General features: G+C 68.3%; 55 protein-coding genes, 1 tRNA gene, 1 pseudogene and 1 riboswitch (2 of these 58 cut by a window edge). Of the genes and pseudogenes, 28 read left to right on the plus strand and 29 right to left on the minus strand.

Annotation, left to right across the window (positions count from 1 at the left end; genetic code table 11):
• Positions 1-1024, plus strand: partial view of a glycoside hydrolase family 27 protein gene (locus ABC319_RS17825; protein ID WP_413071505.1) — the 3' portion only. Its footprint begins 356 nt before the window's first position; the window shows 1024 of its 1380 coding nt (coding positions 357-1380); its start codon lies beyond the left edge, outside the window; its stop codon occupies positions 1022-1024.
• On the plus strand, positions 1005-1412 hold the full coding sequence (locus tag ABC319_RS17830; RefSeq protein WP_413071506.1) for a hypothetical protein: 408 nt from the start codon (positions 1005-1007) through the stop codon (positions 1410-1412). Before ABC319_RS17825 ends, ABC319_RS17830 begins: the two co-directional genes overlap by 20 nt.
• 186 nt (positions 1413-1598) lie before the next feature.
• Here ABC319_RS17830 and ABC319_RS17835 read toward each other — a convergent pair whose 3' ends face one another.
• Complete coding sequence (locus tag ABC319_RS17835) at positions 1599-3662, minus strand: TonB-dependent siderophore receptor (RefSeq protein WP_413071750.1); 2064 nt, start codon at positions 3660-3662, stop codon at positions 1599-1601.
• A gap of 175 nt (positions 3663-3837) precedes the next feature.
• Between ABC319_RS17835 and ABC319_RS17840 the strand changes: the two genes are divergently transcribed.
• Both ABC319_RS17840 and ABC319_RS17845 read left to right on the plus strand, forming a co-directional pair.
• Positions 3838-4161 carry a hypothetical protein gene (locus tag ABC319_RS17840; protein WP_413071507.1) on the plus strand — a complete coding sequence of 108 codons (324 nt, stop codon included), beginning with the start codon at positions 3838-3840 and terminating at the stop codon, positions 4159-4161.
• 29 nt (positions 4162-4190) lie between these two features.
• The gene (locus ABC319_RS17845; protein ID WP_413071751.1) at positions 4191-5747 is read left to right on the plus strand and encodes a PepSY-associated TM helix domain-containing protein; all 1557 of its coding nucleotides are present in this window, start codon (positions 4191-4193) and stop codon (positions 5745-5747) included.
• Between the two features lie 391 nt (positions 5748-6138).
• Here ABC319_RS17845 and ABC319_RS17850 read toward each other — a convergent pair whose 3' ends face one another.
• From ABC319_RS17850 to cobU, 3 genes are all read right to left on the minus strand, one after another.
• A complete protein-coding gene (locus tag ABC319_RS17850; RefSeq protein WP_413071508.1) occupies positions 6139-7500 on the minus strand; it encodes a DUF3999 family protein in 1362 nt (453 codons plus the stop codon).
• A complete protein-coding gene (locus ABC319_RS17855) occupies positions 7497-10316 on the minus strand; it encodes a DUF2339 domain-containing protein (protein ID WP_413071509.1) in 2820 nt (939 codons plus the stop codon). The genes ABC319_RS17850 and ABC319_RS17855 overlap by 4 nt, the downstream gene beginning before the upstream one ends.
• 157 nt (positions 10317-10473) lie before the next feature.
• Positions 10474-10989, minus strand: coding sequence for a bifunctional adenosylcobinamide kinase/adenosylcobinamide-phosphate guanylyltransferase (gene cobU, locus ABC319_RS17860; RefSeq protein WP_413071510.1), 516 nt, complete (start codon positions 10987-10989; stop codon positions 10474-10476).
• A gap of 25 nt (positions 10990-11014) precedes the next feature.
• A riboswitch (cobalamin riboswitch) is annotated at positions 11015-11222 on the plus strand.
• A 132-nt stretch (positions 11223-11354) separates the two neighbouring features.
• Here cobU and ABC319_RS17865 point away from each other — a divergent pair.
• The 11 genes from ABC319_RS17865 to ABC319_RS17915 are packed head-to-tail and all read left to right on the plus strand — an operon-like array spanning position 11355 to position 22070.
• Positions 11355-13271, plus strand: coding sequence for a TonB-dependent receptor plug domain-containing protein (locus ABC319_RS17865; protein ID WP_413071511.1), 1917 nt, complete (start codon positions 11355-11357; stop codon positions 13269-13271).
• 1 nt (position 13272) lies between these two features.
• Positions 13273-14235, plus strand: coding sequence for an aminotransferase class I/II-fold pyridoxal phosphate-dependent enzyme (locus ABC319_RS17870; RefSeq protein WP_413071512.1), 963 nt, complete (start codon positions 13273-13275; stop codon positions 14233-14235).
• Positions 14232-14849: a cob(I)yrinic acid a,c-diamide adenosyltransferase gene (gene cobO / locus ABC319_RS17875; RefSeq protein WP_413071513.1), complete on the plus strand. Its 618-nt coding sequence runs from the start codon at positions 14232-14234 to the stop codon at positions 14847-14849. The genes ABC319_RS17870 and cobO overlap by 4 nt, the downstream gene beginning before the upstream one ends.
• The gene (locus ABC319_RS17880; protein ID WP_413071514.1) at positions 14849-15652 is read left to right on the plus strand and encodes an ABC transporter substrate-binding protein; all 804 of its coding nucleotides are present in this window, start codon (positions 14849-14851) and stop codon (positions 15650-15652) included. The genes cobO and ABC319_RS17880 overlap by 1 nt, the downstream gene beginning before the upstream one ends.
• On the plus strand, positions 15649-16611 hold the full coding sequence (locus tag ABC319_RS17885; protein ID WP_413071515.1) for a FecCD family ABC transporter permease: 963 nt from the start codon (positions 15649-15651) through the stop codon (positions 16609-16611). The genes ABC319_RS17880 and ABC319_RS17885 overlap by 4 nt, the downstream gene beginning before the upstream one ends.
• A complete protein-coding gene (locus tag ABC319_RS17890; protein ID WP_413071516.1) occupies positions 16608-17378 on the plus strand; it encodes an ABC transporter ATP-binding protein in 771 nt (256 codons plus the stop codon). The genes ABC319_RS17885 and ABC319_RS17890 overlap by 4 nt, the downstream gene beginning before the upstream one ends.
• Positions 17375-18286, plus strand: a complete 912-nt coding sequence (gene cbiB / locus ABC319_RS17895) for an adenosylcobinamide-phosphate synthase CbiB (protein ID WP_413071517.1) — start codon at positions 17375-17377, stop codon at positions 18284-18286. Before ABC319_RS17890 ends, cbiB begins: the two co-directional genes overlap by 4 nt.
• Positions 18274-19734 carry a cobyric acid synthase gene (locus ABC319_RS17900; protein WP_413071518.1) on the plus strand — a complete coding sequence of 487 codons (1461 nt, stop codon included), beginning with the start codon at positions 18274-18276 and terminating at the stop codon, positions 19732-19734. Before cbiB ends, ABC319_RS17900 begins: the two co-directional genes overlap by 13 nt.
• Entirely contained in the window at positions 19731-20747 is a 1017-nt protein-coding gene (gene cobT, locus ABC319_RS17905) for a nicotinate-nucleotide--dimethylbenzimidazole phosphoribosyltransferase (protein ID WP_413071519.1), read from the plus strand. Before ABC319_RS17900 ends, cobT begins: the two co-directional genes overlap by 4 nt.
• Before the next feature lies 1 nt (position 20748).
• A complete protein-coding gene (cobS, locus tag ABC319_RS17910) occupies positions 20749-21516 on the plus strand; it encodes an adenosylcobinamide-GDP ribazoletransferase (protein ID WP_413071520.1) in 768 nt (255 codons plus the stop codon).
• Positions 21513-22070: a histidine phosphatase family protein gene (locus ABC319_RS17915; RefSeq protein WP_413071521.1), complete on the plus strand. Its 558-nt coding sequence runs from the start codon at positions 21513-21515 to the stop codon at positions 22068-22070. The genes cobS and ABC319_RS17915 overlap by 4 nt, the downstream gene beginning before the upstream one ends.
• 244 nt (positions 22071-22314) lie before the next feature.
• On the opposite strand, the gene ABC319_RS17920 is transcribed toward ABC319_RS17915, so the two are convergent.
• Positions 22315-22908, minus strand: coding sequence for an ankyrin repeat domain-containing protein (locus tag ABC319_RS17920; protein WP_413071752.1), 594 nt, complete (start codon positions 22906-22908; stop codon positions 22315-22317).
• Entirely contained in the window at positions 22869-23264 is a 396-nt protein-coding gene (locus tag ABC319_RS17925; RefSeq protein WP_413071753.1) for an ankyrin repeat domain-containing protein, read from the minus strand. Before ABC319_RS17925 ends, ABC319_RS17920 begins: the two co-directional genes overlap by 40 nt.
• A gap of 129 nt (positions 23265-23393) precedes the next feature.
• On the opposite strand from ABC319_RS17925, the gene ABC319_RS17930 reads away from it, so the two are divergent.
• On the plus strand, positions 23394-24641 hold the full coding sequence (locus ABC319_RS17930; RefSeq protein WP_413071522.1) for a tyrosine-type recombinase/integrase: 1248 nt from the start codon (positions 23394-23396) through the stop codon (positions 24639-24641).
• Here ABC319_RS17930 and ABC319_RS17935 read toward each other — a convergent pair.
• A complete protein-coding gene (locus ABC319_RS17935) occupies positions 24616-24810 on the minus strand; it encodes a helix-turn-helix domain-containing protein (protein ID WP_413071523.1) in 195 nt (64 codons plus the stop codon). The genes ABC319_RS17930 and ABC319_RS17935 overlap by 26 nt on opposite strands.
• On the minus strand, positions 24807-25022 hold the full coding sequence (locus tag ABC319_RS17940; RefSeq protein WP_413071524.1) for a helix-turn-helix transcriptional regulator: 216 nt from the start codon (positions 25020-25022) through the stop codon (positions 24807-24809). Before ABC319_RS17940 ends, ABC319_RS17935 begins: the two co-directional genes overlap by 4 nt.
• 443 nt (positions 25023-25465) lie before the next feature.
• Between ABC319_RS17940 and ABC319_RS17945 the strand changes: the two genes are divergently transcribed.
• A complete protein-coding gene (locus tag ABC319_RS17945; RefSeq protein ID WP_413071525.1) occupies positions 25466-25771 on the plus strand; it encodes an excalibur calcium-binding domain-containing protein in 306 nt (101 codons plus the stop codon).
• Between the two features lie 26 nt (positions 25772-25797).
• On the opposite strand, the gene ABC319_RS17950 is transcribed toward ABC319_RS17945, so the two are convergent.
• Positions 25798-26607, minus strand: a complete 810-nt coding sequence (locus tag ABC319_RS17950; RefSeq protein ID WP_413071754.1) for a ParA family protein — start codon at positions 26605-26607, stop codon at positions 25798-25800.
• A 181-nt stretch (positions 26608-26788) separates the two neighbouring features.
• On the opposite strand from ABC319_RS17950, the gene ABC319_RS17955 reads away from it, so the two are divergent.
• The 3 genes and pseudogenes from ABC319_RS17955 (at position 26789) to ABC319_RS17965 (ending at position 30372) form a co-directional block, all read left to right on the plus strand.
• Positions 26789-27918 (plus strand): IS3 family transposase gene (locus ABC319_RS17955; RefSeq protein ID WP_413068384.1). Its coding sequence is split into 2 segments (ribosomal slippage): positions 26789-27041 and positions 27041-27918, totalling 1131 coding nucleotides; the frame shifts between segments, so codons are not numbered across the junction.
• Positions 27919-27932: 14 nt separating this feature from the next.
• Positions 27933-29705, plus strand: a pseudogene (locus tag ABC319_RS17960) (AAA family ATPase); the annotation flags it as partial.
• A 16-nt stretch (positions 29706-29721) separates the two neighbouring features.
• Entirely contained in the window at positions 29722-30372 is a 651-nt protein-coding gene (locus ABC319_RS17965) for a hypothetical protein (protein ID WP_413071527.1), read from the plus strand.
• 360 nt (positions 30373-30732) lie between these two features.
• Here the strand turns inward: ABC319_RS17965 and ABC319_RS17970 are convergent, their stop codons facing one another.
• From ABC319_RS17970 to ABC319_RS17990, 5 genes are all read right to left on the minus strand, one after another.
• Positions 30733-31047 (minus strand): hypothetical protein, encoded by a 315-nt coding sequence (locus tag ABC319_RS17970; RefSeq protein WP_413071528.1) that lies wholly within the window; start codon positions 31045-31047, stop codon positions 30733-30735.
• 753 nt (positions 31048-31800) lie between these two features.
• A tRNA-Glu gene (locus tag ABC319_RS17975) sits at positions 31801-31875 on the minus strand.
• Positions 31876-31975: 100 nt separating this feature from the next.
• On the minus strand, positions 31976-33349 hold the full coding sequence (locus ABC319_RS17980) for a class II 3-deoxy-7-phosphoheptulonate synthase (protein WP_413071529.1): 1374 nt from the start codon (positions 33347-33349) through the stop codon (positions 31976-31978).
• 108 nt (positions 33350-33457) lie between these two features.
• The gene (locus ABC319_RS17985; protein WP_413071755.1) at positions 33458-34396 is read right to left on the minus strand and encodes a D-2-hydroxyacid dehydrogenase; all 939 of its coding nucleotides are present in this window, start codon (positions 34394-34396) and stop codon (positions 33458-33460) included.
• 14 nt (positions 34397-34410) lie between these two features.
• Entirely contained in the window at positions 34411-35727 is a 1317-nt protein-coding gene (locus ABC319_RS17990; RefSeq protein WP_413071530.1) for a UDP-glucose dehydrogenase family protein, read from the minus strand.
• A 151-nt stretch (positions 35728-35878) separates the two neighbouring features.
• Between ABC319_RS17990 and ABC319_RS17995 the strand changes: the two genes are divergently transcribed.
• Positions 35879-36865, plus strand: coding sequence for a peptidase M48 family protein (locus ABC319_RS17995; RefSeq protein WP_413071531.1), 987 nt, complete (start codon positions 35879-35881; stop codon positions 36863-36865).
• Here the strand turns inward: ABC319_RS17995 and cysS are convergent.
• The 5 genes from cysS to ABC319_RS18020 form a co-directional block, all read right to left on the minus strand.
• Positions 36858-38294: a cysteine--tRNA ligase gene (gene cysS, locus ABC319_RS18000; RefSeq protein WP_413071532.1), complete on the minus strand. Its 1437-nt coding sequence runs from the start codon at positions 38292-38294 to the stop codon at positions 36858-36860. The genes ABC319_RS17995 and cysS overlap by 8 nt on opposite strands.
• A 124-nt stretch (positions 38295-38418) precedes the next feature.
• Positions 38419-39345: an intradiol ring-cleavage dioxygenase gene (locus ABC319_RS18005; RefSeq protein ID WP_413071533.1), complete on the minus strand. Its 927-nt coding sequence runs from the start codon at positions 39343-39345 to the stop codon at positions 38419-38421.
• A 121-nt stretch (positions 39346-39466) separates the two neighbouring features.
• Positions 39467-39601, minus strand: a complete 135-nt coding sequence (locus ABC319_RS18010) for a hypothetical protein (protein WP_413071534.1) — start codon at positions 39599-39601, stop codon at positions 39467-39469.
• A 103-nt stretch (positions 39602-39704) separates the two neighbouring features.
• On the minus strand, positions 39705-40991 hold the full coding sequence (locus tag ABC319_RS18015; RefSeq protein WP_413071535.1) for a sensor histidine kinase: 1287 nt from the start codon (positions 40989-40991) through the stop codon (positions 39705-39707).
• Positions 40975-41721, minus strand: a complete 747-nt coding sequence (locus tag ABC319_RS18020; RefSeq protein ID WP_413071536.1) for a response regulator — start codon at positions 41719-41721, stop codon at positions 40975-40977. The genes ABC319_RS18015 and ABC319_RS18020 overlap by 17 nt, the downstream gene beginning before the upstream one ends.
• Positions 41722-41965: 244 nt before the next feature.
• On the opposite strand from ABC319_RS18020, the gene rpsU reads away from it, so the two are divergent.
• A complete protein-coding gene (gene rpsU / locus ABC319_RS18025) occupies positions 41966-42172 on the plus strand; it encodes a 30S ribosomal protein S21 (protein ID WP_007404630.1) in 207 nt (68 codons plus the stop codon).
• A 128-nt stretch (positions 42173-42300) separates the two neighbouring features.
• Positions 42301-42894 (plus strand): FKBP-type peptidyl-prolyl cis-trans isomerase, encoded by a 594-nt coding sequence (locus ABC319_RS18030; RefSeq protein WP_413071537.1) that lies wholly within the window; start codon positions 42301-42303, stop codon positions 42892-42894.
• A gap of 78 nt (positions 42895-42972) precedes the next feature.
• Here ABC319_RS18030 and ABC319_RS18035 read toward each other — a convergent pair whose 3' ends face one another.
• Positions 42973-43734, minus strand: coding sequence for a metallophosphoesterase family protein (locus ABC319_RS18035; RefSeq protein ID WP_413071538.1), 762 nt, complete (start codon positions 43732-43734; stop codon positions 42973-42975).
• A 30-nt stretch (positions 43735-43764) separates the two neighbouring features.
• Positions 43765-44910, minus strand: coding sequence for a non-hydrolyzing UDP-N-acetylglucosamine 2-epimerase (wecB, locus tag ABC319_RS18040; protein ID WP_413071539.1), 1146 nt, complete (start codon positions 44908-44910; stop codon positions 43765-43767).
• 118 nt (positions 44911-45028) lie between these two features.
• Between wecB and galU the strand changes: the two genes are divergently transcribed.
• Positions 45029-45886 carry a UTP--glucose-1-phosphate uridylyltransferase GalU gene (gene galU, locus ABC319_RS18045; protein WP_413071540.1) on the plus strand — a complete coding sequence of 286 codons (858 nt, stop codon included), beginning with the start codon at positions 45029-45031 and terminating at the stop codon, positions 45884-45886.
• Complete coding sequence (locus ABC319_RS18050; RefSeq protein ID WP_413071541.1) at positions 45883-46884, plus strand: NAD-dependent epimerase/dehydratase family protein; 1002 nt, start codon at positions 45883-45885, stop codon at positions 46882-46884. The genes galU and ABC319_RS18050 overlap by 4 nt, the downstream gene beginning before the upstream one ends.
• Here the strand turns inward: ABC319_RS18050 and ABC319_RS18055 are convergent.
• From ABC319_RS18055 to ABC319_RS18090, 8 genes are all read right to left on the minus strand, one after another.
• Positions 46869-47636: a HesA/MoeB/ThiF family protein gene (locus ABC319_RS18055; protein ID WP_413071542.1), complete on the minus strand. Its 768-nt coding sequence runs from the start codon at positions 47634-47636 to the stop codon at positions 46869-46871. The genes ABC319_RS18050 and ABC319_RS18055 overlap by 16 nt on opposite strands.
• Positions 47637-47725: 89 nt before the next feature.
• Complete coding sequence (locus tag ABC319_RS18060) at positions 47726-47950, minus strand: hypothetical protein (RefSeq protein ID WP_413071543.1); 225 nt, start codon at positions 47948-47950, stop codon at positions 47726-47728.
• Between the two features lie 232 nt (positions 47951-48182).
• Positions 48183-48548, minus strand: coding sequence for a hypothetical protein (locus ABC319_RS18065; RefSeq protein WP_413071544.1), 366 nt, complete (start codon positions 48546-48548; stop codon positions 48183-48185).
• Positions 48545-48988 (minus strand): dUTP diphosphatase, encoded by a 444-nt coding sequence (gene dut / locus ABC319_RS18070; protein ID WP_413071545.1) that lies wholly within the window; start codon positions 48986-48988, stop codon positions 48545-48547. Before dut ends, ABC319_RS18065 begins: the two co-directional genes overlap by 4 nt.
• On the minus strand, positions 48985-50172 hold the full coding sequence (coaBC, locus tag ABC319_RS18075; protein WP_413071546.1) for a bifunctional phosphopantothenoylcysteine decarboxylase/phosphopantothenate--cysteine ligase CoaBC: 1188 nt from the start codon (positions 50170-50172) through the stop codon (positions 48985-48987). Before coaBC ends, dut begins: the two co-directional genes overlap by 4 nt.
• The gene (locus ABC319_RS18080) at positions 50169-51239 is read right to left on the minus strand and encodes a hypothetical protein (protein ID WP_413071547.1); all 1071 of its coding nucleotides are present in this window, start codon (positions 51237-51239) and stop codon (positions 50169-50171) included. The genes coaBC and ABC319_RS18080 overlap by 4 nt, the downstream gene beginning before the upstream one ends.
• A 10-nt stretch (positions 51240-51249) precedes the next feature.
• Positions 51250-52782, minus strand: a complete 1533-nt coding sequence (ubiB, locus tag ABC319_RS18085; RefSeq protein ID WP_413071548.1) for a 2-polyprenylphenol 6-hydroxylase — start codon at positions 52780-52782, stop codon at positions 51250-51252.
• Between the two features lie 4 nt (positions 52783-52786).
• Positions 52787-53518 carry a class I SAM-dependent methyltransferase gene (locus ABC319_RS18090; protein ID WP_413071549.1) on the minus strand — a complete coding sequence of 244 codons (732 nt, stop codon included), beginning with the start codon at positions 53516-53518 and terminating at the stop codon, positions 52787-52789.
• A gap of 55 nt (positions 53519-53573) precedes the next feature.
• On the opposite strand from ABC319_RS18090, the gene mutM reads away from it, so the two are divergent.
• The 3 genes from mutM to dnaA all read left to right on the plus strand — a co-directional run.
• Entirely contained in the window at positions 53574-54389 is an 816-nt protein-coding gene (gene mutM / locus ABC319_RS18095; RefSeq protein ID WP_413071550.1) for a bifunctional DNA-formamidopyrimidine glycosylase/DNA-(apurinic or apyrimidinic site) lyase, read from the plus strand.
• Between the two features lie 105 nt (positions 54390-54494).
• A complete protein-coding gene (gene rpsT / locus ABC319_RS18100; RefSeq protein WP_413071551.1) occupies positions 54495-54758 on the plus strand; it encodes a 30S ribosomal protein S20 in 264 nt (87 codons plus the stop codon).
• Between the two features lie 435 nt (positions 54759-55193).
• Positions 55194-55974, plus strand: the 5' portion of a protein-coding gene (dnaA, locus tag ABC319_RS18105) for a chromosomal replication initiator protein DnaA (RefSeq protein ID WP_413071552.1). The gene runs 644 nt beyond the window's last position; 781 of the gene's 1425 nt are visible here — the first part of the coding sequence; it begins with the start codon at positions 55194-55196; its stop codon lies beyond the right edge, outside the window.

Raw genomic sequence — 55974 nt, forward strand, 5'->3', positions numbered from 1 at the left:
TATCGACGACGCCACCATCCGCGCCATGGCGGATGCGATGGTGTCCAGCGGGCTGCGCGACGCCGGGTATCGCTACATCAACATCGACGACGGTTGGCAGGGCACGCGCGACCGCGAAGGCGTGCTCCAGCCCAACGCCAAGTTCCCCGACATGAAGGCGCTCGCCGAATACGTCCATGGCAAGGGACTGAAGCTCGGCATCTATACCTCGCCCGGGCCACGCACCTGCGCGGGGTATGAGGGCAGTTATGGCCATGTCGAGCAGGACGCGCGCAGCTTCGCCGCTTGGGGTGTCGACTATGTGAAGTACGACCTGTGTTCGGGCGAGTGGTTCTACGCCGATGCCGATAGCGTGCAGCGCACCTACTACCAGATGGGCGCCGCGCTGAAGGCGACCGGTCGCCCGATCATCTACTCGCTGTGCGAATATGGCCGCTTCAGCGTATCACGCTGGGGACGGCAGGTCGGAGGACATTTGTGGCGCACGACCGGCGACATCACCGACGATTATGCCACCATGTCGGACATCGGCTTCACCCGTAACCCGAAGTTCGCGCCCGCCGGGCCTGGCGCGTGGAACGATCCCGACATGCTGGAGATCGGCAATGGCGGGATGAGCGACGACGAGTATCGCACCCACATGACTCTCTGGGCGATGCAGGCTGCGCCGCTGATCATGGGACACGACCTGCGCCGGACCACGCCGGCGGCGCTGCGATTGCTGACCAATCGCGACGTGCTGGCGATCGACCAAGACCCTGCCGGCGTGCAGGGAGGGCTGGTGCGAAAGGCTGGCGATGTCGAGGTTTGGCGCAAGGACCTCAACGATGGATCGGTGGCGGTAGCACTCTTTAATCGCGGCAAGCGTGCGGCGACAGCCAGCGCGCTGCCCGCCGACGCCGGGGGGCGGAGCATCGCGATGGTGCGCGACATCTGGTCGGACAGGATCGTACCGGCTGCCACGCGCTTTCGGATACCCCCGCACGGCGTCGTCCTGCTGCGGATTGAAGAGCCGGCTGTATGAAATTGAATTGAAGATTCGGGGTGAGATAATTGTCTGGCATTTGTCCGGCACGCTTTCAGGCTACGGCGTCAGCCCGGCAGGTACGCCGCCGTTTCGCTGCCGCCGTGCGCCATCGCAGGCTCAATCGCAGGACGGCCCTGGAAAGGCCGCCAAGCAGGCCGACGTCGCGATCGAAAAGGTGATCGCCGATCCCGCGGTCAAGTTCCTACGCAGCACGATTGAGGAACGCCCGGCTGTCACCCCGCCGGCGCTTGAGGCGGCAATCCTCGGGCCCTTCGAGATCGGAGCGAAGCCTTTTCCTACATCCCTGTTATCCCGCCGCAGCCGGCGGGCGCCACCGACGCGAACTAAATCAGCAAGATCGGCATTCCGCCCTACGGCATTCTAGGCCTGCGGAACGATCCAGCCACACGGCGGCGGCAACGCATGGACTGATCGAGCGCATCTCCGCCGACTATTGGCTCGTGGCAGACTGGCTAGAGACGACGCTGACACCACAGAAATCTAGCGGAAAAGTACTCTTCTCCGCCGAGCAATCGGACGCAATGTGAGGCGACGACTATTTCCTTTTCGATCAGAAGCGGTAGCCGAGCGTCGCAAACACGTTGCGAGGCGCCGAGACGAAACAGTCTCCACGTGCAAGGCACGAGGCGAACGCCTTCTTGTTGAAAAGGTTGGTGGCATTGACGGCGAGATGCCAGCGATCAAGCGTGATTTCGGCGAGCGCGTCTACCGTAGTGCGCGCCGGCGTTGTCACAGTGTAGAGGGTGCCCGCCGCAATGCCGGGATTTAGTCCATAGGGATCGACTGGACCGGTCGATCGACTCTTGCCGTTGTACACCACGCCCGCGCCCAGCCGAAGCTGCGCGCCGTCGCGGTCGCCGAAGGTCTTGGTGGTCCAGGTCGAGGCGATATGCCTGGGCATGAAATCCAGACTGGTGTTCACTTCCGACTCCAGCTGGTTGTAGCCGTAATTCAGCAGCAACTCGAAGTTGTCCGGCAGCGTGTGGCTTGCTTCGAACTCAACCCCCTTGGTGATCAACTCGCCCGACTGGGTCGTGACGTTGTTGGCGAGATAGAGGACGCGGTTAAGCTCCTTGATGTGGAAGCCGGTCACGGTGACGAGCGTGGCCGGGGTCGGCTGCCACTTCACGCCCGCCTCGTACTGAGTGCCCGTCTGCGGCGTGAACGGGTCGCCCGGCGCGCCACCCGGGCCGGTTCGGCGCCCGGCGATCGGCAGGAAGCTCTCGGTGTAGCTGAAAAACGGCGCAAAGCCGCCGCCAATTTCGCCAATGATGCCAGCGCGGAAGGTCGTGGCGTTGTCGTCTTGTCCGGCCGAGTTGGTAACGTGGTCGCGCCGTGCGCCGACGATCACCGAAACACGGTCGAACAGCCGGATCTGGTCCTGCACGTAGACGCCGAGCTGCTTCTGGAAGTCGTAGGCGAACGGACCGGACGGATCGAAGGTACGCAGTGCGTCATAGTCGATGTCGTAGAGGTCGATCGTCTCAATTCCGCCACTGGAGGTATTGGCGTAGCGCTTGCCGACCTTGTTCCAGCTATAGTCGAGCCCGACCAGCAGGGTGTGCTCGACCGCCGCACCGGTGTCGAACCGCAGCTGCACGTTGTTATCGGTCGAGAAGACGTTCATGCGCGCGTCGCTGGCATCCGCGGTGAGCCCGATCGTGCGCCCGTTGCGGCCGTAAACCGCAAACGGATCGGTTGGGTTGGTATAGCTGTCGGCGTAATGGGTGAAGTATTCAAGGTCGCTGTCGATGTAGCGCGCCTTGAGGCTGACGCGCACCGCATCCGAGAACCGGTGAACGATGCTGCCGCCGCCCTGCAACGAGCGCCCGGCGTAGCGGTCCCAACCCGGCTTGCCGACGAAGGTATAGGGATCGAGCCGCGCACCCGGGTTGCCGGGGTTGGGCCGGAAGGTGCCAACGAGCGGCAGGAACTGCGAGGTCGAGCCGGTGTCGTCCTCCTGGTAGAGCCCGGTAAGCACGATGTCGGTGTCGGCACCCGGGCGCCAGCGGATCGACGGCGCGACCATGACGCGGTCGTCGGGCACGAAGTCGACATAGGTATCGGCGTCCCGCACGCGCCCCACCGCGCGCACTGCGAGCGAATCACTCAGCGCGAAGTTCAAGTCGCCGAGCACCTCCTTCCGATTGAAGTTGCCGTAGACGAGATTGAGCTCGCCGCCGGTGACCATTTCGGGAGTCTTGGAGACGAGATTGACGAGGCCGCCGATCGATCCTTGGCCGAACAGCACCGACGCCGGGCCGCGCACGATCTCGACGCGCGAGAAATTATACGGGTCCGAGGCGATGCTGGCGTAATACGAGAAGATGTCGCGCATCCCGTCGCGGAATTGCAGCGCCTGGATGCCGCGCACGTTGAAGCCATCTACCCGAGTATCGCGCCCATAGGGATTGGCGAGCACGCCGGCGGCGTATTTGACGGTATCGCTGATGCTGATCGCGCCTTGTGAAAGATACTGGTCGGCAGCGATGATCGTCAGCGGCTGCGGTACCTCGATCAATGGCGTCTCGGTCTTCGTGCCGGCGTTCGCGGCAGTAACGACGATGTCTTCGCCCTCGCCCGTTACGCCATTGTCGATCGTCGGATCGGCCATCTGCGCCCATGCCGAAGGTGCGAGCAGCGTGCCCGCCATGCCCACCATCACCGCCAGCTTCCTCATCGTCCACCCCTTACCGTCTGACCAAATCGACGGCGCGCATAGCAAATTGCGAACGACTATCAATAGCGTTGTTCTTGCGAGTCACGTGCAACGGCGGTAAGTCGCCGATATGGAGCAGATGATTGCCACGAACCATCGAACATCGTCGCGCCGATGGCTGCGCATCCTGCTGGCCGGACCGGGCGCGGTCGTCGTCACGCTAACGTTGCTGGCGGGCATGCCCCTGTGGCTGCCGGGCGGCGCAGCGGGCATAGACAACATCGCCTTTCCCCTGGTGCTGGCGCCGTTGATATGGGCGCTCTTGTTCTTTCACGCCTGTCTTGATCGCAATCTCGCGCGCGTAGCGTTGATCGCGGCCGCGCTGTTCGCGGTCCACGCGGGGTTGGTCGCCGGCCGCTTCGCGGATGCCCGTCCTGGAAGCCACGCGGAATGATCCGGCTCCGCAAAGCCGAGACCAAGGCGATGGTGGCGGTGCACGGCTGGTCGGGCATCCTGCTGGGGCTGCTGCTCTATGCGGTGGTGCTGACCGGCACCGCTGCGGTGTTCGCGCACGAGATTGGCGCGTGGTCGGCCGGGCATGTCGCCGCGCGCTCGTCGTTCGCGCAGCCGCTCGACGCGGTCGTCCGCGATCTCGCCGCGCGCACGCCGAAGCAATATCGCGAGGCCGTCAACCTCTTCGAGGTCGGCGACGGCGGGCTTGGCGTCTTCTTCCATCGGCACGAGACCGACGCGAACGGAGTGCCGACTGAGAGCGGCATCTACTACCGGCTCGACAACGCCGGACGCATGACGGGCACGGCGCGGGGCAATGTCGAGGACGTGTTCGGTCCGGCCAATGACGATGCGCTTTCGCACTTTCTCGTCGACACGCACGTGCGGCTTCATGTGCCCAACCCTTGGGGGTTGCTGCTGACCGGCGTCGTCGGACTCGCCATGCTGGTCGCGGCCATATCGGGGCTCCTGATCCATCGTCACCTGTTTACGGACATCTTCACGCTGCGCCGCCGAGGGAACCCCGTGCTGGTGCAACGCGATGCGCACAGCGTCGCGGGGACGTGGAGCCTGCCCTTCGCCTTCGTTCTGGCCTTCACCGGGAGCTTCTTCTCCTTCTATGGGACGATCGGCGTGCCGGTGGTGGCGATGGCGGCGTTCGGCGGCGACGTCGCTGCGCTGACGCAGGCGGTCTACGGCAATCCTGGCAAGCCGGATGCGCGGCCCGCGGCGATCAGCAACCTGGACCGGATCGTCGCCGACGCGACCCGCCGCGGCGGCAGTGCGCCGACCTTCGTCGCGATCGAGAACTTCGGCCGCGCCGACGCCGGCGTCACCACTTATCATGATCCGCGAGCGAGCGACGTCGAACCCGTGACATTGCTCTACGAGGGTGCGAGTGCGCGTTTCCTGCGCGCCAAGGCCACCATCGGGACACGGCCGTCTGCAGGCGGCACACTGGTGGGCATCATGGGCCCATTGCACTTCGGCAGTTTCGCCGGGCTACTCTCCAAGGCCGTCTGGTTCGGGCTCGGCTTCGCCATGTGCTACGTCACCTACACCGGCATGCGATTGTGGGTGATCCGGCGACGCACCGAGGCGGGCGGCCTGCGCTCGCTGGAGCGAGCGATTACGGTGGTGGGGATTGGGCTACCGTTTGCGCTGGTGGCTGCGGCCGCGGCATTCCTCATCGCGCTGCCGTTGGGGGTGGCGATTTATTGGACCACTGCCGGCTTCCTGATCGCGTCCGCTGTCGCGATCGTGGCGAGCATCATCGTGCCGACCAACGATGTTCTGGCAAATGTGCTGACGGCAGCGACGGGCGCGACCATGATCGCCCTACCGCCGCTCCGACTCGTCGCCGCCGGCGGACCTCACTGGGGAGAAGCCTGGGTTGCGCACCAGCCGATGATCGTCGCGATCGACGTCGGCTTGTTCGTGGCCGGCGCATGGCTGATCATCAGGTGCGCGTCGCGCAGCATGCCATCATCCCGCCATCCTGCGGCTATTCGGACGGCACGCGCGTGACGTCGCTGCACCTCGCTCTCTGCGTCCTTGCTCTGTCGGTGGCGCCACTGACGCTGCTGTGCTTGGCTGATCCAAAGCGTCGCCGCGTGGCGCGTCGCGACGGGCTGGCAGCGACGACGCTTCGTCGCCGGCTCTTGGTTGCTGCCGCATGTTTGCCGGGGGTGAGCAGTCTTCTCCTCGGCGACACTGCCGCATTCATGATCTGGCTGGGCGGAGTCGCGTTAGTCGGGTGGGGGCTGGCGACCGCTTTCGGTGCATTGCGGCACAGCTGACACGCGGGGAACCGCATCAATGGCGGGTGAGATCGACGTTGTATGGCGCCAGCTCGAGAGAACCGGCGCGCCAGTCGGCATCATCAAGCCGAGTGCGGGCAAATCGCATTCAGATACTTTCAGCTCTGGCGGTCGCTGGAAGGCGCGGCGTCAGCCGCATTGCGCCGCCACAGGGTCCAGGCGAACAGCCCCAGCAGCCCGGTCGCGAACAGCAGCACGGCCCAGAGCGTGATCTTGCGACGACCGATCGATGCATCGGTAATTTCGGGAAGGCTCACACGGGGATCGCCCGCGGCCGCGACCGCGGTGGCGGCGGGTTTCCCTTCCGCCTGTGCGGTCAGGCTGTCGGTCGCGAGATAGGCATCGCTCGTGCCCGCCCTGCCCGCGGCGAGTACATAGGGCCCGGTGCCCGCGGCGAGGAACAGCAGGTCGCGCGCGGCGAAGCCAAGCCGGATGGCCGGCGGGGAGGTGAAGCCAGGGGTCCGCGGATCGGGTTCGATCATCAACGTGCGGAAGGCGCGGCCGCCGAGCGCGATGTCCGCGGGGGCCGCGCGTGCAGCGGTTCCCGTACCGAGCAGGGTCCACGGCTGCTCGGCGTCGTCTCGGCCGAGGATGCGGACGGGCACGAGGACGTCGTCACCCTGCGGCACGAGCCGGATCGTTGCGATCGGGGTCGCGAACGGGACGGCGAACAGAAGCGCACCATGATCGCGCGGCGGTGGCAGCGTCGCTTCGGCATACGTCATCGCGGCCGGCCCGCTGCGACGACTGACGACCGACGCGCCGCGCACAACGACGGGCGAGAGCGCGCGCGAGGCCGTGCTCCACGTCACCTTGAGATAATCGTCGGCGATCGGCGCCATGCCGAGTGCGACGGTCGCACTCGTCTCGTCCGCGTTCGCCGAGGACGCACGATACACGGTCTTCTCCCCGAGCCTGCGCCACGTCGACAGGTCGTGACTGGCCTCGACGCGAACGGTGACGGGCTGCGATTCGGGTACGTCGATGTCGAGCGCGATCGCGCGTGCCGAACCGGAGATCGCGCGCGCATCGAAAAGGGCGCCTAGTACGATCGAGCCGCCGGCGATGTGCGCGACATCTCCCTCGACCTGCGCAATCCGTGCGCGACCCTGCGTATCGAGCCGCAGCGACACCCTCTTGACGTTGAGCTCGTCGGCGGACCCGAGGATCGGCATCGCCTTGAGCGTGTCGCGGCGCAGCGCTCCCGGGCCGGCGGGCGCGCGCGCGATCGGCATCGCACGCCCGCGGGCGTCGAAGAGGCGCAGGTCGGACAGGTCCGGCGTCTGTGCGGCGACCAGGATCGCGGCCGGGATCGACAGCCGTTGCACGATCGATCCACTGCCCGGCGTCACCCCGATATGGACGCGATAGGCGTCGGGATCGCCATCCGACCCTGCCGGGGCGGCGGCGACCAGCAGCGCAAGCAACCCGGCACGACACCACGATATCGGCCGGGTCATGGCTGCGATCCTTCCTCGCGGCGCGGCGCCGCTTCATGCGGGGGTAGCGGCGCGAGATACCCGACCACCAGCATCAATATTCCCACGCCGATGAAGGCGACGATCCGTGCGCCGCCGCCGGCGTTGGTGAGATCGATCAGCAGCAGCTTCGCCACCGTCAGCCCGAGCAGCCCCGCGCCGACCAGCCACAGCGCGCGGCGCGCGCGGCGATGCGCGAAGATCATCAGCGCGAGCGCGAGCAGCGTCCACAGGATCGCGATGCCGGTCTGTACCACCGAGCTGTCGAGCAACGCATCGGGATCCCATGCCACGCCAAGCAAGTGATGCGCGATGCGCAGCCAGACCGTGTTGACCACCACGAAAGCGAGCGTGGCGAGGCTCGCCGTCGCGCCCCGCCCGTCGAGTGCCGAGGCGCCCGGCAGCGCGGACGCGGCCGCGACGACCGTCCGCCGCCACAGCTCCAGCGTCGCGAGCGCGAGGCCGAGCGAGAGATCGGCCGGATTGAGAAGCGGCACATAGGGCAGGGGATCCGCGGATCCGGACGAGAACAGCGCGACGAGCAGCGTGCCGAACGCCAGCATCGCCGCGAGCGGGGCGGCCGCGACCCAGGCATAGTCGACGGCATGGGTATCGAGCGGCCAGCGCCGCCGTCCCGCCACCGAGTCGAGAGCCTGCCCGGCCCACACGGTCAATCCGGCCAGCGCCGCCAGAAGCGCGAGCAGGAGCGCCGCTTCGGCCCAGGAAGCGCGCCAGAGGTCGCCGCGATCGATGCCCAGCAGCAGGCAGTCGGCGAGGATCGCGGTCGCCAGCCAGATGCCGCCGGCATGCGCGAAGCCGAGGATCGCGCGTCGAGCCGGTGCGTGGTCATCCTCGCGTGGGATTCGGTCGTTGCGGTACAGCGCGTGGAGATGCAGCGCGATCGCCGCGATCCAGATCGGCGCGTCAGGCAAATGAAGCACGCGCGAGCCCGCGAGATGCTCTCCAACGAAGCCGAGCGCCATTGCCGCCAGCGTCGCACAGGACGGCCAGGTCGCGACGTGCCAGCGCTGTCGCAGGCCGATCGTCTGCGCTCCCCACGCACTTGCCACATAGGCGAGCATCAGCAGCGTCGCGCGCGTTCCGGCGTCGAACACCGGCATCGCGGACACCGCAGATGGCCCGATCGGCGCGGCGAGCCGGGCGATCTCGACGGCCCAGGCTATCCACCAGAAGGCGAAGCCGAAGACGAAGGCCGGATTGCCCAGCCTGCCCTCGATCCCGGCATAGACCTGCGCGAACCGCGATCCGCTGTGCGGCAGCGGCGTCCGCAGCCACCATGCGGTCGCGAGCGCGGCGAGCGCGATCAGCATTGCCCCGACGAACGCCGCATTTGCGAGCGGGATCGCAGCGATGTTCGCTTCGGCGCTGCCGATGTAGACCACCGCCGCGATGACCTGCATCGCAAGCCCGAACATCCGCGGCATCCAGCGCGCCTGCCGCATTCCGACCCAGAACGCGCCTGCGCCTTCGAGCGCCCATGCCGCCGAGGTCCAGCGCGCGCCGAGCGCCAGCGGCACCGCAAGCGTGACGAAGCCGATCCCGATCGCGAGCAACGTCTCGGTCATCACGCGCAAGTCGTCGCGGCGGCGGCGCATCACGACGCCCGCTACGGCGAGGTACAGCGCGGCGAACCCGAGCGCCGCGACGGCGCCGCCGAACGGCCGATCGTGCACCAGCCCGACCTCCAGTCCGAATCCCGCCAGCGCAGGCCCGAATAGCAGGGTGGTGTCGACGACCCCGCCGAGCCGCCCGGGCGTGGATCGTGCGAACAGCAGCGCGCATGCGACGTAGATGAGCACCGAGACGATCAGGAACGCCTGCGCGACGACGAAGTCCGCGGGGTGGTAGCTCGCCGCCTCCCACGCGGTCATCACGCCGAAGGTCGCGAAGAACCCGACAAGGTTCACCACGCGCCACGACCGCCTGACCGCGAGGAACAGGATCGCGGCGTTGAGGATGGTGTAATAGGCGAACAATCCTGCCACGTTGCCGCTGCCATCGGACAACAACAGCGGCACCGCGAAACCGCCGGCGAAGGCGGTCACCGCCAATGCCTGCGAGCGTTGCAGCAAGGCGAGGGCGCAGCCGAGCGCGCAGACGACGATCATCAGCGCGAACGCTGCGTCGACCGGAATGGTGGCGTAGAGCTTCGCGGCGGCGAACAGCGTCAGGTAGATGACCGCGACGCCGCCGCCCTGCAGCGCGAGCCCGAAGTCCGGTCGCGCGGTCCGCGTGCGGAAGCCGACCGCGAGCAGCGCGACGCCGATCGCCGCAACGAGCGCAAGGCGGAACTCGATCGGGAACAGCCCCGCCGACGCGGCGTAGCTTGCGAGGAACGACAGGCCGACGAACAGGATCACGAGCCCGACGCGGACGATCGTGTTGCCGCCGAACAGCCAGCCTCTCGCCGCCACGATCGCGTTCGCGATCGCTGCCTCCACCACGCCGGGCTCGTGGATGACCGGCTCCGGGGGTGACGGCGGGATGGCAGGAGCCTCCGCCTCGGGAGCGGCGGTGGCGACGATGCGCGCGGGCGGGGGTACTGAAAATGGCGCGCGCTCCGGTTGCGCGGCGGGCGCGAACGGCGCAGGCGCCCGGAGCGCATCGAGTTGCGCCCGCAGCGCCGCAGTCGCCCGTTCGATCTCGGCGCGGACCGCCTTGCGCACGCCCCAGCCGAAGACGGCGCCGGCGATCCCGCCGAGAACGAAGCCATATTCCTCGAACTCGCTGAATATCCAGCCGATCGCGGCCATGAAGATCGCAGACCACAATATCATCGGCTGATCGCCCCCCGCATCTGCGCGCATTCATGCCGCAGCTGTTCGGGCAAATCGAGCGCCGATGGTGGGGGGATTATATCGCGGCCGATGCTCCGGGTCAGGGGTGGTCGCGGATGTCCACTTGTGGCAAACACCCAGGATCAGTGGGACTGCGCTACCGCTCGACGGGAAAGCGCTGCAGCGGCAGCACCATCCCCGCAACGACGAAGTAATTGGCGCTCATCGCGTCCGCGACCTGCTGGTTGAGGCGCCCTGCCGCATCACGGAACTGCCGACCCAGCGGGTGAACGGGGACAATGCCCAGCCCGACCTCGTTGGTGACCACGTACAGCGGTGCCACGCGGCGCCGCATTGCTGCGAGTAGTGCCGCGGACCGCGCTGTAACGTCATGCTCGCCCAGCATCACGTTGCTCAGCCACAGCGTCAGGCAATCGATGAGTACGACGCCGTCGCCGCACTCGTCGATCGCCTCGGGCAGCGCCACGGGACATTCCACCGTCCGCCAACGCGCGTCGCGGTCGTCGCGGTGCCGGGCGATGCGGTCGGTCATCTCGTCGTCGTGCGCCTCCGCAGTCGCCAGATAGTACAGTGCGCCGTCATGATCCTCGGCAGCGGCCTGCGCGAGGCGGCTCTTGCCGGAGCGGGCGCCCCCTACGAACATCGTCTTCATCTTGCTTTCGCCTCGCCTCGGCCCTAGGGGCGCGTTCGCGACAGGTTCCCAGAGATGGGATGAAAAGGGAACCCGGAAGCGAGCTCTAGGTTGCTCGCCATCCGGGGCTGCCCCCGCAACTGTGACCGGCGAGCCTTGCTCCTCCGCGTGCCACTGGATCCTCCGCGATCCGGGAAGGCCGGGCCAGGCGACGACCCGGAAGCCAGGAGACCTGCCCGTCGTGGTTGTCCTTCGTGCGGACGGGGTGTTCCTGCGCGATCGAGGTTTTCCTCGCGTGACGACGGTGTTGGGGTCGTGCGCGGCGGAACAGCGATTCCGAGCGAGCGTCGGCGCGTCCCCGTTGTTGAAACGAGGGGGATACCATCGTGAAGAATTATGCCTGTATGATCCTGCTGCCGTGCATCGCCGCGGCCGCACCCGCCGTCGCGCAGAGCGCCCAGTCCACCAGCGGCCTGACCGAAGCCGCCGATGCCGGCACCGACATCCTCGTCACCGCCAACCGCGAGGCGCGGCCCGCGTCTACCGTCGGCCAGGCGGTGACCGTGCTCGACACCGTGACGATCACGCAGCGCCAGGCGGTGACGGTGTCCGACCTGCTGCGCCAGACGCCCGGCGTCACCGTGGTGCGCAACGGCGGTGTCGGCACATCGACCTCGGTCAACATCCGCGGTGCGGAAAGCGACCAGACCGTCGCGCTGATCGACGGCATCAAGCTGAACGACCCGTCGTCGCCGGGTGGCGGCTTCAACTTCGGCAGCCTGCTGATCGGCAACATCGCGCGCATCGAGGTGCTGCGCGGCGCGCAGTCAATGCTGTGGGGCAGCCAGGCGATCGGCGGCGTCGTCAACCTCATCACCCGCCAGCCGACCGAGCAGCTGAGCGTCAACGCCCGCGCCGAGGGCGGCTGGCACGAGACGGGGCAGGCGTTCGCCAACGTGTCGGGCAAGAGCGGCCCGGTCTCGGCGAGCTTCGGCGGCGGTTATTACACGACGGACGGCATCTCGGCCTATGCGCCGGGCAAGGAGCGCGACGGCTTCCGCAACTATTCCGCCAACGGCAGCGTCGGCATCGCGCTGGCGCAGAACGTGGCGGTCGACCTGCGCGGCTTCTATGCCAACGGCCGTACCGATATCGACGGTTTCGGACGCGACAGCCGCGAATATGGCGACAGCGAACAGTGGATCGGATACGCCGGGCTCAACGCCGCGCTGTTCGATGGCCGCTTCCGCAACCGCTTCGGCTATGCGCATACCGACAGCGACCGCCGCAACACCGACCCCGACGGCACCCCGACCGAGACGTTCCGCGGCATCGGCCGCAACGACCGGCTGGAATATCAGGGGACGGTGGACGTCACCCGGGCGGTCTTCGCGACCTTCGGCGCGGAGCGGGAGGTTTCGCGCTTCTCGACGTCGAGCTACGGCGGCCCGGTGACGCGCGGCAGCGCCCGCATCTTCAGCGTCTATGGCCAGGTCGCGGTCACCCCGATCGCCGGGCTGACCGGCACCGCGGGCGTGCGCCACGACGATCACAACATCTTCGGCGGCGCGACGACCTTCTCGGGCAGCGGCGTCTATTCGCCCAACGGCGGCGCGACCGCGTTCCGCGCGAGCTATTCGGAAGGGTTCAAGGCGCCGACCCACTACCAGCTGCAGAGCGAATACGGCAACACCGCGCTCGACCCCGAACGCTCGCACGGCTGGGATGCCGGCGTGACGCAAAAGGCGCTGGGCGGCGCGGTTGAGGCGAGCGCGACCTATTTCAAGCGCAATTCGTTCGACCTCATCACTTTCGTGTCCTGCACCCGGCCGCTGACCGGCATCTGCACCGGCAAGCCCAACGGCACCTACGACAATATCGCCCGCGCGCGGGCGCAGGGTGTCGAACTGTCGCTGCTGTTGCGCCCGGTCGAGGCGCTGACGTTCAGCGCCGCCTACACCTATCTGGATGCCAAGAACCGGTCGACCGGCACCGCCAATTTCGGTCGCGACCTCGCCCGCCGGCCCGACAACAGCGTGACGGTGAACGCCGATTACCGCTGGCCGTTCGGCCTCACCACCGGTGCGACGATCACCGCGATCGGCGACAGCTTCGACAATGCGTCCAATGCGCGCCGGCTCGATGGCTACGTCGTCACCGATGTGCGCGCCTCGTTCCCGATCGGTGACCATTTCGAGGTGTATGGCCGCGTCGAGAACGTCTTCGACGAACGCTACCAGACGATCTATCAATATGGTCAGCCCGGCCGCGGCGCGTTCGGCGGCATCCGCCTGACCTATTGACGTGATCGACGCCCGCGTCCTCGCCACCTTCTGCGCCCATGGCGGGCGGGTGGCGGCGGCGCGCGCGGCGTTCGGCGGCGAGGACTGGATCGACCTGTCGACCGGCATCGCGCCGTGGGGCTGGCCGGTCGACGACCTGCCGCTCGGGCTGGACCACCTGCCGGAGCCGGACGCGATCGCCGCGCTGGAAGCCGCCGCCGCCGGTGCGTTCGGCGTGGACGATCCCGCCGGCGTCGTCGCGGTGCCGGGAACCGACCTTGCCATGCGGCTGCTCGCCACGATGCTGCCGGCGGATCGTGCCGTGGTCCTGCAACCGGGCTATGCCGGTCACCGTGCCGCATGGCCGGACGCGCAACCGGTCGCCGCGCTGCCGGCACCCGACGCCGACCTGTTCGTCCTTGCCAGCCCGGCCAATCCCGATGGCCGCGTCACCGACCGCGCTACGCTGCGCAGGCTGGCCGGGCGCATGACCGTCGTGGTCGACGAAGCCTATGCCGATCCCGACCCCGGCCTGTGTCCGCACGCATCGGATCGACTGATCGTGCTGCGATCGTTCGGGAAATTCTACGGCCTGCCCGGCCTGCGCCTCGGCTTCGTCGTCGCCGGTCCGGATGTTGCCCGGCGCCTGCGGACATTGATCGGCGACTGGCCGGTGTCCGGTCCTGCCGTGGCGATCGGCATGCTGGCCTATGCGGATGCCAACTGGCGTCGCGCGCAACAGGCGCGGATCGCCGAGATGGGCGGGATGCTCGACGACGTCCTGACCGCGGCGGGCATCGGCATCGTCGGTGCGGCGCCATTGTTCCGGCTGGTGGCGTGTCGTAGCGACCTGTTCGAGACGCTCGCGCGTCACGCCATCCTGACCCGCCCGTTCGCCGACCGGCCCGACCGCCTCCGCATCGGCCTGCCGCGCGGCAGCGCCGCCATCATCCGCCTCGCCACCGCCCTGGAGGTCCACCGATGACCGAAGCCGACGATACGGGCGACTACGCCCGCCACAACGCTCGCATGGCGCGCGTCGCCGCCGCGCGCGAGAAGATGCAGGCGCGTCGCACACTCGAACGCGGACTGCTGATCGTCCACACCGGCAACGGCAAGGGCAAGTCGTCCTCTGCGTTCGGCATGGCGATCCGCAGCATCGGCTGGGGGCTGAAGGTCGCGATCCTGCAATACGTCAAGGGCAAGTGGGAGACGGGCGAGCGCAATTTCTTCGAGGCGCATCCAGACCTCGCGACGTTCGAGGTGATGGGCGAGGGCTTCACCTGGGACACGCAGGACCGCGCGCTCGATATCGCCGCAGCGCGCGCGGCCTGGGAGCGATCGAAGCAGATGATCCTCGATCCGACGATCGACTTCGTCATCCTCGACGAACTCAACATCGTGCTGCGCGACGACACGTTGCCGATCGCCGAGATCGTCGCGTTCCTGAAGGAGCGCCCGCTCACCAAGCACATCTGCATTACCGGCCGCACCGCCAAGCCCGAATTGCTGGAGATCGCCGACCTCATCACCGATTTCACCGAGGTACGGCATCCCTACAAGGCCGGGTTCAAGGCGCAGCGCGGGGTGGAATATTGATGCGACGGCTGATCGCCCTCGCAGCCCTGCCGCTGCTGTCGGCGGCGCCGGTCCGCGCACCCCGCATCGTGTCGATCAACCCGTGCATCGATGCGGTGCTGATGCACGTCGCCGATCCGGCCCAGATCGTCGGCATCAGCCATTATTCGCAGGACCCGCGGGCGACGTCGATCCCGCTGGCGCAGGCGATGCAATTCACCGCGACCTCCGGCACCGCCGAGGAAGTGGTGGCGCTCGCCCCCGACGTGGTGATGAGCGGACCGCACGTCGCCCCGGCGACGATCGCCGCGCTGAAGCGGATGCGGATCAGGCTGGTGCAATATCCGGTGCCGGATTCGGTCACCGAGAGCGAGGAGCAGGTGCGCGACATCGCCCGCATCGCAGGGCATGCACCGCGGGGACAAGCCCTGGCGCAACGGATCGCCGCCGCGGCACGGCCGATGACGAAGACGCCCGTTCCCGCCCTCATCTGGCAATCGGGCGGGCTGGTACCGGGGGCGGGAACGCTGCCCGACGAACTGCTGTCGCGCGCCGGTTTCCGCAACATGAGCGCGGTCTACGGCCTGAAGAAATGGGACGTGCTGCCGCTGGAACATCTCATCGCCCGGCCGCCGCGCGTGCTGCTGTCGGTCGGTGCGGCGGAGGTGGGCAAGGACCGGCTGACCGCGCACCCCGCGGTCCGCCGTCTGGCGCAACGGATCGCGATCGCGCCCTATCCGTCGCGGCTGATGAACTGCGGCGGGCCGACGATCGTCGCGGCGATGGCGCGCCTGCGCCGGATACGGAAGGGGATGGGGGCATGACGCGGCTCAACATCGGTTTGCTGGTCGCCCTGCTGGTCGCCGCCGCACTGTCGGTGGCGGCGGGCAAGGTGTGGGTACCGTGGGATGCATGGACCGCCGCCGACCCCCGATCGATCATCATCGTCGAACTGCGCCTGCCGCGCACGATATTGGCGCTGCTGGTCGGTGCGGCGCTGGGGCTGTCGGGGGCGGTGATGCAGGGCTATCTGCGCAATCCGCTCGCCGATCCCGGCCTGTTCGGCGTGTCGTCGGGCGCGGCGTTGGGTGCGGTTTTGTCCCTCTATTTCGGCTATGCGGCGCAGGCGTGGCTGCTGCCAGGTTTCGCGCTTGTCGGTGCGGGCGCGACGATGGCGCTGCTCGCGCTGCTCGCCGGCCGGTCGGGCAGCCTGATCCTGTTCACGCTGGCGGGCATGATCCTGACGAGCATCGCCGGGTCGCTGACCGCGCTGGCGATCAGCCTCGCGCCGACGCCGTTCGTCTCGTCGCAGATCGTCACCTGGCTGATGGGGGCGCTGACCGATCGCAGCTGGGACGACGTGACGATCGCCTTGCCGCTGATCGTCGTCGGTGCTGCTCTGCTGGCGATGACCGCGCGGTCGCTCGACGCGCTGACGCTGGGCGAACAGGCGGCGCGATCGATCGGCGTCGATCCGGCGCGGTTGCAGGGGCTGGTGATCGCCGGTGTCGCGCTGACCGTCGGCGCCGCGGTGGCGTCCGCCGGGGTGATCGGCTTCGTCGGGCTGATGGTGCCGCACCTCGTCCGCTCTCTCGCCGGTAACCGCCCCTCGGCGATCCTGCTGCCGTCGGCATTGGGCGGTGCGTTGCTGCTGACGCTCGCCGATTGCCTCGTCCGGCTGTTGCCGACGGTCAGCGAATTGCGGCTGGGCATCGCCATGTCGATGCTCGGCGGGCCGTTCTTCCTCTACCTGCTGATCGTGATGCGCCGGAGGCTCGCATGACCCTGCTGACGGCCGAAGGCATCGGCCTGTCGATCGGCGGCAACCGCATCCTCGATGCGGTCGACGTCGCATTCCGCCGTGGCCGGGTCACCGCGTTGCTCGGCCCCAATGGCGCGGGCAAGAGCAGCCTGCTGGCGTGCCTCGCTGCGCTGCGTGTTCCGGACGAGGGCGCGGCACGGCTGGACGGTGCCGACGTCGCCAGCCTCGACCGCCGCGAACGCGGGCGGCGGATCGGTTTCCTGCCGCAGGCCGCCGACGTGCATTGGGACGTCGACGTCGCCACGCTGGTCGGCCTCGGCCGCCTGCCGCATCAGGGCCGCTGGGGCGCGACCGCGGCCGATCGTGCCGCGGTCGAGCGCGCGCTCGCCGCCACCGACACGACCGGCCTGCGCACCCGCGGCGTCGAGCGACTGTCGGGCGGCGAGCGGGGGCGGGCGTTGCTGGCGAGGGTGCTGGCGGGCGAACCCGAATGGCAGCTGGCGGACGAACCGCTCGCCAGCCTCGACCCCGCGCACCAGCTCGACGTGCTGGCACGGCTGCGCGGTGTCGCCGATGCCGGCAGCGGCGTGGTGCTGGTGCTGCACGATCTGCACCTCGCCGCGCGGATCGCCGACGATGCGGTGCTGATGCGCGGCGGCCGGGTGATCGCCGCCGGTCCCGCCGACGACGTGTTGACCGCGCCGCTGATCGCGCAGGCCTATGGCGTCGACGTCGAGATCGGGGTCACCCCCGGCGGCCAGCGGTTCATCCTGCCGATCGCGCGGTGACCCATGCGGCGCTTCTGCTCGCGGCGCTGATCGTGGAGGCGGCGCTGGGCTATCCGCGCCGTTGGCCGCATCCGGTGCAGGCGGCGGGTGCGTGGATCGCCGCATTCGAACGGCGTTGCAACCGTGGCGATCCCGCGACGCAGCGGCTGGCGGGCGTCACGTTGCTGGTGTCGCTGGTCGCATTCGGCGTTGCGGCGGGCTGGATCGTCGGGCGTCTGGCGGGGGAGGGCTGGGCCCTGATCGTCGTCTTGCTGGTCGCCACCACCGGCCTCGCGCAGCGCAGCCTGCACGATCATGTCGCTGCCGTGCTGGCCCCGCTCGTTGTCGGTGATCTCCCCGCAGCGCGTCACGCCGTCGCGATGATCGTCGGCCGCGACACCGCCACGCTGGACGAGGCGGGCATCGCCACCGCCGCGATCGAAAGCCTTGCCGAAAGCTTCTGCGACGGGGTCGTCGCCCCCGCCTTCTGGTTCCTCATCGCCGGTCTGCCCGGCCTGTTCGCGGCAAAGGCGATCAACACCGCCGATTCGATGGTCGGCCATCGCACGCCGCGCCTGATCCGGTTCGGCTGGGCCTGCGCGCGTGCTGATGACGGCATCAACTGGCTGCCGGCGCGCCTGTCGGGCGTGTTGATCTGCCTCGCCGGCGGCGGCGGGTGGCGGACGATGTTGCGCGATGCCCGCCGCCACGCCTCGCCCAACGGCGGCTGGCCGGAGGCGGCGATGGCGGGTGCGCTCGACCGCCGGCTGGGTGGGCCGGTCACCTACGACGGCAAAGCGGCAATGCGGGCGACGCTGGGCAGCGGCAGTGCGCCCGATGCCGCCGACCTGCGCCGTGCACTGCACCTCTATCGCATCGCCTGTCTCGGGCTATGGATCGCTGCGGGGGTCGTCGCATGGGCGCTGTGATGCTGCAGGGGACCGGATCGGACGTCGGCAAGTCGGTGCTGGTCGCCGGCCTGTGCCGCGCGCTCGCCAATCGCGGCCTCACCGTCCGCCCGTTCAAGCCGCAGAACATGTCGAACAACGCCGCGGTGACCGCCGATGGCGGCGAGATCGGCCGGGCGCAGGCGTTGCAGGCGATCGCTGCCCGCGTCGCGCCGACCACCGACATGAACCCGGTACTGCTGAAACCGCAGAGCGACCGCACCGCGCAACTCGTCGTCAACGGCAGGGTGCGCGGGCTGATGGGGCCGGGCGACTATCGCCGCCGCAAGACCGACCTGCTGGACGAGGTCCTCGCCGCCTATCGCCGCCTGTGCGCGCAGGCGGACATCGTCGTGGTGGAGGGTGCAGGATCGCCGGCCGAGATCAACCTGCGTGGCGGTGACATCGCCAACATGGGCTTTGCGCGGGCGGCGGGGGTGCCGGTGGTGCTGGTCGGCGACATCGATCGCGGCGGCGTCATCGCATCGCTGGTCGGCACGCGCGCGGTGATCGATCCCGCCGATGCAGCGATGATCCACGGCTTCATCGTCAACAAATTCCGCGGCAACCTGTCGCTGTTCGACGATGGCCTGACGGCGATCGCGGACCGCACCGGCTGGCGCAGCGTCGGCGTGGTGCCGTGGCTGGCCGATGCCGCGCGCCTGCCGGCCGAGGATGCGGTGGCGCTGGGGCGTGATGCGACGCGCGGCGAGGGTGCGCTGGTCGCGGTGCCGATGCTCTCGCGGATCGCCAATTTCGACGACATGGACGCGCTGGCGCACGAACCCGGCATCCGGCTGGCGATGATCCCGCCGGGCCAGCCGATCCCGGGCGAGGCCGCTTGGGTGATATTGCCCGGTACCAAGGCGACGATCCCCGACCTCGGCTTCCTGCGCGCGCAGGGCTGGGACGTCGACATCGCCGCGCATGTCCGCCGCGGCGGACGCGTGCTCGGCATCTGCGGCGGTTACCAGATGCTCGGCCGCACCGTGTCCGATCCTGCGGGGATCGAGGGGGCGGCGGGGACGGTCGCCGGGCTCGGCCTGTTGCCGGTCGACACCGTGATCGCCGCCGACAAGCGCACGCGGGCGGTGACCGGCACCTTCGCCTCCTCGGACACGGGCTTTGCCGGGTACGAGATCCACGCCGGCGTCACCCGCGTCGATCCCGGCACGCCGCCGCTGTTGCGGATGGACGACGGCAGCGTCGACGGCGCGGTCGCGCGCGATGGCCGCATCGCCGGCTGCTACGTCCACGGCCTGTTCGATCGTGCCGGCGCGCGCGCGCACCTGATCGCGCCGCTCGGCATCACCTCGGACGGGTTCGACCGGCGCGAGGTGATCGACGCCGCGCTGGACGGCATCGCCGCGACGCTGGAACGGGCACTCGACATCGACGCGCTGATCGCGCTGGCAAGGACCGCCGCATGACCGAAACCGACGTCCGCACCTATCTCGACGCCCTCGCCAAACCGCGTGGCAGCCTCGGCCGGCTGGAGGATGTCGCGGTGCGGCTCGCCGTCACGCAGCGGCGGATCGATGCGCGCACCCGCCCGCGGCGGATCGTGCTGTTCGCCGGCGATCACGGCTGCGTCGCCGACGGCGTGTCGGCGTGGCCCTCGGCGGTCACCGGCATGATGGTCGCGACGATCCTGGCGGGGCAGGCGACCAGCAGCGCGCTCGCCCGCGCGCACGACTGCCCGTTGCGGCTGGTCGATGTCGGTGTGGCCGGCCCGCGGATCGTGGCGGCGCCGTCGTTCTTTCGCGACGCCCGGATCGGTGATGGCACCGCCAGCCTTGCGCACGGCGCGGCGATGGATGTCGCCCGCTTCGATGCGGCGTGGCAGGTCGGCGCACAGGAAGCGGATCGCGCCGCCGACGACGGCGCGGCGCTGCTGATCGCGGGCGAGATGGGGATCGGCAACACCACCCCCGCCGCCGCGCTCACCGCGCTGCTGACCGGCGTCGCCGCCGCCGACGCCGTGGGGCGCGGGGCCGGGGCGGACGATGCGACGCTCGCGGTGAAGGCACGGATCGTCGCCGATGCGGTGGCGCGCGCGGCGCCGTCGCTGGCCGCCGATCCGATGCGGGCGATCGCCATGGTCAGCGGGTATGAGATCGCGGCGATCGCCGGCTTCTTCGCCCGCGGTGCCGCGCGGGGGGCGACGTTGCTGCTCGACGGCTTTGTCGCGACCGCGGGGGCGCTGGTCGCCGAACGCCTTGCCCCCGGCACCGTCGCGGCGATGATCGCGGGCCATCGTTCCGCCGAGCCGGGCCATGCCGCCGCGCTAGCGCATCTCGGCCTCGATCCGCTGCTCGACTGGCATATGCGGCTGGGAGAGGGCAGCGGCGCGCTGGTTGCGCTGCCGCTGCTCGATGCGGCGGCGGCGGTGCTCAACGATGTCGTTCGGCTCGACGCGATCGGCGCGGAGCGGGCGGACTGACATGGCGACCGCGCCGCCGTGGGCGCCGCCGTTGCTGGCGGTGCAGTTCCTGACCCGCATACCGGTGCCGGCACTGGCGCGGCTGACGGCGGCGCAGGCGGCGGACGGCATGGCCCGCGCGATGGCGTGGCTGCCGCTCGTCGGCACGGCGATCGGCGCGGCGACCGCGAGCGTGTTCGTCGCGGCGGGCACATGGTGGCCACCGCTGATCGCGGCGCTGCTGGCGCTCGCGATCGAGGCGCTGCTGACCGGCGCCTTCCACGAAGATGCCGTCGCCGATTTCTGCGATGCGTTCGGCGGCACGGCCCGCGGCGATGCGGCGCTGCGCATCATGCGCGACAGCCGCATCGGGAGTTATGGTACGCTCGGCCTTGGCCTTGCCGTCGCGATGCGCGTCGCGGCGATCGTCGCGCTGCCGCCGGCGCTGGCGGTGGCGGCGATCGTCGGTGCGGCGACGCTGGCGCGCCTTGCCGCCGTGCTGCTCGCCGCGATCCTGCCCCCGGCGCAACCGGACGGTGCCGCGGCACGGATGGGCCGCGGCATGCCGCCACGCCGCGTCCTGCTCGGCGTGCTGCTGGCGATCCCCGGCCTGTTGCCGATCGCGCTGTTGCGCCCGACGGCGCTGCTGGGCGCGGGCATCGCGACGGCCCTGCTGCTCGGCTGGCTGACCCGGTTTCTGCGCGCGCGGATCGGCGGCAGCACCGGCGACTGCCTCGGCTCTGCGGCCTATATGGCGCAGCTGGCGCTGCTGCTCGCCGCGGTGGCATGACCGCCCGCGTCCTGATCGTCCGCCACACGCCGGTCGCCAGATCATGGTCCGGCCGCTGCTATGGTCGTTCCGACATGGGTCTCAGCCGCGCCGGCACCGCCGCGATGCGCACGCTGGCGGACGACCTTGCAGCACAATCTTTCGCCACGATCGTGCACTCCGGCGCGATCCGCACCCGCGTCCTCGCCGAACGCATCGCCACGCTCACCAACCGTCCGATCGCCGCCGACCCGCGCTGGCTGGAGCGCGACTTCGGCGCATGGGAAGGCCGCAGCTGGCATGCGATCTGGCGCGAGACCGGTGACCTGATGGACCGGATGATGACCGATCCTGCTGGCTTTCACCCCGGCGGCGGCGAAAGCGGACAGGATCTCGCCACCCGTGCCCGCGCCGCCTGGGATGCGTTACCGACCGATGCCGACACGCTGGTCGTCAGCCACGGCGGACCGATCGCCGCGATCCGCACCCTGCTCGGAGGCTTGTCTATGGAGCGGATGATTGAAGCGGTCCCCCCACGCGGCAGCTGGCTCATCCTGCCTCGGCAGGGTGTCTAGTGTTACATCGTCTTGACGACCCCGAGCGTCGCTTTCTCCGTCGTTGACGATTTACCAGAACTCGTGTGGCGAGACCGCTGAGACCTGCCGCTACCCCATCCTTCCGGTGCAGTTTCGGGAAAGAGCATCTGGAAACAGGCTTTGCGAAAAGCCGCCTCTGCGCAAATCGTGGCGTGGCTGGCGCCACCTGGCACCTCACCGAACATTGTTTCACGAGAAAGCGTGGCCGGCCGACAAACTTGGATTAGCCATGCTCGTCCTGAACGAGCATTTCGGCGATACGATCGTAGCCGTAGAGCCGCGCCATGCTCAGCGGGGTCAGGCCGGCATGGGAACGCAGATCACGGCGCGCGCCGGCGCGGATCAATGCTGGCACGGCCTCAACATGACCGTGCCACACGGCGTCGTGACGCGCGGTCAGGCCGTTATATGGGCCCTGAGCGTCCAGTTCCACCATCGGATCGCCCTCGGTTCGCGAGCTCGTCAGGATGGCGATGTGATCCGCCAGCCCGAAATAGGCTGCGTCGTGGAGCGCCGAGCCGCGCATGAGGCCGATCGTGCGGCGGGGGTCCGCTCCGGCGTCGAGCAGCAGGCGCACCAGCGCGTCGTGCCGTTCGCGCACCGCCAGCCCCAAGGGGGTATAATCGTCGTCGAACGACCCAATAACGGGTACGCGGACCTCGACATCGGCTCCATCGGCGAGCAGCCGTTCCACTGCCTCCACGTCTCCCGCCTTCACCGCCGTCACCAGCGGCAGGCCGGTGACGTGCGCCGCGTCTGCGGCATCGCGCTCCTCGATCAGCGCGATGATCGCCGCCAGGCCGTCCTCCCGCGCCAGGTCGAGCGCGCTTTGCTGCCAGTGGTCCTGATCGAGGTGCGCGCGCGGCGGGACAGGAGCAGCCGTACCGCGTCGGCGTGCTTGTGCAGCAGCGCGTCCATGATGGCCGTGTTGCCCAGCACCGGCGACTGCTGGTCGACGAAGGCGCCGTGATCGAGCAGCAGGCCGAGTACGTCGGCGCTGCCGGACTGAGCGGCCTTGTGCAGCGCAGTCGCGCCCATCCGCGGCTCCACCGCCAGCACATCCGCGCCGGCAGTCAGCAGCAACGCGACCGCCTGTGCCCGGCCGAGGGCGGACACGATCATCAATGGCGTGAAGCGCTGGTGACCCCTACGAGTGTGGAACTTCCGTGTCAGGCGATGCCGGGGCGTCCCTAACTACACTGTAATTACAGCGGTTTGTCTTGTAAGCTGTTCGTGGTCGGTCGCCCCCATTTGCCTGAAAACGGATCGAAATGTGGGACCGATCGTGGGTCTGCTGTCGGCATGAAAGTGTGGGACGGCATCCGTGACATCCGCGGACAGGGAACCGAACCGATGGCGCTGACGGCATTGAAGGTGAAGAACGCGAAACCCGGCCGGCATGTCGATGGCCGGGGTCTGTGCCTGCTGGTGCGGGAGAGCGGTGCGCGGACATGGGTGCTGCGGATGCAGAAGGACGGGCGGCGGCGCGACTACGGGCTGGGGTCGGCGCTGGCCGAGGCGCGCGACGCGGCGACGGCACTGCGGCGCAAGGTGCGCGAGGGCGGCGATCCGGTCGCCGAGCGGCGGCGGACGCGGAAAGTCGTGCCGACCTTCGAGAGGGCGGCGCGCGACTGCTACGACGCGTTGAAGGAGGGCTGGGAGAACCGGCGACACGCCAACTGGATTTCGAGCTTTGAGAACCACGTCTTCCCGTCGATCGGGACGCGTCCGGTCGATCAGGTGGACAGCGCGTGCGTGGTCGAGGTGCTGTCGCCGATCTGGCTGACGGTTCCCGATACTGCGCGGCGGATGCTGCAACGGATCGGGGCGGTGCTGGACTTCGCGCATGTGAAGGGCTGGCGTGCCGACGAAACGTCGCTGCGGTCGGTGCGCAAGGGCTTGCCGCGCCAGATGGACAAGGGCGGGCATCTGGAGGCGATGCCCTATATGGATGTTCCGGCGCTGATGGCGAAGCTGGCGGCGGCGACGCCGACGACGGGCCGCGATGCGCTGCGCTTCACGATCTACAATGCGGTGCGCTCGAACGAGACGCGGTTCGCGGTGTGGACCGAGTTCGATCTGGACAAGGGCATCTGGACGATCCCGGCGGCGCGGATGAAGGCGCGGGAGACGCATGTCGTGCCGCTGTCCGCCCCGGCCGTGGCGCTGCTGCGCAAACGGTGGAAGGAGCGCACCAGCGATACCGGCCTCGTTTTCGCGGGCAGGGGCGACAAGGCGATCAGCGACATGACGATGACCAAGCTGCTGCGCGACGACGGGATCACGGGGGTGACCGTCCACGGCTTCCGCTCTGCCTTCACCGACTGGTCGTCGGAGAAGACGCGCTTTCCCAAGGAGGTGGCGGACAAGGCGCTGGCGCACAAGCTGCCCAACAAGGTGGAGGCCGCGTATCGCCGCACCGACTTCTTCGAGAAGCGGCGCAACCTGATGGCCCGCTGGGCGGAGTATCTAGACCGCGTGCCGGCGAGGGAGGGCAAGGACGCCGCCGCCACGGCGTCCGCGCCTATCCCGCTGTGCGTTGCCGCCTGACGAGAGCGTGCAGGCTGGCAGTGGTGATGCGGGTGGATTTGCCGAGCTTCACCGTCTCGAGCTCGCCGGCCGCGATCAGCGCATAGAGCGTGGTGCGGCCGACGCCGAGCATACGGGCGGCGTCGTTGACGCGCACGCAGATCGGATCGGGGATGGGCGGCGCAGTCATTGCGCCGCCACCGCTGTCGGCTCTTCGCGCCAAGCCCCCGGGTTGGCGACCCAGCGGTTGACGGCGGACTCGTGCCAGCCAGCGCCGTGGATGCTGATCGGCACCTGATGGGGAAAGGTCCCGTCTGCGATCTTGCGGTAGAGGGTGGAGCGGGACAGTCCGGTACGGGCGAGGACGGTCTTCAAACGGATGATACGGTCGGGATTGGACATGGGTGCGTTTCCATGACTGGCGGGTATGTCGGTTGCCCGGACGCCGGCATCCAGCCGCCCCATGCGAGACAGGGACATGCCTTCGGCGCTGTGAGGCGCAGGCGTCGGCTATCGGGGATATTGGAGGAACGCGGCGACGAACGGTGGACCGTAGCGTGGTGCATCTCCCCATCGGCCGACAGCACGCGAGAAACTCGCCACTGCTTGCCTGACGCAACGCTTGCCGTTCTCTCCGCCGACGCCGTTCCTGTGCTGTCGTCCAGCTAGGTCAGGTTGAGTCGGTCATCATGAGCAGTCCTGTCTGGGCTGCCCGCCACCGAGCAAGTTGCGCCACTTCGTCCCAACCCGCAAGAGGCCACATCGGCGCGCGATATCGCGTCGCCGTTTCCCCGCGACCAACTCCGCAAACCGTTCGTTTACGCGGCCGGCATTATTGAGCGGCCATGACCGGATATCGATCGACCATCGCCACCGTGTTCATAGGAGCGGGCCTAACGGGCGCTGTCGTCGGGATCGGATCGACCGCGACGACCGTGCAAGGACGCGACGCCATCATCTCGACGGCTAATCGCATGGGAGTCGCCACTGGCTTCAAACGGCAACGGCCACCGCAGCCCGGCGATCACTGGCGCGGCTGTAACGATGCCCGCGCTGCTGGCACTGCACCCATCTATCGCGGCGAACCCGGCTACCGTCCTGGCATGGACGGTGATGATGATGGCATCGCCTGTGAACCGTACAGGGCATAAGGAACGGCACTGCGACGACGATCCCGTCAGAAATCGGGTTCAAGCACTTGTTCAAGAGTGGTGACAATATCATCCAAATGGTCCGCGCTCTCGCGAGCCTTTGTGATATGTGCGCCGTTCAATCCATCGGAGCTATTGCAATAAAATATCGGCTTCTTGGCATCCATTGAATATGGAATGAGACTGTGGAGATTTGGTATTTGGCCAAGCTTGTAGTCGCTATCTTGCCATTTTATGACTTGATCAATCGGCGCAAGCTTGTTGACAATATTGTTGGTGATGGCGGGGATCAATTCGTCGCCGTAGATTTTCCAACCCGCCGTCATTCCTGCCGCGTTCGAGCGAACGTTATGTCGCTGGATGACATAGCCAAGATATGTCGGTCTACCGCGCGGTATCGAAAGCTCGGTATTGTGCCACGCCTGATTAACCTGATCCCAATCACGCCGCCACGAAATCAGCTTGTTGCCAAGATTCTCCGTTCCCTGAATCGAGAAAAGGTCAGGCGCAACAGGAGTGATGAAATAATCCGATGACGCCAACACTGCGCGGTTCAAGGCTCCCAAATTCGGTCCAAGATCGATAAGAACTATATCAGCACTCACCTTTTCGGCTGCAAACTGTATGTAGCGATGAATGGCAGACTGCGCCCTGATGTCTGGCTCGCTTCCGCCTTTCGCCGAATTCCAAGTATCGCCAAGCCGATCTTCAAAATCGCTCAGGCGAAGGTCGCCGGGGACAATGAATAGATCGCCCTTCGCATTGACCGCTCGTGACGGTGCCCGGCTTCTGATATCGCCGGTAGTGCTATAAACCCGTTCAATATTGCGAAATATGCTGTTGCCTTCGGCCGACCACGCCCGAGGCGTATGGCGTGTCCCTCCGTCGTTCGACGGTCATCGGCGCTCGCCGCTGCCGCGCTTCACGATTATGACGGATGAGGACAGGAAGGAACTGACGTGCTCCCCTGAAACTCTGCCAGTTTGAGCTAGAGTCCGCCTTCGTGAGGAGACGGACGTGAAGAAGACCAGGTTCAGCGAGGAGCAGATCATCGCGGTGCTGCGCGAGCAGGAAGGTGGGATGAAGACCGCCGATGTGTGTCGCAAGCACGGGATCAGCAGCGCGACGCTGTACGCGTGGAAGGCCAAGTATGGCGGCATGGACGTGTCGCAGGCGCGCAAGCTGAAGGTGCTCGAGGAGGAGAACGGCCGGCTCAAACGGCTGCTGGCCGACGCCATGCTCGACAATGCCGTGCTGAAGGAAGTCGCGGCAAAAAACTGGTAAAGCCCGCCGCTCAACGGAAGGCTGTCGAGCATGCTCGGCAGTTGTTCGGCATCAGCGAGCGTCGGGCGTGTACCATCTTCAGCGTGGACAGGACGTCGGTGCGCTACGCGCCCCGGCGTAGTGATGATGGCGACCTTCGGTCGCGGCTGCGCGAGATCGCGGCGGAACGTCGGCGCTTCGGCTACCGGCGGCTGGGGATCATGCTGGCTCGCGAGGGTCTGGTCATGAACCACAAGAAGCTGCTGCGGCTTTACCGCGAGGAGAACCTGCGGGTCAGGCGTCGGCGTGGCCGCAAGCGAGCGATAGGCACCCGAGCACCCATGACGCTGCCACAGGGACCGAACCAGCGCTGGAGCCTCGACTTCGTCAGCGACACGCTGATCAGCGGCCGGCGCATCCGTATCCTGGCGGTGGTCGACGACTTCACGCGCGAGTGCCTCGCGCTGGTGGCGGACACCTCGCTGTCAGGCGCGCGTGTCGCTCGTGAGCTCGACGCCATCATCGCGCTCAGGGGCGTACCGCCGCTGATGATTGTCAGCGATAACGGCACCGAGCTGACCAGCCTGGCGATCCTGAGATGGACGCAGGAACGGCCTCTCGAGTGGCACTACATCGCGCCGGGCAAGCCGCAGCAGAACGGCTACGTCGAGAGCTTCAACGGTCGTCTGCGCGACGAATGCCTCAACGAGACGCTGTTCGTATCGCTCGGCCATGCCCGCTCGGTGCTGCGGCTCTGGCGCGACGACTACAACCATGTGCGGCCGCATAGTGGTGTTGGCGGGCTGACGCCCGCCGATGCTGCCAGGCGGGTTGTGCAACACCGCCCCGAGGGGCACCATACCAACCCCGGACTCCAGTTATGACTGGTAGGGCTTTGGGGAGCACGTCATCGGGGATCGCGGCCGAGAAGCTGGAGGAGGGGTCGCGCATCCCGTCGCGAACTATCGCCAGCATCGAGATGGACTGGGCGAAGGGCCGCGATCTGCCTAGTCCGCGCGACATTCTCGTGATGGACGAGGCCGGCATGGTCGGCACGCGGCAGATGGCGCGGGTGCTGGCAGCGGTCGAGCAGGGCGGCGCACGGATTGTGCTGGTCGGCGATGCCGAACAGTTGCAGGCGATCGAGGCGGGCGCGGCGTTCCGCACGCTGACCGAGCGCCACGGCGCGGTCGAGATCAGCGCGGTGCGCCGCCAGCGCGAGAACTGGCAGCGGCAGGCGACGCGCTGGCTGGCCACCGGTCGCTCCGCGCAGGCGATCGATGCCTATGCGGCGCAGGGGATGGTCCACGCCGCCGCTACCCGCGACGAGGCCCGCACGGCGTTGATCGCGGGATGGAACCGCGAGCGCATCGCCGCGCACGACAAGACCCGCATCATCCTCACCCACACCAATGCCGAGGTCCGCGACCTGAACGAGGCGGCGCGCGCGGTGCTGCGCGCGGGCGGGGCGCTGGGCGACGACGTGACCGTGAAGGCGGCACGCGGCGAACGCGCGTTCGCGACCGGCGACCGGATCATGTTCCTGCGTAACGAGCGCGGGCTGGGCACAAAGAACGGCACGCTCGGGCAGGTGGATAGCCTGTCACCCGACCGGATGGCGGTGCGGCTGGACGACGGGCGCAGCGTCGCGTTCGACGTGAAGCATTATGCCGATGTCGATCACGGCTATGCGGCGACGATCCACAAGGCGCAGGGCATGACCGTGGACGGCGCGCATGTGCTGGCGACACCCGGCCTCGACCGTCACGCTGCCTATGTCGCGCTGTCGCGGCACCGCGACGGGGTGCAGCTTCACTACGGCCGCGACGACTTCGCCGATATGGGCAGGCTGGTCCGCACGCTGTCGCGCGAGCGCGCCAAGGATATGGCGTCGGATCATCTGCCCACCAGTGAATTCGACGCTGACCGCGCGTTCGCGGAGCGGCGCGAGATCTGGTTGCTCGAGCGGTTCGCGCGGAAGGTGGTCGAGAGGGCGCGCAGTATCTTCGCGGGGGTGCGGTGGCCGGACGGGGCGGAGCGTGCGCAAGATGCCGTGCCGACGCGGGATGCGGGCCGGTTACAGACCGAACGGGTACGCGAGCCGGAGCGCGGGCGGGACGAACGGCTGGCGGTCGAGCGGTTCGCGCGCGCCTGGTCCGCGATCGAGCGGACGCAGGCGCAGGGCTGTGAGGCGCTCCCCCGCCAGCGTCAGGCACTGACGCGGGCGGGCGGGGCGCTGGACGCGATCCGCGCCGAAGGTTCGACCGATCTGGCCAGCGCCTTCGGTCGCGACCCCGAACTTGTCCGCAAGGCCGCCGATGGCGGCGGCAACGAAGCGGTCCGCGCGATGCGGCACGAGGCGGAGGCGCGCGCCGACCCGTTCCTGCGCGCGGAGCGCTTCATCGAGGGCTGGCAGGACTTGCAGCGCGACCGCGACCAGCTCGTGCGCGACGGCGACCTCAGGGCCGCGCGCAAGGCGGACGCGAAGATGACCGACATGGCGCGCGGCCTCGACCGCGACCGGGTGATGGCCGCGATCCTGCTGGGCGGCGGGCATGACGACCGGATCGACGTGGACGTGGTGCGCAGCGCGGCGCGCGCGGACGCCCATACCCCCGATCATGCCGCCGGGCGCGATGCCGGCGACCGGGAGCACGGATTCGATCGATGAGCGAAGGAGACGACCGATGGACGAACATGCGATGATACCGAACGACGACCCTGCCGTGCGGGCGTTCCGCGCCATGAACCACGAGGCCGATGCACGCCATGCCGAGGTGATGGCCCGGCTGGCGGAAACCCCCGACTACGCCCCCAGCTTTGCGCTGACCAACAGGAAGCTGGATTGGCTGGTCACGGCCTGCACCGACGGCCGGACGGTAGACGACCTTTTGGCGCAGGTGGAAGATGTCACCACCCGTCTCCGCGAACCGGATCACGAGGCGCAGCGCGAGGCCATCACCGCCCTGAATGCCAGCCGAAAAGCGTTCGATCAGGCCCGCGAGGCACAGGAGTGGTCCAACCGCGTCGACCGGTCGATTGCCGAGCAGGAGAAGCAATGCCAGCGATGGGGCATCGGCGGCCTGATCGCGGGGCCGTTGGGCATGACGATGCTGGCCTACATCGTCGTCCACATCATGCCGGCAAGCTGGCTGCTGGCGGAACGGTTCGCTGCCCGCACCCTCGGGCTGGGCATGGCCGATGCCGGCATCCGCCTGCTGGTCGCGGGCAATCCGGCAATGTCGGATGCGATTGGAGAGGCGTGCACATCGTCAGCGACAATAGGGAGGCGTTGGACGCCTGCCGAATTAGGGCGACAAGGGAGCGAAGGATGGTGAGGTGTACGATCGAGTTGGCAGTACGATGAGGTGATCGAAAGGATGCGTTTCGCGGACCGATAGCCGTTACACGCCGTTCACCGGCCGATCATCCGTTCCCGGTATCGATGGCCTAATCGAGATCGGAAACGGCTTGTTGCAACTCACACGGAAGAAAAATGAGAACCGAGCGGCTTGATCGTGAGTGAATGCCCGTCACGATGAGGCGGTTCGAACACCGGATAGGATTGCATTGGTCGCGGCGCAAAGATCACCAGCGAACGCTGTGCCCGGTTCGATCCTGAACACTGATGCGCGACTTCCACCCGCCGCATCCCGGCGCACCGCGATCGTCCGTGGGCCAGAGGCAAGTCCACCTCGTTAATACCAGATTATCCAGTTACGTCCGGTCTGATAGGCACGGAGAAAGCGTCGCTGCGGAACAGGCCCGTCGACGACGTCGATGCTGTTAAAAGGACCGACGGCATCAGACATCGGGATTGCAGCGTTGAAAAATCCGGCGAGCTCACGCGTGACATCGGAGGGAAGTTGCTTGAGCGAACGCGCGATCGTCGTGCCATCACCGAGTTCGCAAGGCTGAAACACAGGCGTTTCGGGTTGGTTGCGCTCCTTCCAGACTTCGGGAGGCAAATATGTTGTCTGGAGCATGGCTCCGAACAGGATCGCCGCTATCATATTGATCTCCTTGGCTCCGCCACATCAATCAGCGGTTCTTCGCCACCGCGCAATCAAGCGGTTGAGCACTCGCCCAAGGATGAAGGCTGCTAGAGCGATAACCGCTAGGCCGCTCAGCAAGGGAAGCAGCCTTGGCCCACAGGGAGCGCTATTGCCTTCGCAGCCCATTGTGCCGCCGACGATTTCAACGAACATCCAAACGAGTCCGATCGGGACCGCGATCACGGTGGCTACGATGCCGCCCCAGTTCGTTAGCGATCGGTCAATATAGGCCATGAGATCATATGCTGACCTACCAACGCTTTTTAGGCAAGGCCCGCTTTAGCTGATCCGGCTTCCCGGTTGGGAACATGCGGCGGGAAAATGCGGTCACGATGCGCTGCGGTCGAGGCACGTTTTTCGAAACGTGTTCCCAGATATGCTTTCCTGAAACTAACTGTCGGGGACGAAAAACTGGGAGTGACCGGGTAAGGCTGCAACCTGATTACTAGGACGGTGAAAGGTCGCTGGGCGAACGGCTGGCGTGGCTGGCAGTCGCCGGTGTGACAGACCAAGACATCAATGGTTTGAAGAGATCGCGGAGCTAACGATCGAAGCGCCGCATCCGTGCTGGGACTACCGACGGTCGCGACTAGTCCCGTTATATCCCGAATCATATCATCGTGACCCACGCAAAATGTGGGACCGTCCACGGTGCGATTTTAGATGATATCCCACCTTATCAGCCAAATACAACGCGATAGCGCGCTTGACTGGTGACCCCTACGAGAATCGAACTCGTGTTTTCGCCGTGAGAGGGCGACGTCCTAACCGCTAGACGAAGGGGCCGTGTAGCGAGAGGCGGGCGTCTATCCGGGGTGGCCGGTGGCGTCAAGCTGGCGCGCGCCGGTTCCTCCAAAAAGATCGCCCGCCCGGCCGCGGGTAATCGTCAGGCCGCGGCCAGGCGCCGCTCCGCCATCTCGGTGTTGAGCATTTCCGCCAGCAGGAACGCCAGTTCCAGGCTCTGGCTGGCATTCAGGCGCGGATCGCAGTGGGTGTGGTACCGGTCCGCAAGCGACTGTTCGGTCACGTCGATCGCACCGCCGGTGCATTCGGTCACGTTCTGCCCGGTCATCTCGGCATGGATGCCGCCGGCGTGCGTCCCCTCGGCGCGGTGGACCGCGAAGAAGCCGCGCACCTCGGCCAGGATCCGCTCGAAGGGCCGCGTCTTGTAGCCGGTGGTCGCCTTCACGGTGTTGCCGTGCATCGGGTCGCAGCTCCACACCACGGGATGCCCCTCGCGCGTCACCGCACGAACCAGCCGGGGCAGGTGCGCCTCGATCTTGTCGTGGCCGTAGCGGGTGATCAGCGTCATCCGCCCGGGAACGCGACCGGGGTTGAGCGTGTCGAGCAGGCGTAGCAGCACGTCCGGCTCCAGCGAGGGGCCGCACTTCACCCCGATCGGATTGCCGATGCCGCGCAGGAACTCGACATGCGCCGAACCCTCGAACCGGGTGCGGTCGCCGATCCACAGGAAATGCGCCGACGTGTCGTACCAGTCGCCGGTCAGCGAATCCTGACGGGTCATCGCCTGCTCGAACGGGAGCAGCAGCGCCTCGTGGCTGGTGTAGAAATCGGTCTGCGCCAGCTGGGGCACGGTTTCGGGATCGATCCCGCACGCGGCCATGAACTCCAGCGCCTCGCCGATCCGGTCGGCGGTCTCGCTGTATTTCTTGGCCCAGGGGCTGCGGCCCATGAAGTCGTGCGTCCAGCGATGGACCTGATGGAGGTTGGCATAGCCGCCCTGCGCGAAGGCACGCAGCAGGTTCAGCGTCGCCGCCCCTTGCGAATAGGCGCGGATCAGCCGCTGCGGATCGGGCTGCCGCGCCTCGGGCGTGAAGGCGATGTCGTTGACGTTGTCGCCGCGGTACGACGGCAGCTCGACGCCGTCGATCGTCTCGGTCGGGGTCGAGCGCGGCTTGGCGAACTGGCCGGCCATGCGGCCCAGCTTCACCACCGGCAGCTTCGACGCCCAGGTGAGGACGACGGCCATCTGCAGGATGACGCGGAACGTGTCGCGGATGTTGTTCGCGCTGTGCTCGGCGAAGCTTTCGGCGCAGTCGCCGCCCTGGAGCAGGAAGCCGCGGCCCGCCGCGACCTCGGCCAGCTGCGTGGTCAGGTTGCGCGCCTCGCCGGCGAAGACCAGCGGCGGATAGGTCGACAGCGTGTCGGTCGCACCCTTCAGCGCGGCGGCATCGGGATAGTCGGGCATCTGGCGCGCCTCGGCGGCGGTCCAGCTGTCGGGGGCCCAGTTGGCGGCCATGGTTCTCAAGCTCCTGCGGATCGTGCCCGCCCATGCGCCATCGCGAGCGCGCGCGCAAACCCTTCTGCACCGATCCGGTTGCGTCGCCGCTGTCAACAACGCTCGCGATCAATAGCCGATGGCAAGATCCACGACATTTTGCATCGGCCGGCCGGCCTGCCACGCGACCAGATTGTCGAGGAACAGCGCGGCGGCGCGCTGGAACATCGTCGTCTGGCTGCGGCCGGACAGGTGCATCGACAGGATCGCGTTCGGCGCCGACCACAGGGGATGGTCGGCCGGCAGCGGCTCCGGATCGGTCGGGTCGAGGAACGCGCCGGCCAGCCTGCCGTCGCCCAGCGCGGCGACCAGCGCGTCCTGATCGATCATGTCGCCCCGCGCGATGTTGATCAGCCAGGCGGAGCGCTTCATCGCCGCCAGCTCGGCCGCACCGAACATCGCCCTCGTCTCGCCGGTCGAGGGGGCGGCGAGCACCAGCCAGTCGTAATCGCCCAGCCGCGCGCGCCACGCATCGGCGCGCAGCGTGCCGTCGCGCCCGGAGCGGGTAACCCCGTCGACCGCGACGCCCAGTCCCGTCAGCCGCTCGCCGATCGCGCGCCCGATCGTGCCATAGCCGACGACCAGCGCGCGGGTGCCGGCCAGTTCGACCTTGCCGGGCGCATCCCACGGCCATTCGCGGGCATCGGCCAGCCGGACGACCTTGTCGAACCGCTTGGCCGCGACCAGCATGCCCATGACCGCATATTCGGCGACGGCGACCGCGTTGATGCCGCTGCCGTTGGTCACCGTCACGCCGCCGTCGCGCAGCCGGCCGAGCGGGAAGGCGTCCAGCCCGGCGTACAGCGTCGATACCCAGCGCAGTCGCGGACCGGCGGCGCGGATCGTCTCGGCGACCAGGCTGGTCGGCTGCATGTCGACCCAGGCGATCGTCGCATCGGCGATCGCCGCCTTCGCCTCGTCCGGGCTGGTGAACCAGCGCGGCTCGATCCCGGCGGGCAGATGCGGTTCGATCAGGCCGCGCGCGATCGCCGGCATGACCGCGACGATACGGCCCGCGTCGCTCACCGGCCGATCGCCGTGTAGGCGAAGCCCGCGGCCTCGACCCCGGCGCGGTGATAGACGTTGCGCAGGTCGACCATCACCGGCGTGGCCATCACGCCCTTCAGCCGGTTCAGGTCGAGCGCGCGGAACGCGTCCCACTCGGTCACGATCACCACCGCGTCCGCGCCGCGCGCGGCCTCGTACGGATCGGTGCAATAGGTCAGGTCGGGCATCATCCGGCGCGCCTGTTCCATCCCCTCGGGGTCGTGCGCGCGCACGGTGACGCCGGCATCGGCGAGCGCGGTCGCGATCGCCACGCTGGGCGCGTCGCGCATGTCGTCGGTGTTGGGCTTGAAGGTCAGGCCGAGCAGCGCGACCGTCTTGCCGCGCGGCTCGTCGCCGCCGCTGGTGCCGCCCAGCGCGTGGAGGACCTTCCTGCCCATCGCGCGCTTGCGGCTGTCGTTCACCTTCACCACCGCCTCGACGATGTGGACCGGGCTCTCGAAATCCTCGGCGGTCTTCAGGAGCGCCAGCGTGTCCTTGGGGAAGCACGATCCGCCATAGCCGGGGCCGGCATGCAGGAACTTGCGCCCGATCCGGTTGTCGAGGCCGATGCCGCGGCTGACGTCCTTCACGTCGGCGCCCACCGCCTCGCACAGGTCGGCGATCTCGTTGATGAAGGTGATCTTGGTCGCCAGGAACGCGTTGGCGGCGTACTTGATCAGTTCCGACGTGCGCCGCCCGGTGAACAGGATCGGGTTCTCGTTCAGGTAGAGCGGCCGGTACACCTCCTGCATCACCGCGCGCGCGCGCGGATCGTCGGTGCCGATCACGACGCGGTCGGGGCGCTTGAAGTCGCTGATCGCGGCGCCCTCGCGCAGGAACTCCGGGTTGGAGACCACCGCCACGTCCATGTCGGGCCGCGCCTCGCGGATGATCCGCTCGACCTCGTCGCCGGTACCGACCGGCACGGTCGACTTGGTGACGACCACGGTCGGCCCGGTGATCGCCGCGGCGATCTCCTGCGTCGCGCCATAGACATAGGACAGGTCGGCATGGCCGTCGCCGCGCCTGGCGGGGGTGCCGACGCCGATGAAGATCGCCTCCGCCCCCGCCACCGCGCTCGCCAGGTCGGTGGTGAAGGCCAGCCGCCCGGCCGCGACATTGGCCGCGACCAGCTGGTCCAGCCCGGGCTCGTAGATCGGCATCCGCCCCGCCTGCAGCGCGGCGATCTTGCCCTCGTCCTTGTCGACGCAGACCACCTGATGGCCAAAATCGGCGAAGCAGGCGCCCGACACCAGGCCGACATAGCCAGAGCCGATCATCACGATGCGCATGGTCGAGTGTTCCGTATCTTGGACTGCGGCCTGCGCCGCGGGATGGATGGCGCTGTAAGAGGCGAGAGCGCAGCCGGCAATGCACCGGCGGCGGCATGGGAGCGGGCAGGGGCGCGACAGCGCGGGATCGGTGCGGCTATAGGCGGTGCCCATGTCGCCTGCCCGTCGCCACGCCGCCATCCTTGCCGTCCTCCTGTTCCAGACGGCGGCCGCCGCGCCCCCGCCATCCTCGGACGACCGGGCGGTCGCGCGGGCGGACGCGATGCTGGCGCGGATCGGATACCGGCTGGCGACCGCCAACGTGGCGCTGTGCGACCGCCGTGCCCCGACGCCCGGCTGGCTGGTGCAGGCGGTGGACCAGTATGTCACGCAGCCGTTGCCCGCCGGCACGACCGTCGACGGCTTCCCCACCCCCGTCGCGATCGGCGCGGTGGTGCCCGGCGGGCCGGCGGCGGCGGCAGGCGTGCGGGAAGGCGACGGGCTGGCGGCGATCGCCGACAGCGCCGTACCGTCACCGCCGGCCGGTCCGCCCTCCACCCGCACGCGCGATGCGGCGCTGGCGCTGGTCGACCGCCAGCCCGCCGACCGGCCCCTGGTCGTTACCCTGCGCCGCGCCGATGCCGATCGGCCGGTGACGATCGCCGCCAGCCCCGGCTGCCGCGCGACGTTCGAGGTGGTGCCGGGAAAGGCGATGATCGCCAATTCGGACGGGCAGGTCGTCCGTATCGGCGTGCGCTTCTTCGACCGTTACGACGAGGCGGCGGTGGCTGCGGTGGTCGCGCACGAACTGGCGCATATCGTCCTGCACCACCGTGAGCGGCTGGCGACGGCGGGGGTCAGCTGGGGCATGTTCTCCGAACTGGGGCGCAGCGGCCGCCTGTTCCGGCGGACCGAGGACGAGGCGGACCTGCTGGGCGTCGCGCTGCTCCGTAACGGCGGCTGGGACCCGGCCGCGGCGTCGCGGTTCTGGCGGGAGCATGGCGGCGATGTCGACGGCGGGCTGTTCCGCAGCCGCACCCACGCCTCGTCGAAGGCGCGGGCGGCGGCGATCGATGCCGCCATCGCATCGGCGCCGGCGGACCGCGCCCTGCCCTGGCGCCCCCCGGTCCTCGCCACGCGCGACCGGCCGCTCAGCTGATCCGCCAGTCCCAGCCCAGCGGGTCGCCGTCCATCACCTCGACCCCCGCAGCGGCCAGTTCGTCGCGGATCGCGTCCGACCGGGCGAAGTCCTTCGCCGCCCGCGCCTCGCGCCGTTCCGTCAGCCGCGCCGCGACCGCCGCCTCGTCGATCGTCGCGGAGGCCGGACGTACCCGCAGATCGGCGCGGCCCAGCGTCGCCAGCCCCAGCCCCAGCACCGCGTCGATGTCGGCCAGCGCCGCCAGCCGGTCGGCGGGGGACACGCGCTTGTCGGCGATCAGCTCGTCCACCACCGGCAGTGCGCGCGCGGTGTTCAGGTCGTCGGACACCGCCTCGTCCAGCCGTTCGACATAGCCGGCGGCGCTGCCCGTCGACGGCACCGGCGGCCGCGCCCGCAGCAGCTCGACCGCCTGGACCAGCCGCTTCAGCCGCGTCTGCGCCGCCGCCAGCCCTTCCCACGAGAATTCCATCTCCGACCGGTAATGCGCCTGCAGGCACATCAGGCGATAGGCGAGGGGGTGGTAACCGCGATCGACCAGCGTCTGCAGGCGCGTGAACGCGCCCGACGATTTCGACATCTTGGCATCGCGCTCGACCACGAAATTGTTGTGCAGCCAGTAATTCGCGCCGGTGTCGGCGGTGCCGCTCATCGCCTGGTTTTGCGCGATCTCGTTGGGATGGTGGATCTCGCGGTGGTCGATGCCGCCGGTGTGGATGTCGAACCGCTCGCCCAGATAGGCGCGGCTCATCACCGAGCATTCCAGGTGCCAGCCCGGCGCGCCGCGGCCCCAGGGCGAATCCCACTCCATCTGCCGGTTCTCGCCGGGCGCCGAGGTGCGCCAGATCGCGAAGTCGGCGGCGTGGCGCTTGCCCGTCACCGCATCGATCCGCCCCTCTCCGTCCTCGGCGGCATGGCCCGCCAGCCGGCCGTAATCGGGCACCGTCGACACGTCGAAATACAGCCCGTCGGGCAAGCGGTAGCAGTGGCGCGCCTCGATCGCGGTGCCCCACTCGATCATCGCCGCGACGTGATCGGTGGCGAGCGGGAAGCGCGACGGCGCCCGGATGTTCAGGTCGCGCAGGTCCTGCCTGAACGCGTCGGTATAGTGCCGCGCGATCGCCCAGATGTCCTGCCCGGTCGCCCGCGCCCGTGCCTCCATCTTGTCGTCGCCGGCATCGGCGTCGGACGTCAGGTGGCCGACATCGGTGATGTTGATGATGTGGGTCAGCGGCCCCCATCCCATCGCCGCCGCCTTCCACGTCAGCACCCGCGACAGCGTGTCGGTGAACACATAGGCGCGCAGATTGCCGATATGGGCATAGTGGTAGACGGTCGGCCCGCACGAATAGACGCGCGGACGGGCGGGATCGATCGGCTGGAAGATCTCCATCGACCGCGACAGGCTGTTGAAGAGGCGGAGCGTCGTCATGCCCGCGGCCTTACGGGCGCCCGCCCGCGTCGCCAAGAGGGGGAGCCCCGGCCGGACGGTGGGTCCGGCCGGGGCAGCGCGGCGACAGGGGGGGCGCCGCGCGTGTCGTAGGCCGTCGCGCGCTCTAGCGGGCGAGGCCGATCAGGGCGGTGGCGGTGTAGCCGGCAGTGGGGCTGCCGGTCAGCGTCGGCGTCTGCTGCGCCAGCTGCGCGGCGCTGTTGTCGCCGAAGATGCCGTCGCTGGACAGCGATACGCGGGCGAAGCGCGACGCGCTGCCGGGATAGGTCGTGGCATCGGCGAACACCGCGCTGCAAGCCGCTGCCGGCATCGCCAGCTGCGAGGTGAGCGAGGCATAGCGGCCCCCCAGCGCGTTGGACAGGCTGGAGAAGACCTCGAAATGCATGTGCGGCCAGCGCCCGTCGTAACAGGCCGGGAAGATGGTGGTGAAGGTGACCTGGCCGTTGGCGTCGGTCACCTGCACGCCGCGCAGATAGCTCTCCGCCGCCGCACTGCCGTACAACGAATAGTTGCCCGACCGGTCGCAGTGCCACAGGTACACGGCATAGCCGCCGAGCGGCGCGCAGGAGGCGTTCACGTTCACCACCGTCAGCGTCATCGTCACCTGAACGCCGCCGGCCACCGCGGTCGACGAGACGAAGCTGGGCCGGATGTCGCTGCGCACGACGCCGTTGACGGTCAGCACGTTCGACGTGGTGCCGGACGAGGTGTTGGTGCCGTCGGCCGGATAGGGGCCGGCCGTCTCCGTCGGATCGATGACGCAGGCGGTGGTCGCCGTGGGTGTCGGTGTCGCGGTGGCCGTCGGGGTGGGGGTCGCTGTGGCGGTCGGCGTCGGGGTCGCGCCCGTCACCACGTCGACGGAGGACGAGGCGTCGCCGCTGCCACCGCCACCGCATCCGGCGACCAGCGCCGCGGTACCCGCGCCGGCGAACCATTTGAGGGCGCGGCGCCGGGCGACCAGCGCCTCGATCCGCGGCAGATCCTCGGCCAGGCTATGCCCGTGATGCGGTTCCGGATGATGATGGTCGGTCATGGCGGCGGTCCCCGTGAATGTCGGGGAAGCATCTGGCCGGGCCGGCTTGCCGCGATATGTCGGGCGGCGGTTTTATTGTTGCGATGTGTTGCAGCGGACGCGGATGGCCGGCGCGCCGCGCCTAGTTATAGTCCTTGATGCCGCGCAGGCGGCGCCGGCGCTCGGCCCGCTTCTTCGACATGATCGCGGCGGTCACGCCGCCGACCAGCACGATCGCGGCGATCAATCCATAAGCGATGAGCAGTCGGGTTTCCAACGCGTCTTCCTGCACGTACAACGATTTCCGCCCTGTAGGCGGCACGCCTTTCCATGACAATCCGGTATGACGAAGCCGTCATCCGCCCCATCATCCGCCGCGGTCACGCCAGTGGCAGCGTCACCCTGGCCCGTGCCCCGGTCGGGCCGTTCTCCAGCACCGCCTCGCCGCCGTGCCGGTTGGCGATCGAGCGGACGATCGCCAGCCCCAGCCCGGTGCCGCCGGTCGCCCGGTTGCGCGAGGGATCGCCGCGCACGAACGGTTCGAACAGCCGCTCGACCGTCGCGGGATCGATGCCGGGGCCGCGATCGTCCACCGTCACCTCCACCTCACGGTCGACGATCCGCCAGCCGATCGTCGCATGATCGCCGTAGCGGATGGCGTTCTCGGCCAGATTGGCGAACAGGCGGCGCAGCGACCCCGGATCGCCGCGCACGACGGCGCGCGGGCCGGGCGACAGGGTGGCGGCGCCCCGTTCGCGCATGTCCTCGACCAGGCTGTCGAGCAGGCTGCCGAGGTCGATCCGCGCCGACAGGTCGGCGCTCTCGTCGCGGGCGAACGACAAGGCGGCGGCGATCATCGCGCGCATCTCGGCGATGTCGGCGGCGGCACGCTCGCGCGAGGCATCGGGCAGCTGCTCGACCCGGAACGACAGGCGCGACAGCGGCGTGCCCAGGTCGTGCGCGATGGCGGCCAGCATCGTCGTCCGCCCCTCGGCATGCGCGGCCAGCCGCGCGTGCATCGCGGCCACCGCGCGCGACAGGTCGCGCACCTCGCTCGATCCGCCCGCCGGCAAGGGCGGCAGCGCCGCGCCCGCGCGCGCCTCACGCGCCGCCCGCGCCACGGCACGGACCGGGCGCGAGATGGCGCGCGCGATGAACCAGGCGGGCAGGGCGAGCGCCAGGATCGCCACCAGCATCGCGGTGAGCGTCTTCAGGTGCCACGGCGCCAGCAACGGCCGCGGCGTCTCGACGATGCGCCACGCGCCGTCCCGCCGCCAGCCGAGCATGAAATCGCGGCCGAACGCGGTGCCGTCCGGCCCCGGCCGCATCGTCAGCGCGACCACATCGGCCATCGGCACCCCCAGCGACCGGGCGAGGACCTGCCGGGCGACCGGATCGGGCCGGAACCGGTCGTCCGCCGCGGGCGGCGCATCGGCGGTCCGGAACGCGAGCGTCCGCCCGCCGTCTGCATCGGGAGAGCCGCTGCGCAGGGTGCGGACCACCGCGCTCGCGCCGGTGCGCGCGTCCCGGGGCGGTGGCCCACTGAAGGTGACGGCGAACACCACGGTCGTGCCCAGCACGACGGAGGCGATGACCAGCGCGAAGATCGGCCAGGCGATCGACCGCGCGCGGTGCCCGCCGGCACCGGGATCAGCGGGTCTCGACATCGGCCGCGAACATATAGCCTTCGTTGCGGATCGTGCGGATCAGCTCGTCCCCGGTCCGCCCGCCGTCGCCGGACAACTTGCGGCGCAGGCGGCTGACCTGCACGTCGATCGCCCGGTCGAAATGCTCCGCCTGCGCCCCGCGGGAATGGTCCAGCAGGAAATCGCGGGTCAGCACGCGGCGCGGATGGTCGACGAAGGTCATCAGCAGCCGGAACTCGCCATCGGACAGGTTGATCACCACCTCGTCCGGATCGATCAGCTGGCGACCCTGCGGATCCAGTCGCCAGCCGGCGAACCGCTGATAGGTGCGGGGCGATGGCCCGCCGCTGCCCGGCACGGCGAGTCGCGGCTCCGGTCGCTCGCCGCGTCGGCGCAGCACCGACCTGACCCGCGCCAGCAATTCGCGCGGGTTGGCGGGCTTGGCGACGTAATCGTCGGCACCCATCTCCAGCCCGACGATCCGGTCGACCTCCTCGCCGATCACCGACAGGATGATGACGGCGGGCGCGGTGGCGCGATCCAGCGAGCGCAGGATCGTCAGCCCGTCCTCGCCCGGCATCATCACGTCGAGCACGATCAGGTCGTATGCATGCCGGGCCAGCGCCGCCCGCATCGCCGCGCCGCCCTCTGCCACGTCGACGATATAGCCGTGCGCGGAGAGGAACTGCGCGGTCAGCTCGCGGATGCCGGGATCGTCGTCGACGATCAGGAGTCGGGTTTCCAGGTCCATGGTCGCGGCGTGCTGTAGCATGACGGCGGGCGTGCGACTGCCGCGTATCGGTTGGATTGCAGGGCTGCAACATTCGCCGATTGACGCGATATGTGGCGGCGCAGCCACACTGCGGCGCGAGCCTGCGGAACCTGCGGGTCGCTGCCGGGGTTGCTTAAATACGGGCACGCTGGTAGGCGGGCCTATCTCACGGCGCGGATCGCTTCGCGCCGCTATCGTTATTGACCGGAGTTGATTGGGTTTTATGCAGATCATCGTTCGCGACAACAATGTCGACCAGGCCCTGCGCGCGCTCAAGAAGAAGCTGCAGCGCGAGGGTGTGTATCGCGAGATGAAGCTGCGCCGTCACTACGAGAAGCCGTCGGAGAAGCGCGCGCGTGAGCGTGCCGCCGCCGTCCGCCGCGCCCGCAAGCTGGAGCGCAAGCGCGCCGAGCGCGACGGCGCACGGTAAGATACTGACGGGCGAGCATTCCGATGCCCGCCCGATCCCGGCGGCGAACATGTCGCACGCCTTACCTTAGCCTTACCTTCCGGTGGCGGCGACCGGGCCGGCACCCCGAACTCCAGGTGCTCCAGCCCATGTCGACCGTCACCGCCGTGCCGCTACAGCCGGTCAAGCGCCGCTACCTCGTCTATCTGTGGATCGGCCTGGCGCTGGCGGTCATTGCCGCCGTGGCGCTCGCCCGGCAGGGCGACGACTTCATGACCCGCAATTCCCGCGCTAGGGGTGTCGTCACCACCGCGTCCGGCCTCCAGTACAAGGTGCTGGAAAAGGGCGCGACGACGGGCGCGAAGCCGACCGATGCCGACGTCGCGCTGGTCAATTACGAGGGCAAGCTCCTCAACGGCACCACCTTCGACAAGTCGCAGCAGCCGACGCCGATGCCGGTCGCCGGCGTCGTTCCCGGCTTCTCCGAAGCGCTGAAGCTGATGCACAAGGGCGCCAAGTACCGCGTCTGGATCAAGCCGTCGCTGGGGTACGGCGACAAGGCGACCGGCCCGATCCCGGCCAATTCCACGCTGGTGTTCGACGTCGATCTGATCGACTTCCTGCCAGAGGAGCAGGTCCGGCAGATGCAGATGCAGCAGCAGATGATGATGGGCGGCGCTCCCGGCGGCATGCCCGGCGGCCCCCCGGCGCCCGGTGGCCCCCCGGGTTCCGGCGGCCGCTGAAGCCCCAGACCTTGTCAGTATCGACGGCGCTCCTTCCCGAACCGGAAGGGGCGCCGTTTGCTTATGGCGTGACCTGGATCATCCGTTGGCCGGCGTCTGCAACAGCCAGTGGCGGTCACCCTCCAGCACCAGCGCGGTCAGCACGCCGGTCAGGTAGGCACCGGTGTCGATCGGGAACCGCACGCCGGTGGGCGCCGCCACCTCGACGATGGTGTGGCCGTGGACGATCACCTTCTCCAGCGGCTTGCGGTGCGACAGGAACGGCTCGCGGATCCAGCGCAGGTCGCGCGACCGCTGTTCCTCCAGCGGCGTGTCCGGATGGATGCCGGCATGGACGAAGGCGTAGTCGCCCTTCACGACCATGTCCTCCAGCGACTCCAGGAACTGGCGGTGCGACTCCGGCACCATCGCCTGCATGCGGACGAGCAGCGCGTCGTAATCCGACTGGTCGTACTCTTCGGTCGACATGCCGTAGCTCAACACCGTCTCGCGCCCGCCGACGCGGGTGAACAGTCGCAGCGGCCGGTCCTCGCCGGCCAGCGCCGCAACGAACAGCTCCTCGTGGTTGCCGATCAGGAAGCGACTGCCCGGCCGGCGCTCCCGCACCTCGATCAGCCGGTCCAGCACCTGTGCCGACGCGGGTCCGCGATCGACGAAGTCGCCCAGGAACACGATCGTCGTCTCCGCCGCCGGCCGCGCCGCGTCGTCCGCGTCGATCAACGCCAGCAGCGCGTCCAGCTCGTCGATGCAGCCATGGACGTCGCCCACCGCATAGATGCGCTCGCCAGGCGGCACCGACGGCCCCGCGGCTTTCGATTTGGCGAAGATCTTCTTGAGCATCGTCGAACAGTCCAGGAAATTACCGGGCGATCAGGCGCGCCCGTCGATGGGCAGCGCCCGGTAGCGCAGGAATGCATCGATCAGAGAGGCGATCCGCCCGCTCGCATCGCCGCGTCCGTAAGGCAGATGGGGTGTGGCCATCGCATCACGTCGTTCCCGCGATTCGAGCAGGTCGGCGGCGGCCGCCACGATGGCGTCCTCCCCGGTGCCGACCAGTCTCGCGGTGCCCGCCATGATGCCCTCGGGCCGCTCCGTGGTGTCGCGCATGACGAGCACGGGTTTGCCAAAGAACGGTGCTTCCTCCTGCAGGCCACCCGAGTCCGTCAGCACGATATCGCATCGGGAAAGGGCAGTGACGGCATTCGGATAATCCAGCGGCCCGGTCAAGGCGATGTTGGCATGCCCGCCCAACCGACGATGCAGCACGGCGCCCACCTGCGGATTGGGGTGGACGGGCAGCACGATCGCGGCGTCCCCACGATCCGCGATCCGGCTGAGCGCCCGTGCGATTCCTTCCAGCGCCGCCACGCTCTCGCGCCGGTGGACGGTCGTGAAGACGATCCGCCGGTCGCCTAGCCCGTCCAGCATCCGGCGAAGCGGTGCCGTGCCGGCCGGATCGCGGTCCAGCGCCTGCGTCGTCAGCCGCAGCGCGTCGATCACCGTGTTGCCGGTGAGGTGGACGGCACCGCTCACCCGTTCACCGCGCAGCGCCTCCGCCGCGATCGGGGTCGGGGCAAAGTGCAGCGTCGTGAGTGCGGCGATCATGCGGCGGTTGCCCTCTTCCGGGCAGGGATCGTGCAACGACCCGGAGCGCAGTCCCGCCTCGACATGGGCGACCGGTAGGCGGCGATAGAGCGCGACCAGCGCGGCCGCCATCGCCGAGACGGTGTCACCCTGCACCACGATCAGGTCGGGGCGCGCGGTGTCGATCGCCGGGCCCAGTGCCTCGATCAGCCGGGCGGTGAGTTGATCCAGCGTCTGGTCGGGCAGCATCAGGTCCAGGTCGACATCTGCACGAATGGCGGCCATCGCCAGCACCTGATCGACCATCTCGCGGTGCTGCCCGGTGACGCAGGTCACTACCTCGATGCCAGGGCGGGCTGTCAGCGCGTGGATCACCGGGAACAGTTTGATCGCCTCGGGCCGGGTGCCGATGACGACGAAGACGCGGCTCAACCGCGATCGTCCCGGCTGTTGCGGCGGCGATCGTCGTCAGTTCCGAGCCCCCTCAATTGCATAACCGATGCCCTCCAGATAAGCGCCTCGACAGACGATGTCGGAAGGTGGCTTAATAATGATCAAGCGGGTGCGTAAGGCGGTGTTTCCCGTAGCCGGACTGGGTACCCGGTTCCTGCCTGCGACCAAGTCGATGCCCAAGGAGATGCTGACCGTCGTCGACAAGCCGCTGATCCAGTATGCCGTGGAAGAGGCGCTGGAGGCGGGCATCGACCAGATCATATTCGTCACCGGCCGCGGCAAGGGTGCGCTGGAGGATCACTTCGATATCTCCTACGAACTCGAGGCGACGATGAAGGCGCGGGGCAAGTCGATGCACCTGATCGAGGGCATCCGGCAGCAGCCCGGCAGCCCCGTCTATGTCCGCCAGCAGGAGCCGCTGGGCCTTGGCCATGCGGTCTGGTGCGCGCGCGAGATCGTCGGCGACGAACCCTTCGCGGTGCTGCTGCCGGACGAGCTGATGGTCGGCGGATTCCTGAAGCAGATGGTTCAGGCCTATGAGCGCGTCGGCGGCAATGTCATCGGCGCGCTGGAGGTGCCCGACAGCGAGACCGACAAGTACGGCATCATCTCGCCGGGCAAGCAGGACGGCCGCCTGACCGAGGTGGTCGCACTGGTCGAGAAGCCGAAGGGCAAGGCGCCGTCGAACCTGATGATCCCCGGCCGCTACATCCTGCAGCCGGAGGTGATGCAGATCCTCGACGCGCAGGAGCCGGGGGCGGGGGGCGAGATCCAGCTGACCGATGCGATGGCCAAGTTGATCGGGCGCCAGGCGTTCCACGGCTTCACCTTCGACGGGCAACGATACGACTGCGGCGACAAGGCCGGCTATATCCAGGCGAATCTGGCGCTGGCGCTGGCCCGCGAGGATATCGGCCCCGCGATCCGCGATTTTGCGCGGACGCTGCTGGGGTGAACGGCGTCCTCGTCACCGGCGTTGCCGGCTTCATCGGCTTCCACGTCGCGTCGCGCCTGGCCGCGCGCGGCGAGCGGGTGATCGGGATCGACGACCTCAACGACTATTATGATCCGGCACTGAAGCGGGCTCGGCTCGCCGCCCTGGCCGAGCGGCACGGTGACAGGGTGCGTTTCACCCAAGTCGACTTCGCCGATCAGGCCGGCCTGCAGGCCGCCGTGGCGGGTTCGTCGTTCGACCGCATCGTCCATCTGGGTGCGCAGGCGGGTGTCCGTTACTCGATCGAGCGACCGGACGTCTATGGCCGGTCGAACCTGATCGGGCACCTGAACCTGCTCGAACTGGCGCGCGCGCGGCAGGTCGCGCATCTCGTCTACGCCTCGTCTTCTTCCGTGTACGGCGCCAACCGGAACATGCCGTTCCGTGTCGGCGATCCGGTGGAACAGCCCATCTCGCTCTACGCCGCGACCAAGCGGGCCAACGAGCTGATGAGCGAGAGCTATGCTCATCTGTTCCGACTGCCGCAGACCGGCTTGCGGTTCTTCACCGTCTATGGACCATGGGGACGGCCGGACATGGCGGTGTGGCTGTTCACCCAGGCGATCATGGCGGGTCGACCGATCCGGGTCTTCAACGATGGGCGGATGGAGCGGGACTTCACCTATATCGACGACATCGTCGATGGCGTGCTGTCGTCGCTCGACCGGCCGCCGGCCGACGACGGAACGGCAAAGCCGGGCGGCAGCACCTCACCGCATGCCCTGTACAATCTGGGGCACAACCGGCCGGAACCGTTGGGCAAGTTGATCGACCTGATTGAGGAAGCCTGCGGTCGGCCAGCAATCCGCGACAACCAGCCGATGCAACCGGGCGACGTGCCCGCCACCTTCGCCGATGTCGGCGATGCGGAGCGGGAGCTGGGTTACCGTCCTGGTACGTCGCTGGAGATCGGTATCCCCTCGTTCGTCGAATGGTACCGGGGCTACGCCGCCACCTGATCGCCGCAGCAGGGACAACCGGGATCCGCCGGCAGCATGAGGCTGCGGAAGCGCCACGACAGCAGGTCGATCAGGAGCAGCCGCCCTGCCGGATCATCCCCGAACGGCACGATCGCCCGGATCGCCTCCAGCGCGGCCATCGCGCCGATCATACCGGTGACCGGGCCCAGCACGCCCTGGTCGGCGCAACTGGCCTCGACGCGCCCGGGATCGTTCCCGACCAGGCAGCGATAGCAGGGCAGATCCGCCTCCCACCCCCGAAAAACCGCGAGCTGCCCCTCGAACTGCCCGATCGCGGCCGAGACAAGGGGGATACGAAGCGCATGCGCGGCGTCGGCAGTCAGCAGGCGTGTCGCAAAATTGTCGGTGCCGTCGATGACGACGCTGGAGCCGGCGAGCAGCGTTTCCGCATTCGCCCGATCGATCCGTTCGATGCGCACATCGGTGGCGATCAACGGATTCAGGCGGGCGATCGCGACAGCGGCCGCAGCCGCCTTCGGCAGGCCGGTATCGGCAGAGTCGTAGATGGTCTGGCGATGGAGATTCGACAGGTCGACTGCGTCGTCGTCGATGATTCGCAGGTTCCCGATTCCGGCACCGGCTAGATATTGAAGGGCGGGTGATCCGATGCCCCCGGCGCCTACGACGGTGACCGTCGCCTGACGCAATCGCAGCTGACCCACGCCACCGATCTCATGAAGGACGATATGGCGGGCGTACCGGTCAAGCTCTGAATCGGAGAATGTCTGCATGCGCGCCATGTAATATAATACAAATGCGACGCACAAAAAAATAGCGGCCCCGAAAGGCCGCTATTTCCTTTAGCTTCGAAAAGCCGAGATTAGTTGCTGTCGGCGTCGTCGTCGCTGTCGGCAACGATCACCACACCGGCGACCACGGCAGCAGCCGCGATCAGGGCGACGATCAGACCGCCACCGGCGAGCTCGTTCTTCTTAGCCGAAACCGAACCCGCACGAGCCGACTTCGAAACCGACAGGCTGGCTGCCGGGTTGGCCGGAGCGGCCATTGCAGGCGCAACCGTCATCGTGGCGACGGCGGCGGCCATGAGATACTTCCCAAGACGCATAATGAACTCCCTTCATGGTCGTCACCGCAGTCCCTTGCACACCGGAGCCTGCAAGACAAGACGGTAACCCTGCATAGTGAAGACGCGTTCTACACCGATGCAGTACAGCCACACTTACCGGCAGCCGCGACGTCTGCCTAGCAGCAAAGGATGAAGGTTACGCCAATATAATGGTCGTTCTATCGCGAAAAACGAGCCGCAAACGATGCAGCTACCAGCGATAGCCGACGGTCAGGCTGTACCAGCCGGCGCGCGGGAGCTGCGCGGACCCCGGACCGCCGCGGGTCAGCGACAGCAGATAGCCGACGGTGAACTGCTCGACCGTCGGACAGCCGATCGCCTGCGGCACGATCTGGCGGACCATGCCGGCGGTACCGACCAGGATCGCCACCGGCGCGTCCAGAGACCGACCGTCCGGCGTGCGGCATCGACCCGCATCCACCTCTGCCTTGACGAACATGGATGCATCCGCGGCGATCGCGGCACGGGGCAGGGGAAATACCGGCAGATCGGACCAGCCGGCGACCGGTGGCGCGGCGAGGAGCTGCGCAACGGACAGGAGGGCCCAAGTGCTCAACGGCCAGTCGATCCGAACCCGCCCTCGCCACGGTCGGTTGCATCGAGGGTGACGACCTCCGCCCACTCGGCGCGCTGAACGGGCGCCGGGACGAGTTGTGCGATGCGCTCACCCCGGACGACGTCGAACGGCTCGCGTCCCAGATTGGCGAGGATGATCTTCACCTCGCCGCGATAGTCGTGGTCGATCGTACCGGGCGTGTTCAGGCAGGTGATGCCGTGCTTCAGTGCCAGACCGGAGCGGGGGCGCACTTGCACCTCGTACCCGGCGGGGATCGCGATGGCGAAGCCGGTGGCGACGGCAGCGCGTTCACCGGGGTGCAGGGTCACGTTCTCCGCCGCGACAACGTCCATCCCGGCGGCACCGGCGGTCGCGTAGCGCGGAAGTGGAAGGCCGTCGCCATGGGCAAGGCGGCAGAGGGCGATACGTATCGTCGTCATGCCGCCCCTGTTAGCGCATCTGCGATGCGCCGCGCGAGCCCCCGGGCGACATCCTCCTTGCTCTGTCGCGGCCAGTCGACCACGCCGTCAGCCGTCACGATGTGGATGGCGTTGGCGTCACCGCCCATCACGTCGCCCGACACATCGTTGGCGACGATCCAGTCGCATCCCTTGCGCGTCAGCTTGGCACGCGCGTGGTCGACGACGTGCTCCGTTTCCGCCGCGAAGCCGACGACCAGCGATGGTCGGCGATCCAATCTGGAAAGATCGGCGAGAATGTCGGGGTTCTCGATCAGGGCGAAATCTGGGGTTCGCCCGTCCTTCTTCACCTTCTGCGAGGCGGCCGCGACCCGCCAGTCGGCAACGGCGGCGACCATCACCGCCGCGTCCGCCGGCAGCGCCGCCTCGACCGCAGTCGCCATCTGCAATGCGGTTTCGACATCCACCCGGTCGACCCCGTCGGGGGTCGGCAGCGACACCGGCCCGGCGATCAGCGTGACACGGGCGCCGAGAGAGGCGAGGGCGCCGGCGAGGGCAAAGCCTTGCCGCCCCGACGATCGGTTGGCCAGATAGCGGACCGGATCGATCGGTTCGTGCGTCGGCCCCGCGGTGACGAGGACGTGGCACCCGGTCAGGACCTTACCGACCAGCGGTGTCAGTGCAAGGTCGATCGCATCAGCGATGGCGTGCGGCTCTGGCAGGCGGCCGGGACCATACTCCCCGCAAGCCATCGCGCCTTCATCGGGGTCGAGGACGGTTACGCCATCGGCGCGAAGGCGGGCGACGTTGCGGCGTGTCGCCGCGTGCTGCCACATGCGGACGTTCATCGCCGGCGCGGCGAGCACCGGCTTGTCGGTGGCAAGCAGCAGCGTGGTCGCGAGGTCGTCGGCAACGCCCGTCGCCATGCGGGCCATCAGGTCGGCAGTGGCGGGGGCGACCACGACCAGATCCGCCTGACGGCTGAGCTGGATATGACCCATCTCCGCCTCGTCCTTCAGATCCCACAAGGTGGTGAAGACCTGATCCTCGCTGAGTGCCGCCAGCGTCATGGGGGTGACGAAACGACTGCCTCCTTCGGTCAGGATGCAACGCACGCCATAGCCGCGCTTGCGAAGAAGGCGGATCAGCTCGCACGCCTTGTAGGCTGCGATACCTCCGCCGACGATCAGAAGGATGCGCTTCATCGTACCACCCTTGTCACGGTGATGCGCCGCGTGTCGAGCACGGCGGCGATCAGGTCGCGGACCGCGTCGACCGCGGGTAGCAGGCCGAGGAACAGCAGAGGGACGATCAGCAGGGCGACGGCGACCTGTGTTGCCGGCAAGACGGCGAGCAGCACCAGACAGGCGAGGATCGTCGCGAAGGCACGTGTCGCCGCAGGATGGCGCCACATCGCCCAGCCGCCGACCGGGAGCAGAACCAGGGCTGTCGCCAATCCGGCGGGCAGCAGGCTGGCCCCGGTCGCGGCCTTCAGGGCCGCGATCGCGCCGAGCGGCCCGGCCGGCGTCCAGCCACTCGTCGCATCGAACAACCCCGTGGCATTCGTCGCGGCATGGGCGTGGAGCCCGATCACGACGGCCGCGAGCATCATCGCGCCCAGCCAGCCCGCTGCTTCGCGACGTGCACGTTCGCGCCAGGCAAGCACGGCCATCAGGACGAGATAGAGAATCGCTGCTTCATGGATGATGGCGGCTGCCAGAGCGACCGCGACGCTGTCGATCCAGCGGCCCGGCCGTCGCAAGGCGAGCGACAGCGCGATGAAGAGGCCGCTCCACAGCGGCGGCAGGACGAGCGCGCCCGACCACGTTGCGGCGACCGTTCCCGCGATCGCGATCGCCATACATGCCCGGTGCGGCGGACGGGAGGGTGACAGGCGGGCCGACCAGATTGCCGCGGCCCCGGCGGCGATCGCCATCATGAAGGCGGGCAGGGCCACGGAAAGGATCGCCACAACAGTCGCGGTGATGGGCGGCGGAAACGCGGTGAAGGGCCGCAGCGCCATGTCGCTGCCGCGCAGGGCCGCGGCCGTGGCGGTGTAATAATCCTCTCCGCCACGCCGCATCCGGTCCGCGATCGCGCCGTGAAAGGCGATCTGGCGGGACAGGTGGGGCTCGGGATCCGGCGCCGGCAGCAGCGCTGCGAACAGGCAGACGATCGCCGCCGCCGCCATGACGATCAGCGCACGCCTGCGTCCCAGCGCCGCCAGTCGCGTCGGACCGGGCAGGAAGAGAGGCGGGTACGGGCGCCGCATCGCCGGATCGTCAGTGAAGCAGCAGGGTGGCGGCCACGGCAGCCGCGGCGGACAGGATAGCAACAGCCGCGTAGCGCCAGCCGCCGCCCAGCCTGACCACCTCGATCTGCTGCAATGGCGGGGCAGGTGGCTCGCCGCCGGGAACCGGATAGCGCGCTTCGATCCGGCGAACGAGGTCGGGCAGCCGGGCCAGTGTCTTCAGGTCGAGGATCAGGCGATCGGCGATGGCCGCTTCCGGACCCAGCTCGGTGCGGATCCATTCGCGGACGAAGGGAGCCGCCGAGTCCCACAGGTTGATCTCGGGATCGAGGCTGGTTGCCACACCCTCGACCATCACCATCGTCTTCTGGAGCAGCAGCAGGTGGGGCTGGGTCACCATGTCGAAATCGCGGGTGATCGAGAAGAGCCCATCGAGCATCATCCCGATCGACATGTCCTTCACCGGCAGCCCGCGCATCGGCTCGCCGACGGCGCGCAGCGCGGTGGCGAACTCCGCGACATTGTGGTGCGACGGGACGTAGCCCGCCTCGAAGTGGATTTCCGCGACCCGTTTGTAATTGCCGGTGATCAATCCGTAGAGGATCTCCGCCAGCCACACCCGCGCGCGTCGATCGATCCGGCCCATGATGCCGAAATCGATCGCGGCGATCCGGTCGCCGGGCAGGGCGAACAGATTGCCCTGATGCATGTCGGCGTGGAAGAAGCCCTCGGCGATCGCTTGGCGAAGAAACGCGCGCACCAGCGTCTGCGCCAGTTTCGGCAGGTCGTAGCCGGCGGCGAGCAACGCGGCGCGATCCGACAGCTTGATGCCGTCGATCCACTCGACCGTCAGCACCTTGGCGGTCGACCGCTGCCAGTCGATCGCGGGGACGACGAAGTCGGGCTCCGCCGTCATCGATTCGGCGAGCTCCGAAGCGGACGCGGCTTCGCGCCGGAAGTTCAGTTCGCGCATCGTCCAGCGGCGGAAGTTCTCGATGGTCAGCCGAGGGCGCAGGCGGCGTGCCTCCGGACTCAGCGCCTCGAGCTGCGCTGCCGCCCATTGATAGGTGTCGATGGCCCGGCCGAAATCCTCTTCGACGCCGGGCCGAAGCACCTTCACGGCGACCTGACGACCATCGGTCGTGACCGCACGGTGGACCTGCGCGATCGAGGCGGCGCCGACGGGCGTCTCCTCGATCCGGCTGAAGAGCAGCGCGGGATCGCGGCCCAGGCTGGCCCGGATGGCCTCGTGGATGGTCTCGAAGGCAACGGCGGGCAGCTGGTCCTGGAGGCGGAGCAGATCATGGGCGGCCGCTTCTCCGACCAGGTCGGGACGCGTCGCGAGGGTCTGGCCCAGCTTGATCGCGGCGGGTCCGATCGCCTGAAAGGCATCGGCGTAGCGGGGCACCTTCGGAACGCGCGCACCAATGCGGGCGACCCGGGCGAGGCGGCGCAGCGGCGTCGGTGTGTTCGGATCCCTCTCGATCCCGCTCAGCGCACCGTGGCGCGCGAGGATGCGGCCCCATCTCAGCAGGCGCCAGCCATGAACGATCGGCGATGTCACCGGGTCAGATCTTCCAGCCGCTGTGGATCGCGACCAGTCCGCCCATCATCGGCTCTACCCTGGTGTTCACGAAGCCGGCATCGCGGATCATCCCCTCGAAAGCAGGCATGGGCGGGAACCGGCGGATCGATTCGATGAGGTAGCGATAACTGTCGGCATCGCGGGCGAGCAACTGGCCCAGCCGCGGCACCAGGCGATGCGAGTAGACGTCGTAGACGTCGGCGAATCCGGGCCACTCCACCGTCGAGAATTCGAGGCAGAAGAACCGGCCGCCCCGGCGCAGGACGCGATGCGCCTCTTTCAGGGCGGCGGGGATGTCGGTGACGTTCCGGATGCCGAAGGCGATCGTGTAGGCGTCGAAGAACCGGTCCGGAAAGGTCAGTACCTCGGCATTGGCTTCCGTCCAGACCAGACCGTCGATGCCGCGCTTCTGCGCGCGGGTCATGCCGACATCCAGCATGGCCGGATTGATGTCGGCCACGGTGATCGACGCGCCGCTCGGCTCCATCCGGAACGCGATGTCGCCGGTGCCGCCCGCCATATCCAGGATCTGCTCGCCGTCACGGGGCTTCACCCGGCGGACGAAGCGGTCCTTCCACAGCCGGTGCATGCCGCCCGACATGGCGTCGTTCATCAGGTCGTAACTGCCCGCCACGCTGCGGAACACGCCGGTGACACGCGCGGTCTTCTCGGAGGGCGGGACGTCTTCGTAGCCGAAGGAGACGGTGTCGGTCATGCCCTGCCCCTAGCCGCGCCTTGTGGGCGGGGCAAACGCAACCTAGCTGATCGTCATGCCGGAACTTCCCGAAGTTGAGACGACCGTCCGCGGACTGACGCCGGTGCTTGCGGGGCGGCGGCTGACCCGCGTCGAGGCGCGTCGTGCCGATCTGCGGAAAGCCATCCCGGTCGACCTGCGCCAGCGGATGGAGGGGGCGACCATCGTCTCGCTGGGACGCAGGGCCAAATACGGCCTGATCGATACCGATCGCGGCGACACGATGATCTTCCACCTGGGCATGTCCGGCCGGTGGAGGGTCGATCCGGCCGAGACGCTGGTGCATGACCATCTGGTGATCGAAACCGAGGATGGCCGGCGGCTGGCCCTGAACGATCCACGGCGGTTCGGCTTTCTGGACCTCGTTTCGACCGAGGCGCTGGCGCTATACCCCCCGTTCGTGCCGATGGGGCCGGAGCCGTTGGGCGAGGATCTGACCGCCCAGCATCTGCTGACCGTGCTGGAAGGGCGCGCGGCGCCGATCAAGGCGATGCTGCTCGACCAGCGGATCGTTGCCGGGCTTGGCAACATCTATGTTTGCGAGGCGATGCACATGGCGGGAATCGCGCCCGATCGCGCAGCCGGGCGACTTTCGCTTCACCGGCTCGAACGGCTGGTGGTAGCGATTCGCACGGTGCTGCTGGCGGCGATCGAGGCAGGCGGATCGACGCTGCGCGATTTCGCGGCGCCGGACGGAGAACTGGGATATTTCTCCAAGCAGTTCCTGGTCTATGGTCGGGAAGGCGAGCCGTGCAGTTGTGGTAGCCGCGTGCGGCGGCGGGTCGAGTCGGGGCGGTCGACGTTCTGGTGTCCGCGCTGTCAGCGCGGTTGACCCGAAAGGTTGACCGACAGCGATGGAGGCGGTAAGGCGCGCCCCAACCGGAGAGCGTGGGACACCCTACGCTCCCTTTTTTCATTTTGGACCAAGGGACTGTCGATGGCGAACACGCCGCAAGCCAAGAAGCGTATCCGTCGCAACGAGCGTCGCGCCGAAATCAACGGTGCACGCGTTGGCCGCATCCGTACCTTCGTGAAGAAGGTCGAAGCCGCACTGGCGTCGGGCGACAAGGCAGCGGCGACCGCGGCATTGGCGGCGGTGCAGCCCGAGCTGCAGCGTGGCGTGTCGAAGGGCGTGCTCCACAAGAACACCGCGAGCCGCAAGTTCTCGCGTCTGACCAAGCGCCTTTCGGCGCTGGCCTGACAACACCGGTCGCCGCTCGTTCGGGGCGGTCTGGCGAACAGCCCGTCGGGAGCGATCCCGGCGGGTTTTTTCGTGTCTGGAGCGACGATGTTTCGCAGCACCGTGGAAATGGCGGAATTGCTGGGATTCCTGCCCCGAGCGCGTCCGCAAAGTGACGTATAATCCAGCAATATCAAGTGCTTATAAGAAAGTTTGACGGATTTCTGCGGCGGAAGGCGTGTCAATCCGGTTTATTTCATTTTTGTGGCCGCGACCGGGCTTGATCGCTGCCGCCGGGCCTTCATAAATGCCCCCACGCCATCGGTGACCACCGGGCGACATGACAGCAGACGAGCAAGGGCCGGGCATCCATGCGGGTGCCCAACGGGGGCTTATTGCCTGTGTGAACGATCGAACGGCGTAGCATGGTGCTTCGGCCGAGGGAGGGATGCGCGCGTGAGCCAATGGCAGCAGGGAACAGCGAGCGAACAGGCGAAGGCCTGGGCTCGCGTGCGTTCCTCGCTGCGCGAGTCGGCCGGTGGACGGGTGTTCGATCAGTGGCTGAAGCCGATCCAACTGATCGAGGACGACGAACCCGATACCGTCCGCCTCGCCCTGCCATCGGCGTTCATGACCAACTGGGTGCGCAGCCATTATGCCGAGCGGCTGCAGCTGGAATTTCGCCAGGTGCTGCCGATCATCCGCAACGTCGTCGTCGAGACGAGAGCACCCGGTTCGCAGCCGATCGCGTTGATGATCCAGGCGGAAGCCGAAGCTGACGCAGCCGGCAAGCCATCGGCTTCGATCGTTCCGCCCCCGGCACCGTCGGCCCCGGTCCGGGCGGGCGAGCCCGTCGAGCGGCCGGCGCTCGATGCGCGGCTGACATTCGATCGATTCGTCGTCGACCAGTCCAACCGGGTCGCCTTCAACGCCGCCCGGATCCTGGCGGAACCGGGTGAGCCGCGCTTCTCGCCGCTGTTTCTCCATTCCGGCACCGGACAGGGCAAGACCCATCTGATGCATGCCATCGGCCACGCCTTCCTGGCCCAGCACCCGGACGCCGTGGTGCTGTGCATGTCGGCCGAGCGGTTCATGTACGATTTCGTCGCGGCGATGCGGGCGCGGGATACCTTCGCGTTCAAGCAGCGGCTACGCTCCGCCGACCTGCTGCTGATCGACGATCTGCAATTCATCGCTGGCAAGGATGCGACGCAGGAAGAATTCTTCCACACGATCA

The organism is Sphingomonas phoenicis (genome assembly GCF_047238005.1).
Lineage (GTDB): Bacteria > Pseudomonadota > Alphaproteobacteria > Sphingomonadales > Sphingomonadaceae > Sphingomonas.

Excerpts from the sequence above, each read along its gene's own strand:
- mutM (WP_413071550.1), top strand. The coding sequence starts at position 53,574 with ATGCCGGAACTTCCCGAAGTTGAGACGACCGTCCGCGGACTGACGCCG.
- cobO (WP_413071513.1), top strand. The coding sequence starts at position 14,232 with ATGACCGAAGCCGACGATACGGGCGACTACGCCCGCCACAACGCTCGC.
- ABC319_RS17915 (WP_413071521.1), top strand. The coding sequence starts at position 21,513 with ATGACCGCCCGCGTCCTGATCGTCCGCCACACGCCGGTCGCCAGATCA.
- ABC319_RS17940 (WP_413071524.1), bottom strand. The coding sequence starts at position 25,022 with ATGTCCAATCCCGACCGTATCATCCGTTTGAAGACCGTCCTCGCCCGT.
- rpsT (WP_413071551.1), top strand. The coding sequence starts at position 54,495 with ATGGCGAACACGCCGCAAGCCAAGAAGCGTATCCGTCGCAACGAGCGT.
- ABC319_RS17995 (WP_413071531.1), top strand. The coding sequence starts at position 35,879 with ATGTCGCCTGCCCGTCGCCACGCCGCCATCCTTGCCGTCCTCCTGTTC.
- ABC319_RS17835 (WP_413071750.1), bottom strand. The coding sequence starts at position 3,662 with ATGGCCGATCCGACGATCGACAATGGCGTAACGGGCGAGGGCGAAGAC.
- ABC319_RS18015 (WP_413071535.1), bottom strand. The coding sequence starts at position 40,991 with ATGTCGAGACCCGCTGATCCCGGTGCCGGCGGGCACCGCGCGCGGTCG.
- ABC319_RS17850 (WP_413071508.1), bottom strand. The coding sequence starts at position 7,500 with ATGACCCGGCCGATATCGTGGTGTCGTGCCGGGTTGCTTGCGCTGCTG.
- cysS (WP_413071532.1), bottom strand. The coding sequence starts at position 38,294 with ATGACGACGCTCCGCCTCTTCAACAGCCTGTCGCGGTCGATGGAGATC.
- ABC319_RS17935 (WP_413071523.1), bottom strand. The coding sequence starts at position 24,810 with ATGACTGCGCCGCCCATCCCCGATCCGATCTGCGTGCGCGTCAACGAC.
- ABC319_RS17885 (WP_413071515.1), top strand. The coding sequence starts at position 15,649 with ATGACGCGGCTCAACATCGGTTTGCTGGTCGCCCTGCTGGTCGCCGCC.
- ABC319_RS17945 (WP_413071525.1), top strand. The coding sequence starts at position 25,466 with ATGACCGGATATCGATCGACCATCGCCACCGTGTTCATAGGAGCGGGC.
- ABC319_RS17880 (WP_413071514.1), top strand. The coding sequence starts at position 14,849 with ATGCGACGGCTGATCGCCCTCGCAGCCCTGCCGCTGCTGTCGGCGGCG.
- ABC319_RS17965 (WP_413071527.1), top strand. The coding sequence starts at position 29,722 with ATGGACGAACATGCGATGATACCGAACGACGACCCTGCCGTGCGGGCG.
- ABC319_RS17840 (WP_413071507.1), top strand. The coding sequence starts at position 3,838 with ATGGAGCAGATGATTGCCACGAACCATCGAACATCGTCGCGCCGATGG.
- galU (WP_413071540.1), top strand. The coding sequence starts at position 45,029 with ATGATCAAGCGGGTGCGTAAGGCGGTGTTTCCCGTAGCCGGACTGGGT.
- rpsU (WP_007404630.1), top strand. The coding sequence starts at position 41,966 with ATGCAGATCATCGTTCGCGACAACAATGTCGACCAGGCCCTGCGCGCG.
- ABC319_RS18090 (WP_413071549.1), bottom strand. The coding sequence starts at position 53,518 with ATGACCGACACCGTCTCCTTCGGCTACGAAGACGTCCCGCCCTCCGAG.
- ABC319_RS18060 (WP_413071543.1), bottom strand. The coding sequence starts at position 47,950 with ATGGCCGCCGCCGTCGCCACGATGACGGTTGCGCCTGCAATGGCCGCT.
- ABC319_RS18020 (WP_413071536.1), bottom strand. The coding sequence starts at position 41,721 with ATGGACCTGGAAACCCGACTCCTGATCGTCGACGACGATCCCGGCATC.
- coaBC (WP_413071546.1), bottom strand. The coding sequence starts at position 50,172 with ATGAAGCGCATCCTTCTGATCGTCGGCGGAGGTATCGCAGCCTACAAG.
- ABC319_RS17930 (WP_413071522.1), top strand. The coding sequence starts at position 23,394 with ATGAAAGTGTGGGACGGCATCCGTGACATCCGCGGACAGGGAACCGAA.
- ABC319_RS17855 (WP_413071509.1), bottom strand. The coding sequence starts at position 10,316 with ATGATATTGTGGTCTGCGATCTTCATGGCCGCGATCGGCTGGATATTC.
- ABC319_RS17980 (WP_413071529.1), bottom strand. The coding sequence starts at position 33,349 with ATGGCCGCCAACTGGGCCCCCGACAGCTGGACCGCCGCCGAGGCGCGC.
- ABC319_RS17900 (WP_413071518.1), top strand. The coding sequence starts at position 18,274 with ATGGGCGCTGTGATGCTGCAGGGGACCGGATCGGACGTCGGCAAGTCG.
- ABC319_RS18055 (WP_413071542.1), bottom strand. The coding sequence starts at position 47,636 with ATGCAGACATTCTCCGATTCAGAGCTTGACCGGTACGCCCGCCATATC.
- ABC319_RS18035 (WP_413071538.1), bottom strand. The coding sequence starts at position 43,734 with ATGCTCAAGAAGATCTTCGCCAAATCGAAAGCCGCGGGGCCGTCGGTG.
- dut (WP_413071545.1), bottom strand. The coding sequence starts at position 48,988 with ATGACGACGATACGTATCGCCCTCTGCCGCCTTGCCCATGGCGACGGC.
- cobS (WP_413071520.1), top strand. The coding sequence starts at position 20,749 with ATGGCGACCGCGCCGCCGTGGGCGCCGCCGTTGCTGGCGGTGCAGTTC.
- ABC319_RS18080 (WP_413071547.1), bottom strand. The coding sequence starts at position 51,239 with ATGCGGCGCCCGTACCCGCCTCTCTTCCTGCCCGGTCCGACGCGACTG.
- ABC319_RS17890 (WP_413071516.1), top strand. The coding sequence starts at position 16,608 with ATGACCCTGCTGACGGCCGAAGGCATCGGCCTGTCGATCGGCGGCAAC.
- ABC319_RS18030 (WP_413071537.1), top strand. The coding sequence starts at position 42,301 with ATGTCGACCGTCACCGCCGTGCCGCTACAGCCGGTCAAGCGCCGCTAC.
- ABC319_RS17990 (WP_413071530.1), bottom strand. The coding sequence starts at position 35,727 with ATGCGCATCGTGATGATCGGCTCTGGCTATGTCGGCCTGGTGTCGGGC.
- ABC319_RS17970 (WP_413071528.1), bottom strand. The coding sequence starts at position 31,047 with ATGATAGCGGCGATCCTGTTCGGAGCCATGCTCCAGACAACATATTTG.
- ABC319_RS18005 (WP_413071533.1), bottom strand. The coding sequence starts at position 39,345 with ATGACCGACCATCATCATCCGGAACCGCATCACGGGCATAGCCTGGCC.
- ABC319_RS17845 (WP_413071751.1), top strand. The coding sequence starts at position 4,191 with ATGGTGGCGGTGCACGGCTGGTCGGGCATCCTGCTGGGGCTGCTGCTC.
- cobT (WP_413071519.1), top strand. The coding sequence starts at position 19,731 with ATGACCGAAACCGACGTCCGCACCTATCTCGACGCCCTCGCCAAACCG.
- cobU (WP_413071510.1), bottom strand. The coding sequence starts at position 10,989 with ATGAAGACGATGTTCGTAGGGGGCGCCCGCTCCGGCAAGAGCCGCCTC.